31 protein-coding genes and 4 tRNA genes (1 of these 35 running past the window's edge) are annotated in these 57,671 nt (G+C 41.1%); 3 read left to right on the top strand and 32 right to left on the bottom strand.

Annotated elements, in window-relative coordinates:
- From EZL74_RS11480 to EZL74_RS11365, 24 genes are all read right to left on the bottom strand, one after another.
- Positions 1-15,557: the 5' portion of an Ig-like domain-containing protein gene (locus EZL74_RS11480; RefSeq protein ID WP_131476765.1), read on the bottom strand. The gene continues 433 nt to the left of window position 1, outside the view; 15,557 of the gene's 15,990 nt are visible here — the first part of the coding sequence; its start codon is at positions 15,555-15,557; its stop codon lies beyond the left edge, outside the window.
- A 107-nt stretch (positions 15,558-15,664) separates the two neighbouring features.
- Positions 15,665-15,952, bottom strand: coding sequence for a hypothetical protein (locus EZL74_RS11475; RefSeq protein WP_131476764.1), 288 nt, complete (start codon positions 15,950-15,952; stop codon positions 15,665-15,667).
- 740 nt (positions 15,953-16,692) lie between these two features.
- Positions 16,693-23,052, bottom strand: a complete 6,360-nt coding sequence (locus EZL74_RS11470; RefSeq protein WP_131476763.1) for a T9SS sorting signal type C domain-containing protein — start codon at positions 23,050-23,052, stop codon at positions 16,693-16,695.
- A 1,005-nt stretch (positions 23,053-24,057) separates the two neighbouring features.
- The gene (locus tag EZL74_RS11465) at positions 24,058-24,366 is read right to left on the bottom strand and encodes a DUF3467 domain-containing protein (RefSeq protein ID WP_131476762.1); all 309 of its coding nucleotides are present in this window, start codon (positions 24,364-24,366) and stop codon (positions 24,058-24,060) included.
- A 2-nt stretch (positions 24,367-24,368) separates the two neighbouring features.
- The gene (gene rpoC / locus EZL74_RS11460; RefSeq protein WP_131476761.1) at positions 24,369-28,673 is read right to left on the bottom strand and encodes a DNA-directed RNA polymerase subunit beta'; all 4,305 of its coding nucleotides are present in this window, start codon (positions 28,671-28,673) and stop codon (positions 24,369-24,371) included.
- 91 nt (positions 28,674-28,764) lie between these two features.
- The gene (gene rpoB, locus EZL74_RS11455; RefSeq protein ID WP_131476760.1) at positions 28,765-32,577 is read right to left on the bottom strand and encodes a DNA-directed RNA polymerase subunit beta; all 3,813 of its coding nucleotides are present in this window, start codon (positions 32,575-32,577) and stop codon (positions 28,765-28,767) included.
- A gap of 246 nt (positions 32,578-32,823) precedes the next feature.
- Positions 32,824-33,198 (bottom strand): 50S ribosomal protein L7/L12, encoded by a 375-nt coding sequence (gene rplL / locus EZL74_RS11450; protein ID WP_131476759.1) that lies wholly within the window; start codon positions 33,196-33,198, stop codon positions 32,824-32,826.
- A gap of 54 nt (positions 33,199-33,252) precedes the next feature.
- Positions 33,253-33,753, bottom strand: coding sequence for a 50S ribosomal protein L10 (rplJ, locus tag EZL74_RS11445; RefSeq protein WP_131476758.1), 501 nt, complete (start codon positions 33,751-33,753; stop codon positions 33,253-33,255).
- Positions 33,754-33,776: 23 nt separating this feature from the next.
- Positions 33,777-34,466, bottom strand: coding sequence for a 50S ribosomal protein L1 (rplA, locus tag EZL74_RS11440; RefSeq protein WP_131476757.1), 690 nt, complete (start codon positions 34,464-34,466; stop codon positions 33,777-33,779).
- 3 nt (positions 34,467-34,469) lie between these two features.
- The gene (gene rplK / locus EZL74_RS11435) at positions 34,470-34,916 is read right to left on the bottom strand and encodes a 50S ribosomal protein L11 (protein WP_131476756.1); all 447 of its coding nucleotides are present in this window, start codon (positions 34,914-34,916) and stop codon (positions 34,470-34,472) included.
- 67 nt (positions 34,917-34,983) lie between these two features.
- Entirely contained in the window at positions 34,984-35,535 is a 552-nt protein-coding gene (nusG, locus tag EZL74_RS11430; protein WP_131476755.1) for a transcription termination/antitermination protein NusG, read from the bottom strand.
- 10 nt (positions 35,536-35,545) lie between these two features.
- Positions 35,546-35,743, bottom strand: a complete 198-nt coding sequence (gene secE / locus EZL74_RS11425) for a preprotein translocase subunit SecE (RefSeq protein ID WP_131476754.1) — start codon at positions 35,741-35,743, stop codon at positions 35,546-35,548.
- 18 nt (positions 35,744-35,761) lie between these two features.
- Positions 35,762-35,832 (bottom strand) — tRNA-Trp (locus EZL74_RS11420).
- A 61-nt stretch (positions 35,833-35,893) separates the two neighbouring features.
- Complete coding sequence (gene tuf, locus EZL74_RS11415) at positions 35,894-37,081, bottom strand: elongation factor Tu (protein ID WP_131476753.1); 1,188 nt, start codon at positions 37,079-37,081, stop codon at positions 35,894-35,896.
- 57 nt (positions 37,082-37,138) lie between these two features.
- Positions 37,139-37,210: transfer RNA gene (locus EZL74_RS11410), tRNA-Thr, on the bottom strand.
- A 135-nt stretch (positions 37,211-37,345) separates the two neighbouring features.
- Positions 37,346-37,427 (bottom strand) — tRNA-Tyr (locus tag EZL74_RS11405).
- Positions 37,428-37,456: 29 nt separating this feature from the next.
- Positions 37,457-37,530 (bottom strand) — tRNA-Thr (locus tag EZL74_RS11400).
- A gap of 91 nt (positions 37,531-37,621) precedes the next feature.
- Positions 37,622-37,924 (bottom strand): ribosome hibernation-promoting factor, HPF/YfiA family, encoded by a 303-nt coding sequence (gene hpf, locus EZL74_RS11395; RefSeq protein WP_131476752.1) that lies wholly within the window; start codon positions 37,922-37,924, stop codon positions 37,622-37,624.
- Positions 37,925-37,956: 32 nt separating this feature from the next.
- Positions 37,957-38,853, bottom strand: coding sequence for a tyrosine-type recombinase/integrase (locus tag EZL74_RS11390; protein ID WP_131476768.1), 897 nt, complete (start codon positions 38,851-38,853; stop codon positions 37,957-37,959).
- A gap of 69 nt (positions 38,854-38,922) precedes the next feature.
- Positions 38,923-39,117 carry a 30S ribosomal protein S21 gene (rpsU, locus tag EZL74_RS11385; protein ID WP_131476751.1) on the bottom strand — a complete coding sequence of 65 codons (195 nt, stop codon included), beginning with the start codon at positions 39,115-39,117 and terminating at the stop codon, positions 38,923-38,925.
- A gap of 188 nt (positions 39,118-39,305) precedes the next feature.
- Complete coding sequence (locus EZL74_RS11380; RefSeq protein ID WP_131476750.1) at positions 39,306-40,472, bottom strand: acyl-CoA dehydrogenase family protein; 1,167 nt, start codon at positions 40,470-40,472, stop codon at positions 39,306-39,308.
- Between the two features lie 17 nt (positions 40,473-40,489).
- The gene (locus EZL74_RS11375) at positions 40,490-41,371 is read right to left on the bottom strand and encodes a ComEA family DNA-binding protein (protein WP_240034592.1); all 882 of its coding nucleotides are present in this window, start codon (positions 41,369-41,371) and stop codon (positions 40,490-40,492) included.
- A gap of 2 nt (positions 41,372-41,373) precedes the next feature.
- Positions 41,374-41,601 carry a PspC domain-containing protein gene (locus EZL74_RS11370; RefSeq protein ID WP_131476749.1) on the bottom strand — a complete coding sequence of 76 codons (228 nt, stop codon included), beginning with the start codon at positions 41,599-41,601 and terminating at the stop codon, positions 41,374-41,376.
- A gap of 3 nt (positions 41,602-41,604) precedes the next feature.
- On the bottom strand, positions 41,605-42,873 hold the full coding sequence (locus tag EZL74_RS11365) for a DUF2851 family protein (RefSeq protein WP_131476748.1): 1,269 nt from the start codon (positions 42,871-42,873) through the stop codon (positions 41,605-41,607).
- Between the two features lie 57 nt (positions 42,874-42,930).
- On the opposite strand from EZL74_RS11365, the gene EZL74_RS11360 reads away from it, so the two are divergent.
- On the top strand, positions 42,931-44,580 hold the full coding sequence (locus EZL74_RS11360; protein ID WP_131476747.1) for a GLPGLI family protein: 1,650 nt from the start codon (positions 42,931-42,933) through the stop codon (positions 44,578-44,580).
- Between the two features lies 1 nt (position 44,581).
- On the opposite strand, the gene EZL74_RS13220 is transcribed toward EZL74_RS11360, so the two are convergent.
- From EZL74_RS13220 to EZL74_RS11330, 7 genes are all read right to left on the bottom strand, one after another.
- Positions 44,582-44,749: a hypothetical protein gene (locus EZL74_RS13220; RefSeq protein WP_193553764.1), complete on the bottom strand. Its 168-nt coding sequence runs from the start codon at positions 44,747-44,749 to the stop codon at positions 44,582-44,584.
- A gap of 1 nt (position 44,750) precedes the next feature.
- Complete coding sequence (locus EZL74_RS11355) at positions 44,751-45,329, bottom strand: zeta toxin family protein (RefSeq protein ID WP_131476746.1); 579 nt, start codon at positions 45,327-45,329, stop codon at positions 44,751-44,753.
- A complete protein-coding gene (locus tag EZL74_RS11350; protein ID WP_131476745.1) occupies positions 45,330-46,691 on the bottom strand; it encodes a pyridoxal-phosphate dependent enzyme in 1,362 nt (453 codons plus the stop codon).
- Positions 46,692-46,867: 176 nt separating this feature from the next.
- A complete protein-coding gene (locus tag EZL74_RS11345; protein WP_131476744.1) occupies positions 46,868-48,799 on the bottom strand; it encodes a putative porin in 1,932 nt (643 codons plus the stop codon).
- Positions 48,800-48,901: 102 nt separating this feature from the next.
- On the bottom strand, positions 48,902-50,260 hold the full coding sequence (locus EZL74_RS11340) for a T9SS type A sorting domain-containing protein (protein ID WP_131476743.1): 1,359 nt from the start codon (positions 50,258-50,260) through the stop codon (positions 48,902-48,904).
- A 135-nt stretch (positions 50,261-50,395) separates the two neighbouring features.
- Positions 50,396-52,201 (bottom strand): RagB/SusD family nutrient uptake outer membrane protein, encoded by a 1,806-nt coding sequence (locus EZL74_RS11335; protein ID WP_131476742.1) that lies wholly within the window; start codon positions 52,199-52,201, stop codon positions 50,396-50,398.
- Positions 52,202-52,220: 19 nt separating this feature from the next.
- Complete coding sequence (locus EZL74_RS11330; protein ID WP_131476741.1) at positions 52,221-55,256, bottom strand: SusC/RagA family TonB-linked outer membrane protein; 3,036 nt, start codon at positions 55,254-55,256, stop codon at positions 52,221-52,223.
- A gap of 174 nt (positions 55,257-55,430) precedes the next feature.
- Here EZL74_RS11330 and EZL74_RS11325 point away from each other — a divergent pair, with 174 nt between their 5' ends.
- A complete protein-coding gene (locus EZL74_RS11325; protein ID WP_131476740.1) occupies positions 55,431-56,030 on the top strand; it encodes a ribonuclease HII in 600 nt (199 codons plus the stop codon).
- On the opposite strand, the gene lipB is transcribed toward EZL74_RS11325, so the two are convergent.
- The gene (lipB, locus tag EZL74_RS11320) at positions 56,025-56,744 is read right to left on the bottom strand and encodes a lipoyl(octanoyl) transferase LipB (RefSeq protein WP_131476739.1); all 720 of its coding nucleotides are present in this window, start codon (positions 56,742-56,744) and stop codon (positions 56,025-56,027) included. The two genes, EZL74_RS11325 and lipB, sit on opposite strands and share 6 nt — an antisense overlap.
- A gap of 253 nt (positions 56,745-56,997) precedes the next feature.
- On the opposite strand from lipB, the gene EZL74_RS13215 reads away from it, so the two are divergent.
- Entirely contained in the window at positions 56,998-57,543 is a 546-nt protein-coding gene (locus EZL74_RS13215) for a helix-turn-helix domain-containing protein (RefSeq protein WP_193553763.1), read from the top strand.
- Positions 57,544-57,671 lie beyond the last annotated feature (128 nt).

Here is a 57,671-nt window from a genome sequence, read left to right as displayed (position 1 = left end):
CTCGCATCGTGTAACTCTACTGTAATGTGATCTACATCTGTAGAACTAGAACCTACACCTTGGTTCATCAATACCGGACGCATAGCATGCGTACCTGCATCATAGTAACCTTCAATGTTAGCGGTAATTGTTACCACAGACGAACATGAAATAGTCAAATGCAACACTTCAGTCAAACAACTGTTCACTACAGAAGTGTAAGTGCCGCTGCTGGTGTAAGTGTTTCCGTTAACAGACCATACATAAGAACCACAAGCGGTAACAGTACTAGTGTTAGTAACTGGTACAGTGGCAGAAGCATTAGCATCATTACAATCGGTACCTAAAGTAGTTTGTGAGTATCCTGTAGGTACAGTGGCTCCCCAACATACAGTAGCAGTTCCGTTGTCATAACCGTCAGCATCAGCATCAACATACAATGTGGTACTTCTCCATTTAGTAGCATCAGCATCATCACAATCTGTTCCGTTCAAGGAGTATCCTGAAGGTGGTGTAGTAGCATTAACAGCGCATACACTCACTAAACTTCCGGCTCCGTAACCGTCACCGTCGGCATCAACATAGAAGGAGTATGAAGCATTTTTAGTAGCATCAGCATCATTACAGTCCGTATTGTTAGTTACATAACCGGCTGTTGGAGGCGTGGTACCGTTTACAGCACACAAGGCAACAGGAGCTCCGGCTCCGAAACCGTCACCATCAGCATCAACATAGAAGTTGAAGGTAGCGTGTTTAGTGTTATCCGTATCATCACAATCCGTATTGTTAGTCACATAACCGGCAGGTTGACCTTGACAGGTAATTTGGGTAACAGCATTATTACCAAATCCGTCACCGTCAGCATCGGCATAGTAAGTTACTAATGGCTGAACCGCAATTACTACAGTGTTATTAGCAGTAATAGCTGTAGTACAACTTGGCGTTAAATCAGTTCGGGTTAAAGAAGTGATGGCCAAAGTTCTTCCGTTATTAACAGCCGGTAAAGCAACAGTAAATGAAGCATTTCCTGAAGCATTTGCAACTACACCGGTGATAGCAGTTTGAGCCGCACCATTAATAGTATAGTTGATAGTTGAAGTACTGTTAGGTAACAAACCGGTCAAGTTAAAGGTGGTTTGAGCACCTGAACAAGTAATCGATGGCTGAGTAATAGAACTTAAGGTTGAAGGAGTCAATAAGTTAAGACTTACTGAACCGGTATTAGTACAACCTAAAGAACTTGTAGTAGTCACCGTATACGATGAAGAAACTGTTGGTTTAGCATAAACAACGGCTGCATTCCCACCGGTATAAGCTGTGGTAGCAGCAGCGTTGGTAAATAAACCTGTTGTTGGAGACCATGTAACTGTTCCATTAGGAACTGATACTTTAACATTATCTATCAACCAACCATAATAATTTGTAGACGAATCTGTAGTATAACGGAAACGAATTCTAAATTGACTGGTTAAAGCAGCTGCAGGAATCGTGAAAGTTTCATTTTTCCATAATGCATTGGTAGGAACAGAAGTAGTTCCGGTAAATGCCGCAGTCCAATCTGCATAACTCTTAGTTGTAAATCGAACATTACCTGATGTAAATACAGAGGTAGCAGCTGATCCAACATAATTAGTCGCAGGGAAAGTTGTCCAAGTAGTACCTCCATTAGATGAATACTCTACATATCCATAATCATAAGATGTTGTTGGACCTTCCATGGCCGCAATATGGCTGAAGGTTACTGTTGCCGATGAAGCAGTTGATAAATTCAGATTCGCATTCATAGCGTAAGCTACGTTCGCACTGGTACTTGCTGTATTAAATAATACTGAACCTGTACCCTCTGTTTTGTAAGTAGTATTTAAAGTAACTGATGGTGTACCGCTACCTACAACTGATGTAGCAAAATTTGCAGGTAAAGCATCAAAACTATTAGCGTACGCATCGGTAGCTATATTACCGGCTGTTAATGTAACTACACTTCCTGTACAGAAGTCTGTTGAACTAGCCGTCACAGTTGGAGCAACTGGCTGGCTAACAGTTAACGTAGCAGCATTTGAAGTTACCGAAGCACAAGGAGCAGCTCCGGCAATCACCACACGGTATTTATAACCATTCATACCTAAAGTAACCGCAGAAACAGTCAATGAAGAGGCTGTTTCACCCGACATATCGGTATAAGTAGTACCATTAGTACTCATTTGCCACTGATATGTTGGAGCAGATCCTGTCGCAACCACAGAGAATGTTGCATTAGCAGCATTACAAACGGTAGTATTAGCAGGCTGAGTAGTAATAGCAACAGCCGTGTTAACCGTTAAAGTTACAATACTTGAAGTAAGGGCACTACAAGGTGAAGCTCCTGACACTATAGCTTTGTATTGGTAACCGTTCATACTGGCGGTTAAGCTGTTCAAAGTCAAAGTAGCCGAAGTAGCACCCGAAACGTTGTTCCAGGTAGTACCATTGGTACTCACTTGCCATTGGTAGCCAAGACCTGAACCGGTAGCCGCTACAGTAAAGGAAGCAGAACCTCCGGTACATCCTGTTGTACTGCTAGGTTGTGTAGCAATAGCCACAGCTGTTTTGATAGTCAAAGTAGCAGGGTTAGAATACACAGCACTGTTAAGTACAACTCTGAATTGCCATTGATCATTGGTCAACGATAATCCTGACAACGACAAGGTTGCAGTAGTAGCATCGGCATAAATACCTCCGTTAGTGATATCAGTCCAAGTAGTACCATTAGTACTCACTTGCCACTGATAAGTATCTACAGTTCCTGTAGTAGTAACAGAGAAACTAGCCGTATTTGCGCCTTCACTACAAGCGGTGAAGTTCACAGGCTGAGTAGCTATTGCAGCGGTACTTACGGTTAAAGTAACAACGCTACTGGTAACCGATGCACAAGCCGCAGCACCTGAAACAACTACGCGGTATTGATAGCCGTTCATTTCAGACGTCACAGCAGTCAAACTCAAAGTTGAAGCGGTTTCTCCTGATAAAGCAGTCCATCCTGAACCATTGTTAACTTCCCATTGGTAAGTCAAACCGGTACCGGTAGCAGCAACTGAGAACGAAGCATTGTCTCCCGGTAACTTAGAAACACTCACCGGTTGTGAAGTAATAGCAACAGCTGTATTCACAGTCACATCGAAAGTAGACACACTGTTAGCACATCCCGCTACTGAAACGGTATTAGTTACAGTGTAAGTGCCGGCGGCTGAAGTAGCCAAAGTAATAGCTCCTGTAGTAGCGTTAATGCTCAATCCGGCCGGACTTGCGGTAAACACACCGGCTGTTCCTGACACAGTTGGGGTAATAACACCCTGATTAGTACAGTAATTAGCAAAATCATATGCAAAACCTGAGGTTAAAGCTTGATTAATAGTTACAGTAGTAGTAGTACTTAAACCTGTACAATATCCGGTATCCGGTATTGCATAAGTTACAGTATACGTACCAGGAGTACTTGAAGCAACATTAATCGCACCGGTAGCAGGATCAATTACTAATCCCGCTGTAGAACTGAATGTTCCACCTGTATATGCATTAGTTCCATTTAAAGTTACTGCTGCAACACCTGCTGTACTACAAATTGGGGTAGCATAGCTTATGGTAGCTGTTGGAGCTGGAGTTACTGTAGCAACAACTGCTGTTCTGGCAGAAGTACAACCAGGAACTTGAGCTACAATATTATGGAAGTAATTGTACGAAGTTGTAGAAACTCCAGAGTCATAACCACTGGTAATAGTACCTAGCGTACCTAAATTATTGAAAGCCGCTGTAGCATAGTTAGCTCCTGTGCTGATGCGGTTTACAGATTGTGAAAACGAAGCCAACAATCGGTAAGTAGTACCGGCAGTTACAGGGAAATTCAAGTTCATAGTATAGAATCCGGCAGTGGCCCCTTGTGGAATAGAAAGGGATACCGAAGAACCAACTTGTGTTCCTGTTGTATTATCAACCAGTCTTGCTGTTACCGCATTAGTAACATTCAACGTAGGAGAATAATATTGAGCTGAAACTATAGTTCCATTGCTGTTTGCCGTGAATACGATTCCACGCTCAGCGCTGGCACCTGTAGAAGTTGGAATAGATGTGTTTCCTAATCCTCCTTGAGATCTGAGACCGGCACTTGTGCTGGCTTCAGCATAATAGGTAGTTGTGGTGGCTATACTTGGAGTGGTAAAGCTTGTTCCCGTTCCTAATGAAGTACCACCGGTAGCGGCAGCAAACCAATTAATAACAGAACCGGCATTTGCCGTTGCCCCCAAAGTAACAGTACCTGTACCACAACGTCCCGCTGGAGTTGAAGAAGCAACTTGTGGATCATAAACAGTAATGTCAACAATATTTGAATTAACCGTTTGATTACTGTTGGTACAAGTAACAGCGCAATAGTATGAAGTATTTGTAGTCAAACTATCAGTAAACAACATATCTCTCGTAGCACCGGCTATTGGAGTAAAAGTTGTACCGTTAGTAGACATATACCATTGTAGCGTCACGTTAGTCACACCGGTAGTATAGCCGGTTAAGGTCAAAGTAGTCCCCAATCCTCCGCTACATAGCGAAACATTCGGAGTGGATGCAGTACCTGCTACAGGAGTACCTGAACACGTAGGAGCAGCAGTAACTGTAAAGGTATAATCTTCAAATGCAGCAAATGTACTGGAATAACACGGATCAACTCCGGCATCGTTATCCGAACCTCCGATACGCATTCTGTGAGAACCTAACGGCGCTGTTAAAGGAACTAAGAAGCTTCCTGATAAAGTGGTTGGATTAGTATTGGTTGATAAACCGAAATACACCTGCTCACCTGAATCAGCGAATGAACCATTGTCATTGAAGTCAATCCAAATTTTAGTACCATAAGTATAACCGGTTGCATAAGTTATCGCAAAGTTAACCGTAGACAACTGTGCTGCCGAAGTATTATATGTAGTGTAATCTCCGTAATTTCCGGTCTCAGCCGCTGTGGTATTATTGATATCACCCATAGTAACATTAGTGATACCGGTACCATCTACTGAAGTTGGTGCCGGAGTACAGTACCAATTAACAGTTAAAGAAGCTCCCGTAGAAGTCACAGTACATCCGTTATTGGTAACCACACAACGATAGAAGTCGTTGGTTCCTGTAGCAGTTGTAGCTGAAGTAAGTACAGTTAAATTGGCAGTAGTAGCTCCTGTGTAAGAAACTCCTGTTGGTGTAGCATCAACTACATCCACATAAGTACCATTCAAAGTAGCAGAACGTTGCCATTGGTAAGAAGTAGCAGCGCTGGCAGCAACGGTGAACGTAGCGGCATTGCCTCTCAATACGGTAGCAGCAACTGGCGCAGCAGTAATGGTTGGATTGTTGATAAACAAGGTAGCCGCAGCAGTAGTAACACTACTACAAGCAGCATTACCCGAAACTACAACTCGGTATTGCGTACCGTTAAGACCTAATGCAGGATTAACGATAGAAATAGAAGCGGTAGTAGCTCCGGTTCCTGTATAAGAAGCCCAGGTAGTACCTCCGTTAGTACTAAACTGCCATTGGTAAGCCAAATCAGAACCGGTAGCAGTAGTACTGAAGGTAGCGGTTCCTCCTGAGGCACAAACCGTTTGATTCGCAGGGTTAGAAGCAGCAACCGGTTGTTTCACGGTCAAGGTGGCTGAATCACTCAACAAGTAGTAATTCAACACACATAAGAACTTGATGCCATTATTAGCAAAAGTAACACCTGAAACTGCCAGTGTAGTAGTATCTACACCAGTAAAAGTTAGACCGGTAACAGAGTCAGTACCTTCTGAAACATCAGTAAAAGTAACACCGTTATCGGTACTCATTTGCCAAAGGATACCATAAGGTTCATCTCCATTGGTAACAATACTGAATGAAGTGGTACCCGGGTCACAAACGGTTACGTTTTGTGGCTGGGTTTCAATTCCGGTAGAACTAATCGTTAATGTGGCAACAATTGGGGTCAAAGTAGCACAAGGAGAAGCTCCTGTAACTAAACATTGATATTGATAGCCACTCCAAGCTTCTTGAATGTTTGTAACAGTCAATGTTGCTGTGTTAACTCCTGAGTAGTGACTGTCATTGTCCAAGTTTACCCATCCGGAACCGTCATTCAATTGCCACTGGTAAGTATAAGTAGCTCCAGAAGCAGTTACTACTGAGAAAGTAGTATTTCCGCCTGGTATACCCAATTGAGAGGTAGTACCCGATAAAATAGCTCCCGGCTCACTCACAGTTACAGTTACCGTTTGAATTGATTTACAACCCGAAGCATTGGTAGCCTCTACGGTGTAAGTAGTAGTAACCGTTGGATTAGCAGTTACAGTAGCTCCTGTAGTACCGTTCAATCCTAAAGCAGGTGACCACGTATAAGTCAAACCGGCTCCCGTTGCAGTCAATACAGTTGATTGTCCTTTACAAATAGTAGTAGTACCATTGATGGCAAAAGTAGGCAACGCAACCGGAGTCACAGTAATAGTAGCAGGTGTAGTACACGCACCGTTTGAAGCGGTAGCCGTGTAAGTACGCTCCATACTTGGTTTAGTGTAAACTATACTGGCAGCCCCACCTGTGTAAGCAGTGGTACCGGCAGCATCTGTATACAAATCAGTAGTTGGTGACCAAGTGATTGGCGAAGATACTGTTGCAGTATATCCAAAAACAAGATTTGGTCGGCTGGTACTGGTAGTAGCAGTCGGTGAAGAAGTATAGAAAGTAGAAGAAGGCCCACTATCATAAGCATAAATAACAGAATTGTTAGTAGTAGCCGTATAATAAGTAGTGGCATTAGCACTTCCGTAACCTTCTGACTGACGAATATCAATAATAATATTAGAATTACCATCCCATGCATATGGAGTACTGAAGGTAATAGTATTAACTCCAACAACTGGGGAGACTGCAGCAGGTCCAAATACATTCGTCAAACCTGTTGTGGTAAAGGTCGACAAAGCAGTGTTAGCAGTAGATGCAATTTTAACACTGTAATCTGTAATTGATGTAGCAGCATCTGGAAGAGCCGCAATGTTAAACTTCAACGAAGTAATATTGCTGGCACCTGTAATCCCTATAGCATTCAACTCTGCTTTGGTAAACAAATACTGTTGCCAGTTTTTATACCAATAATTAGCGAATGCTGTTGGATAAGAAGTAGATGAGGTTAAAGTTGTACCTGTTCCGCTGGTGGCATTACCCGAACCGATAAACGTACCTCCGCTGGCGGTCAACGACATCACACCGTTAGTACAAACCGAAGCAGCACCTGGTGTAATGGTTACAGCTGTTGGATAAGGAGCAACAGTAACTTTAACAGTAGCCGCAGCAGTAGTACAGCCGTTCGAATCAACACCGGTTACCGAATAAGTAGTAGTAGCACTTGGAGTAGCAACTACACTGGCACCGGTAGTACCGTTCAATCCTAACGCTGGCGACCAGGTGTAAGAAACGGCGCCTGAAGCAGTCAAAGTAGTACTTCCGGCTGTACAAACAGTAGTATCCGGAGTAACAGTCAAAGTAGCAGGAGCTACCACGGTTGTAGTAACCGCAGCTCTTGGGCTTTCACATCCTCCCGGACTTACTACAGACACATAGAATGTAGTAGTAGTACTTATACTTCCGGTAAAAGTAGTAGAAGTGCTGGTTTGTAAAGCAGTATTAGTAGTGTTATCAGCGTACCATTTGAAAGTTGGCGTTGTATACCCATTAGTATCAGCAACCGAAACCAAAGGAACACGTGCACCACATTGTACGGCATTAGTAACCGAAGGAGCTGTCGGTGGCGCATAAACCGTCACCGTAGCCGTGGCCGTACCGGTACATCCTGTAGTCCCATTCAAACCATACACCGTGTAAGTGGTAGTGGTAGTAGGCGATGCAGTCAATACATTTCCGGTAGTAGAAGAACCATTCCAAGTATAGGCTAAAGTTCCTACGCCTTGAGAAGCTACTTGACCGGCAAACGTTGCGTTTGGTCTGCTCGTAACAGCTGTAGTAGCTGTAGTAGCTGTACAAGCACCTGTAGTCCCTAATAACTGACTATTAGTGTTCGAGCTAGTGGTCGAAGCTTCTACATATGAAGTTGAATTTGAACCTGACACTGTATAACAGATGTTTACCAAAATACTTGAAGTACCATCCCAAACAAAGCCAGAGGATCCAGCACCTGTACCAAAAGTAAAGGTATTAAGGCCTGCTGCCAAAGTAAAAGATGGAGCTAAATAAACTTGTGTTAAAGCACTAGTATCAAATGTAGTAGTTAAAGCTGTTGCACTAACATTAGCTAAACTGATTTTATAATTGGTATAACCTGTAGAACCAAGAGTGGTAACATTAAAAGAAACCGAAGTTAATGGTCCAGCACTTAAACCTGCAGCTGATAATTCAGAAGCGGTATATAGTAATTGGTGTCTAAAATCACCATTACCATAACCATGTCTAAAGATACTATAACTAAATTCAGCTGTTGTTCCAGAACCAATTTTTGCAGTTCCTGCAGTAACCGTTTTTGTCAAAGCAGTCAACGTCGAAGACGCTCCAACGCAAATGGCTGCCGGATTGGCAGTAACAGTAACCACCGGTAAAGCTGTTGGAGTCACCACTACATTGGCTGTAGTTGAACATCCTCCTCCGGTAGCTGTTAAGGTGTAAGTAGTAGTAGTCGTTGGTCTGAAAGTCCAACCAATACTTGAATCACCCGAAACCGTAGCCGAATTAGACCAAGTAAACGTATCATATCCGCCATTAGTAGTAATGGTAACCGGAGTTAAACTGTTAGAACCACTACAGTTAGTTGCTGTTGATGCCGAAAGGGCAAAAGCAAATGGAGTAGTTACCGTTTGAGTAACAGCCACTCTAGGTCCTTCGCACAAACCGTCAAATTCAGCCACATAGAATGTGGTGGTAGCAGCTATAGTATAAGGTGCCACTAATGTACTGCCGGTTTGACCCGAAATAGCCGTACCATTAGTAGAAACAGTATACCAACGGAAAGTGTTACCCGGTCTGCCTGATCCGGTTACCGAACAAGTCGGAGTACCGGTTCCACATTGTGTACCATTGGTAGCGGTCGGTGTTGGTATAGTTGAATTTACGGTAACAGCACTACTGGTCAATGATGATATACATCCCGCAGTATTAGTCGCTGTCGCAGTAAAGGTTTGAGAAACTGCAGAACCGCTGGTATTAGCAACCGAAGTAGTCCCGGTAGCAGTGGTAACAGCTGGTGAAGTATTCCATGACCAAGTATAAGTTGAGGCAAGATTAGTTGATGCCTGACCTGCAAAAATCATGTTTGGACGATTTGTAAACGTAGAAATCGTTGAACCGTTAGTAGTACCACACATAGCGGTGTTATCGGCATATTTACCGTAAACAGAGTTATAAGTAGTGGTAGAATAACTAACTGTAGAAGTAGATCCATAACAAGATGAACATGTAGCAGTAGGGTCATTATCATGACAAATTTCAACTACAATATTAGAAGTTCCATTCCAGCTAAAAGGGGTCGTAAAGGTAAGAACATCATTTCCTACCGCCGGAGTAGTTTTAGCTACTGGCCCGTAAACCGTGGTAAATGAACCATTGATTGTAGCATAAGCCCCGGAGAAGGCTGCATCGTTTGTATGACCAATTTTAACGGTATATCCTTGTTGAGTATAAGAACCTGCTGTGGTTACATTAAAGGCTAAACTAGTAATGTTACCAGCCACCAAACCTAAAGCCGTTAATTCACTGGCTTTAACAAGATATTGAATTCTTGAACCTTCCCAAGAAGCTGAATAAGGAGAAATACCTGCTGTACTGGTTGTTGCAGTTCCGGTACCTAAAGTTACTGAACCGGCCGCAATAGCAGTACTTGTTGCAGCCAAGTTGATGGTACCTCCACTACAAACCGTAGCTGGAGTGGCCGTAACAGCAGAAATTATAGGAAGAGCATTCACCGTAACAGAAACAGTTCGTGTAAACGAACAAGATCCGTTAGTAGTAAACGTATAAACATAAGTTCCGGCAGCCGTAGGCGTAACCACAGCCGAATCACCCGAAACAGCAGTAGTAGCTCCACTTCCGGTGGTAGCACATACCCAAGACGAGCTGGTAGTATTAGGCACTCCTGTATAAGTAGCGCTCAAAGTCACAGATTGACCAATACATATAGAAGTTGAACTGGCTGCAACAGCAACATCGGTTACTGTTAAAGTAGCGGCATTTGAAGTAACTGCAGCACAAGGCGCCGTACCTGAAACCACTACGCGGTATTGATTATTATTCAATCCAACACCCGGAGTATTGATAGTATAAGTAGCAGCAGTAGCACCGGATATATTGGTCCAAGATGAACCTCCGTTAGTGCTTACCTGCCATAGATAAGAAACACCTGAACCGGTAGCCGCGCTGGTAAAAGTTACCGAAGCTGCATTAGAACATACCGTTTGACTGGCAGGTTGAGTACCTATAACAATAGCATCATATACCGTCAAAGAAGCGGAATTAGAATTAAGGGCACCGGCGTTCAAAGAACAACGGAACAAAGTTCCTGTATTAGCCGAACTCAAACCACTCAATTCTAAAGTACTGTTGGTTTGACCATCCAAATCAAACCATGTGGTACCGTTAGTACTGTATTGCCACTGATAAGAAGTAACAGTACCCGTAGCTACTATACTGTAAGTAGCACTGCTGTTACTGCAAATAGTTTGATTAGCCGGTTGGGTAGCAATAGCTACTGAACCTACTAATAAAGTGACTACAGAAGAAGTTACCGAACCACAAGGAGCAGTTCCGGAAACTATCACACGGTATTGATTATTATTTAAAGAAGCTGGTGCAGAAGCAATAGTATAAGTAGATGAAGTTTCTCCTTCTACATTACTCCAACTACTACCACCATTGGTACTATACTGCCACTGATAACCTGGCGAAGTTCCCGAAGCCACAACACTGAAAGAAACCGAACCATTTTCAACCGCAGTTTGATTGGCCGGTTGAGTAGTGATTACCACCGGTGTATTCACGGTTACTGTAGCAGTAGCCGTATTTTGACATCCGTTAGCATCTGTACCGGTTACGGTATAAATAGTAGTAGTGCTTGGAGTTGCGGTAGGATTAGCCACATTAGCAGCAGACAATCCTGTTGTTGGTGTCCAAGAATAGGAAACTCCTCCTGTAGCGGTTAAACTCGCTCCTGCTCCACCGGCACAAATAGTAGAAGTGCCATTGGTAGAAATGGTTGGCAAAGCATTTGGTGTCACAGTAACTGAACTGGTAATCGGACATGAACCCAATGTTGCCGTAGCCGTATAAGTTTGTGCAGAATTCGATTTAGAATAAACCACTTTTTGAGAGCCTCCTGAATACGGAACCGTAGCAGCAGCATCAGTAAACAAACCTGTTGACGGAGACCAAGCAAAAGTTGGTTGCGTTGGCGGTATAAAACTATAAACTTGCCCTGTTACAGGTTTAGTGGCTATAGTTGTAGTGTTTACAGTAGAACTTGCAGTAGGATTAGCACTTGAATTATTCAATGATAAATAGTTACCATTAGCCGTAGCAATACCTATTGATGCACTTGGCGAAACAGGCGCAGCCGAATCACTTCTGTAAATGAATTCTATTCGACCATCGGCCTCATATAGTTTTACCTGAAAAGATATTACAGCATCATTAGCTAAATAGTTCCACTCCCAGTTCAACCACTCAAAAGTAAAGACTCTGTTTCCGGCTGTTCCGGTGGTAAGATAAGATGCTGATCCCGGCGTAACAGTCTGAGAACCGTCATTATCATCCCATAGTGGAGCAATTAATGGGTAAATGTTATTAGAGCTCGTAAAAGTATTTGTGGTTTGAGAAGTTGCACTGGCATTAAACGATAAAATACCATTCGAATCAGCATAAACATTCGTGTAATTAGTACCACCAAAGTTAAAGCTAAACCCGATAGGAACAGCCGTTGAAATAGCCGTATCCGCTTTTATTGATGTAACAGCAGTTGCACCTGAAAGTGGCGTAAAAGTACCTGAAGTGGCAGCAAAACCATAATTAGAAGCAGAAGAACTAACAGTACCACCGGAAGCAGTCAAAGTAGTAGTCCCTCCAATACATATAGTTCCTGGATTTTTAGCAATTGATATGGCACTGGCTACCGGGCTAACCGAAACCGCCACAGTGGCAGTTGCAGTACATCCTGCAGTACTCGTACCGGTTACGGTATACGTTGTACTGGTTGTAGGGCTGGCCAATACAGACGAACCTGTAGTGCCGTTCAACCCTAAAGAAGGTGACCAGACATAAGTATTAGCTCCGGTTGCAGTCAAAGTAGTACTCGAACCCGAACAAATAGTGGCTGCCGAACTAACACCTACTGTAGGCGGATCAGCAGTGGTAAATGCCGTACTCGAATCAGCAGAACCTCCCGGGTTAATCACTCGGATAATACCATCCACTACTCCGGCAGGCGAAGTAACAGTTAACGAAGTTGCCGATTGAGCGGTGATAGTCCCCGCAAGGTTAACGCCGGATCCTCCGTTAAACAACACCGAACTTACGGTATCTAAAGCAGTACCGGTAATGGTAACCACAGAACCTCCGGCTGAACACAAATAAATAGGTGCCGACGGACTGAAAGCGGTAGTGAATCCAGCAATAGTCGGTGCCGGTATAGATCCTTGATTAAACTCATAGGCTCCCATATCCGGAGCACTGCCATCTCTGGTTGCCCCACTGTAATCAGTAGTATATCCTGAAATAACTTGTGCATTCCCTCCGGCCAGGTTGATAGCTCCATTGGCAAAATTCAAGAATGTTGCATCTGAACCTGTCGTACTGACAAAAGTTGGATTTTGCGATTTAGAAGCTGTCTCTCGGGTACTAACCAAAGTTTGGAAAGGTCCGAAAGCATAAGTTGTTGTACCGTTATTGTATACACCACTGGTACCATAAAACAAGTTATTGTTTGAGGTAGTAGCATAGTTAGCCAAATCAGTAGCCGAACTTCTTCTGAAAGCTACCGCCAAACCGGTTCCGTTAGCTCCTGAAGCATTAACAATGATATTGTTACGCATATCCAAAGCAGATGTGGTAGCTGTAGCACTATAAACATGATAAATTCCCGAAGAACCAAAGTTAGCTCCCGAAGACGTTCCGTTTAAATAAATAGTGTTGTAATAAATCTTTTGAGTCGAAGATGTAGTGGTAGAAGTAACACTAATACCTCTTAAAGCATCCGTAGAAGCGGCAGCTGAAGCCGTTAATCCTCCAATTAAGTTATTATAAACATTATTAGCAGTACCTCCACTTATTCTGATTCCATTAACAACGGTTGAAGTTCCAGTAGACGCAGTGGTAATACCGTATATCTTATTTTGGTATACATTTATCGCTGTTCCACCTGAAACTAAAACTCCGTCAACAATTGGAGAACCACTACTTGTAGCAGCACCTACAGAAATACCTTTAATGGTACTTCCAAAAACATTAGCTGCATTACCCGATGCAATAGCAATTCCACTAACCGTAGGTGAAGAAGTTATCACTCCGCTAAATGTTAACTGTGTTATTGTATTATTGGTTATAGAGTGAGCACCTGTTGCATTTGTTATTACATCCAATCCAACCATCGCAGTTGGTGCTGTCGCTGTAGAACTCAAGTCAAAAGTATTTCCAGAAATTGTCAATATATTGGCATAACCAATATAAACTCCTTTTAATGTAGTTGACGCTCCAGAAATGGTTATAGTATTTCCAGTAACAGTCTTATTAGAAACTGATCCTCCGTCTGCATTGTAAATACCGTATGCAGTAGAAGAGCCAACAGTTCCTGCCAAGGTGATTGTATTGTTAGCTAAACTATACCCCCCTGTTAAAACAGTAGAACTATTAGAATAGATACCATAAACAGAAGAAGGTCCTGTAGAACCAAAACCTAAATTAATGGTATTATTATTAACCGCTAATGCAGTTACTATGGTTCCATTGTGATTAATCCCGTATGTGCTACCCGAAGTAGTTCGAATTAAAGACCCTGTATTATTAATAGTATTTCCTATTACATTAAGAGTCCCATGACCGGCACCTACATTGATAAAAGATAAAGCCCCGGAACCATAAGATCCAGAACCGGTAACATCTTGTTTAACAGTAATGGTATTTCCGTTACCGGCACTACCAATATTAACTGTAGTTGAAGCGGAAGTCGCAACAATACCATTCACAGCACTGGTAACAGCACTGGAAGAGGATGTAGTTTGGTTAAACAATATAATATTGTTTAATGCATTTATGGTAGTAGCAGCTCCTGCTTGCGTAATACCTGTCAATGTACTTGATGTAACACCGGTACCACTTGTAGTTTGATTAATAGTAATGTTATTACTATTACAAGTATTGGTAGCAGAAGAATAACTTGCTTTAATCCCAACATAAGCAGCAGAATTAGCCGCAGAAGCATTCTGATTGAGCGTTATATTATTATTATTTGCAATAATTGTTCCTGTTGACAAACCGGAACCAAAATCAATACCGGTTACCGCTGTTGTAGAAGCATTGGTAATAGTAATGGTATTATTACTGAAATTAGAAGTATAAGTTACACCCGTTGGTGAAGTTCCATTAGCAGAAAAAATACCCCCGGAAGTCAAAGTCAATCCGGATTGTGAAGTGATTGTATTGTAACGCACACTATTTCCGACAACATTTCTGAAATAAACCCCCGCTGGAGTAGATCCTGAATAACTGGTAAAACCTAAATCTCCGGCTGTATTTGAAATACCGTAGGTAATCGTGTTACCCGTTGCTGAGGATGTTCCTCCAATATCATTTCCACTTTCAAAAACAGTAGCGGTTTGAGCTGGCGAAATAAAATAAAACCCATGCGCTACACCTGATATAGTGTTCCCGTAGAATTTGTTATTAGAGTTAGTACCTGCAATAGATGCAGCTGCCTGTGCTCCATTGGTTGACGAAGAAGCAGTGGTAGAAAATACTCCAATTGCATTCTGATAACCGGTGGCGCTACTCAAAGTAATTATATTATTCTGAATAGTGTTATTCTGAGCACCATCCGTAGTACTGGCGGCAAATAAAGCCACACCAAACTCTGTCATGTTGTTAGTCGCAACAGCCGCAGTGGTATTCGCAGAATTCTCAACCATTGTAAAATTTTGAATAGTGATATAATCACCTCCAATAATTTTAAAAATAGCATCAGTCTTTGAACCAGCTGTCAACCCAGACGAAGCCGTAATAGTACTACTACTACCCTGTATGGTAATAGTGTTGGTAGAGGTTCCTGACTTGGTTATACTATAACCACCGGCAGGAGCCGTCTCATTGCCCGAGAGTGTAATCACCACCGGACTCGTAATCGTAGCACCATTCAGAGCCGTTATAGCCGCAGACAAACTACCATAAGTTCCGGCTAAACCGGATCCTCCATTGGTAGTAACCTGAGCACTAACTCCAAAAACGCTAAACATGACAAAAAATAGCAGTAGTGCTATCTTCTTTTGCCATGTTCGTTTGCGCGAAGTATCCGTACTGTCGCACAAAGGATTGTAGTTGTTATTCATAAATTAAAAAATTGGGTTAAAAAATTGTTATGATGCAGTAAAGAGATGTACTGCGTTCATTTATATTATTTTTAGAGGGACAGCGCATGATGCGCTTCTAAATCCTGTCAGCCTCCATGACCTCCGCCTCCGCCTCCGCCACCACTGCCGTGGGAGGAAACATAAGCTAAAAAGTAATTGTGAAAGCTAACTTGTGATGTGAAAATACGATTGGAAATGTTGTGAGCTACAGCCTGTTGACCCGCAGTTAACCCACCGAAAAAAGCGCTAAGCACAGAAAATTTTACCCCCTCAGATTTGAGGTTAAGCTGTGAAACAAACGCCACTTCAGTAAACAACAGCACACTGATGAACGGGAGTAGGTTAGTAGAAAATGAGGCGTAAAGTTGGGTCATAGATAAACTTAGCAAAATGTTAAGAGGGTGTTAATATAGTTATATAAATAAATATTTAACAACAAAAATGTTAAAACATCGACAAAAAACACCTAAAACCGATGAACGCCCTTTTGGTGTAGTCCATAGCTTATAAACATTTTTTTTGTAATCCAAAAAAAGGGAAACATAAGGTTATGAAACGGTTATATTTTAACCCTTCTCAGGGTAAGGCTGCTGATGCAAATTTTAGTACAACTACAACACAATTATGAAACAAAACAACCCCCAAAAACCCTAACTGAAAAACAAGTTTTTAATTAAAGAAAAACGAAATACAAATCACTATATATCAACACATTAAAGCAATATCGAAAAATAAAAAAACAAATGCTGTTTACGACAAAAGACTATCTGATCAACTACAAAAAAAAGGAGGTTCGTTAAACAAAAAAAACAATCCCAAAAAAAGCTGGAAACAAATCCAAAAAGACAAAAAACCAACATCCATTCAAATCAAAACACCACAACATCTCTTACAAAAAAAGACTACAAATAATAGATAACCACCAACCAACCAAAAACCACCAACCAAAAACCAACAACCAAAAACCAACAACCAAAAACCAACAACCAAAAACCAACAACCAAAAACCAACAACCAAAAACCAACAACCAAAAACCAACAACCAAAAAAAAAGAGCCCCCAAACAGGAAGCTCCTTCTAATTTATAGTATAGTAAAACAGTAAAATTTAACGTTTAATAAAGTACTTTTTTAGTCACTACAGCACCGGTTTCCGAAGTGATTTTCACCAACAATACCTGATTGGTTTTAGGCAAAGTAGCAAATCGGACTTGGGTAGCATTCACATGATTTTGAGTAGTAATCAAACGCCCGGTAACGTCATAAACAGCAACCGACTGCATAGGTACCTGACCCGAATTCACAAACAATCCGTCAGTATTTTTATAAACCACTACACTGTTTTCGCTGAAGGTTGGCACACCCAAAGTTTCCGAAGTAAAGCGCAGCACAAAACGATGCTCAAACTCCCCTACTTCACTGGCAAAAGTATAAGCCCCGGCTTTCAAATTATGAACTACGTTAAGCAATTGATCCTCCAGATAAATAGCCTGATCAGCAAACAACCCGTCAAAATCCGATAAGGTAATAGTATAAGTATTAGCCACTTTAGCTTTATACCCCAAGGCAAAAGTATCAGTCGGAGCAAAAGTTAATCCGCGCCCTTGAATGGTCAATTTGGTGTTGTCAACTTTTGAATAAAAAGTAACATCATTGCCATTATCCACCATTTCTCCGTCAAACAAACGATCCAATCCATCAGTTCCTCCTTCAATATAACCTACCAACACTTGTTTGTAAGCATCAGCCCCGTTATCTATATCCAACCATATACGGTGTTTTTCAAAAGTATTCCCGTTATCAGAAGTTGAACTGGTTGTGTGAGCCGAAGAAGTAGTACGATAGAAATTAGCATTAGTATTGGTCGCTCCACCGGTACGCATACTGTTTCTGAAGTAAGCAGTTCCAGAGGCCAGCGTTTTGGCAAAGAAGCCCTGACCGGCCGCAATATTGCCGTTGGGCGCATTGGTGTTTCCTGAACCTAAATTCCCGGAATAGTAAGTATTGACTCCTCCCAATACATTCCACACGGCGTAATCGCTGAACGTGTATTGGCCGGTGGTCATATTCAAATTCGTGTTATGCGACCAGAAATAAAGGGTTCCGCCAAGGAAATTGCCGTTCACATTAAAGCCCGGATCGGTGACCAAAGCCGTAGCATTGATAGCACTCGGGTACGGATTTCCAATCAGATTCAACTCACTGGCCGGATTGTGCACCACTGTAAGCGGAATAGTTCCGTTATTAGGCACACCACTGAATACTGCTGTAAAGTTGATAGGCAGTGCGGGTGAAACCGGATAAGTATTAGGCACTCGAATCAAATACCCTTTTCCGATACTCATAGTATTACCGGTAAAGATTTGTTGCCACGAAGGTATAGTCGGGTTATACTCAAAGAATCCGTCAGCAAAACTGTTGGGCGATAAATTCACCAAAGTCTGTCCGGCAACCGGGCTCGACCAATAAGTATAATCGTATTTAAAACAAGGAGTAGAATTTCTTTTGTAAATGATATTTCCGGTATTCGCAACATTATTGGTTTGCAATAAGCTGGCTCCATCATTAAAAGTAATAGACCCCGAAGAAACGGTCAATCCGTTCACCAACGACAAGTTGTGACCGCTGTTAAAGGTAACCGTAGCACCTGAAACCGTACAACTACAGCCCGACAAATTACCGGAAGAGTTATAGGTACCTGCTGCAAAAACCAAATTCTCAGTACCGTCATTAGCAGGCGGGCCGGCCGGTGTCCACAAACCACCACTAAATGTTTTGGTAACCACCGAAAAAGAAACTGAAGCAGTAACGAAGCACGTTGATACATTAGTTGCGGTAACAGTTACGGTAGCCGATACAGCTGTTTTGATATAAACTAAAGTAGTATTGGTTCCCGCAATATAAGGCGTTGAACCGGTAGCATCTGTAAACAAAGTATTAGCCGCACTCGATGTCCAGGTAAATGAATCTGCCACTCCTGTAACAGTTATTGGAACAACCGAGTTGGCACATATATTCCCTCCGGCCGTTGGTATAGTAGCCGTAGGTAAAGGATTTACCGTAACCTTCACATCATCACTAAGAGAAGTACATCCGTTTACGGTAGTTGTTACCGTATACGTTGTAGTACTGCTAGGTGTCGCAACAGGATTAGAAACAGCGGCACTGCTCAAACCTGTAGAAGGTGTCCAGGCATAAGTAGGAGTTGCATTTATTAAATAATACACCTTACCGTTAAAGGTTCTCGAGGCATTTACCCCACTAAATGAACCACACAATCCGGCACCGGTATTAATGGTCAAATCAGTATTTGAATAAGTATTAGAGCCAATGGTGTAAGAAGCATCATAATTGATGTAAATACCATAAGTAGTGGCAGCCGGTATCACAAGATTAGCCGTTGGCATATTAATCAACACTTTGGCCACCCCGTTTACAGAATAGGTACCTAACAATGTCCATGCGGCAGCATTCGTTTCACTGCCTACATAAGTACCTACTTTATAGTATACGTTAACACTCTGCAAACCGGTACTGTTAGGAACAATATCAAAAGCATTCAAGGTAATCGGACTAGGACCGGAAACTATATTAAACATATTTCCTCCTGTACAACCACTGCCTCCTACCTGAGTTGTCGCTAAAGAGCCGGTAGTAGAAACAGGTGCAATACTCAAATTAGTACTTTGTCCGGCACAGATGACAACATCCGCTCCGGCATTAGGTGTCGAAGGCACCGGTCTGACTACAAAAGAACTGCTGCTTGAACCGGATGCATCCGGCGTATTGACAACAATAGAGCCCGAAGTCGCAGAGGCCGGTAAAGTGGCAGTGATGGTGGTAGAATTAACTACCGTAAAAGCAGCCGCTACACCATTAAAAGTTACGGAACTGGCAGTGGTAAAATTAGTTCCGGTCAGAGTTACCGAAGGAGTACTGCCGGCACAGGCAAAAGTTGGACTGAAACTGGTAATAGTAGGCACATTAACACAAGTAATGTTGGCATCCCAACCCGAGTAAGTCAAAGAACCATCTGAAACAAATTTAAAGGTCAAACTACCTCCATTAGCAGCCGAAGAATAAAACGCCTGACCGGCAGCAATCTGAGTACCGCTGTATGTACCTAACAAAGTAGAAGACGTATTTGGACCATCGTAAATAGATAAAAAGTCGTAACCCGGTTCTGTATTGAAAGAGTTGAAAACCACTTTCAGGTTATTACCCGAAGCAGGTGAAAAAGTATAAGTATAAGTTTCACCGCTGGTATAAACACTGGAGAATCCGCCACTATCATAAAACTTGGCGTTACAGGTTGACTGTGATCCGTTAGACATATTAACAACCACCAAAGTAGAAGTAGTAAAAGTAGCCGAACCAATCCAGGCACTATAGTTGGTAGCATCACATTTCACACGTATCCAAAAATAATAGGTTTGACCCAAAGTCAGACCTGTAATGTTAGCCGACAAGGCACCGGTTACGGTACCCATTCCTACCGGATTAGAACCATCGGCAGGAGGAGCTACATTGGAAGTGCTTACATAATAATTATAAATAGTATTAGGAGTCATCGCGCTGTCTGACCAAACCAAAGTGGCAGAAGTGGCCGCAACGTTAATAGTGGTTAAAGCCGATGGTACGGAAACCGAACATGGAGGCACTGATATTACATTTAAAGTGTAATCCTCAAAAGCCTGCCAACTTCCGTTTCTGCACGGATCGGTCAGCGGACCAAAGTCAGTCCCCCCTATTCTCAAGCGGTGTGCACCAATGGTACTGGTCGAATCGGAATTTAAAACAGGAACAGCAAAACTACCGGTTACAGTAGCAGGAATAGTGCTGGCTGAATTTCCTTGATAAACAAGTTCGCCCGCATCAGCAAAATCACCGTCATTATTCCAGTCAACCCATATACTGGTATCGTAGGTATACCCCGTGCGGTAAGTAACGCTGAACGATTGAGTAGCTCCTGCATACACATTGGTACTGAAAGCTGTATAATTTCCATAATTAGTAACTTCAATTCCCGTGGTATTATTAATGGTACCCATAGTAACATTAGTAATACCCTGAGGATCCTGCGAATAAGCTGAACCATTAGGGGTACAGTAAGAAGGTGAAGTCGTAGCACAACTTATAGTATTCGAATTGGCGGCAACACAACCATTTCTGTATGCGCGGACGCGATAATAATAAGTAGTTGAATTGGCCAACCCGGTTATGGCATACGTAAGTACATTGTTCACATTTAAGTTACTATAACCGGCAACCATACTCGTAAAACCGGCATCGGTAGCCACATCAAGATAGTATCCTGTTGCATTAGCTCCTGCCGTCCAATTGGCGGTAAATCCGGTAGTTGTAATTCCCGTAGCGGCAGTCGCAGTAGCAACACCCGGTGTTACCGTTTCTATGGTGACGGTAGCCGATCCCTGATTCCCCCAACAACCGGCAGCCGATTGCGCTCTGAAATAATAAGTACCCGAAGCAGAAACCGATTGAGAAGTTGATGCTGTAGCTGTACTGGTTCCGTTAGAAGTAGTACCCTGCCAATAAATGGTTCCGCTACTTCCGTTAGAAGCATTTAAAGTAGCCGAACCGCAGTAGGAACCACCACCGGTTACCGATACACCCGTAGGTGAAGGGTTAACGGTCACACCTCCGGAAACGGCACTGCTAACCGAACTGCTGCAAGGCGCTCCGTTAGAAACCACACAGTAATAATATTTAGTTCCGAAAACAGTTGGAGGAGTATAGGTTGAAGAAGTGGCTCCACTAATAGGAGTTCCTGTTGTATTGTTATTCGCCGCGTTGGAATACCATTGGTAAGTAAGCGAACCTCCGGTTGCCGCTACAGACAACGCGGTAGCAGTATCACTTATACACAACGATTGAGAAGCTGTAGAAGGCTGTGCGGTAATCACCACCGGCGCATCCACCACTATAGCTCCTGATACCGCACTGGTAGCCGAACAACCCGTAGTATTAGAAACCACTACATAATAATATAAAGTACCTTGCGTGGTAGTAAGCGGTGTATAAGTGTTAGTGGTAGCCGAAGTATTATTAGTAGCCACCAAAGTCCCGCCCGAAGTACTGGCGGTAGTATTGCTGTACCATTCGTATTTACTGATGGTACCTCCCCCATTATTAGCCGTTACCGAAAGTGCTGTAGCCGAACCGTTCAAACAAATGTTTTGCGTGGCGGCAGACGGACCGGCACTAAACGAAGGTGTAGCGTCAATAGTATAATTGGTTGGAGCACTTATAGCTCCTGACGGTAGCGTTACAACAACAGGCCCCGTACCCGTAGTACCTGCCCCGGGTGTAACCGTAATAACAGTTGCTGTATTGGAAACTATAGAAGCCGCAGTACCGTTTATGGTAACTGCAGTAGCTCCTGATAAATTAGCCCCGTTAATAACCAAATTGGCATTCAAACACCCATTGGCCGCTCCTAAACCGGTTATGGATGCTGCACCTACAGAACTCACCGTTATATCAAAACCTGTACTGGCAACTGTTAGCGCAGACGCAGAGGTAGTAGTTACAAACTTCACAGTAATATACCCGCTGATATGGCTAGAGGTCACTTGAGTACCATTGGCTACAGAAGTAACACCGTTCAACCCCGTAAAAGGAGTTGCCCCTGTAGTATCACCATCATAAACGGTAATATTGGTATTCGGACTTAAAGCGTCTATTACAAATGAATTGAAAACAAATTTAACTCTCTCTCCTATTGTGGCTGGAGCAAAATGTATTATTTGAGTTTGAGATTTATTATAATTATCATATAACCCACCCTGATCGTAAAAATTCAATGTACCGTTACCCGATGCAGGAACAGTAACCGGATTACAAGTAATAGTAGAAGTGGCTGCTCCCCAAGCAGAAACCACAATTTTATTATCAGCCGCTATTGTCGAGGTACAGGCCATATCATCTACATAGAGAGTACCACCGCCAACAGTAATTGTAATTCTAAACTTAACACTGGCTGCACCGCCAAAACCGGTAATGCTCGCCAACTGATAAGTTGATGTTGCCGAATATGTTGAAGAGGTAGAAGTTGCAAAATTATCTGTTGACCACTCTACAGTAAAAGTATCAGTAGTAGTGGACTTGTACCAAAAACTAAAAGTTCCCGGATTAGACATAGCAGGTGTGGTAGCAGTATTTCCAACCGTATTTCCAAAAACCAAAACATTCAAACCGCTTCTAGCTTGAGATGAACTAGTAGTTGGAGTTACAGCTCCTGAACCAAATGTCCAACCATCTGTTGTTGTCATCGTACCCTTAGACGCAGCAGGTCTAAAGCTCTCAAAATATTGATACGGCCCAATACACTGGGCGGTCGTACCGGTAGTAAAACCCAAGGTCAACACCAACAGCAGTGTGGCTATAAGTTGGGTTGATTTCGGGCTTAAATGTTCAAACAAATTACTCGGGGGAGGAAGTAAAGTTTTTTTCATAATGGTTGTTTTTCGGTATTCTCTTTTATAGTATAAGGAACAAGCATCCCTGCAAATTCCCCAGTGGTTAAGACGTTAAATTTACATCTTATACACATTCATTTAACAGTGTCATATCAAAAAACACAAGCTTTTCGATAAAACGTAAAAAGTCACGACCAACACTACACCCATTCAGGCAATCGGTCGGCTGCACACAACAATACGTAGGTAAATTATCACAGATTTGGGGAGATCTCAGTCAATAACTCACTAAAAATAGTATTTTTTTACTATTTCGGTTCGCTAAATTAACAATTTATCAATAGTTTACAATAAATGTTAATAAAATGTTACTTCTTTTACACCATTCCTTACGTATTTCTCGAAAATCAGTTAAGGTAGCACTAAAAAAGTTCTTACATCTTTCAAATCAAACATATCACATTCATTTTTAACAACTTACAAAATAAAAACAACACCCCACTTATTGTCATTCCAACAAAGGAGGAATCACACAACCCAAAGTACCCCACTATTGTCATTCCGACAAAGGAGGAATCACACAACCCAAATCACAACCTTCTTATTGTCATTCCGACAAAGGAGGAATCACACAACCCAAAATACCCCACTATTGTCATCCAAACAAAAAGCCATCCTTAACCGTCACTTCTAGTGTCCGCCCATGGCGGATGTATCGAGAAGCCATCCCCAAAAAAAAAACACCCTCCCAATAAACCGTCACTTCGAGTGATTTCCCTCTGCAAAGCAGAGGAAAATCGTATCGAGAAGCCACCCCAAAAAAAAAACACCCCCAACAAACCGTCACTTCGAGTGATTTTCCTCTGCAAAGCAGAGGAAAATCGTATCGAGAAGCCACCCCAAAAAAAAACAACCCCCAACAAACCGTCACTTCGAGTGATGTTCCTCCGCAAAGCGGAGGAATATTGTATCGAGAAGCCGTCCCAAAAACAAAAAACCCCTTCCTCAAAAGAGAAAGGGGTTCCTATAAGGTGTATACTGTTACGCTTGTCCGGCAGGGCCAAAATTCAACGGCACCTGAGGCTGCTCAGTATCTTTAATTTCACCGTGGGTCAACTCATACCGGTGGATGTTTTCGCCTAAGGCTTTCAAAAATCGCTTGGCATGTTGAGGCGTCAATACAATTCTCGATTTTACTTTAGCTTTGGGCACACCCGGCATAAGGGTTACAAAATCTACGACAAATTCAGAAGCCGAATGATTAATGATGGCCAAATTAGAATAAATTCCTTCGGCTACTTTCTCATCAAGCTCTATGTTGATTTGTCCTTGTTGATTAGCATCACTCATGATTAATAAATGTATTCTTCTTTGTTAGCCATGATTTCGTTGTAGTCGTCTCTCGACCCTACAATCGTGTGATCGTAATCTCTCATACCCGTTCCGGCAGGAATACGGTGTCCAACGATAACGTTTTCTTTCAATCCTTCCAAAGTATCAACTTTACCGGCTACTGCGGCTTCGTTCAATACCTTAGTAGTTTCCTGGAACGACGCAGCCGAAATGAACGATTTGGTTTGTAACGAAGCTCGGGTAATACCTTGTAGTACCGGAGTGGCCGTGGCCGTAATGACATCACGGGCTACCACCAAATTCTTATCGTTGCGTTTCAACAACGAGTTCTCATCTCTCAACTCACGCGGCGATACGATCTGACCCGGTTTCAATACTTCCGAATCTCCGGCATCTTCCACCACTTTCATTCCGTATAATTTATCGTTTTCTTCAATAAAGTCAGCGGTGTGTACCAATTGCTCTTCCAGGAATAAAGTATCTCCCGGATCTTCAATTTGTACTTTACGCATCATTTGACGAATTACTACTTCAAAGTGCTTGTCATTGATTTTTACCCCTTGCAAACGGTACACCTCTTGAATTTCATTTACCAAATACTGTTGTACAGCCGATGGCCCTTGAATTCTTAAGATATCTTCCGGAGTAATAGCTCCGTCAGACAACGGCATACCCGCTTTCACGAAGTCGTTTTCCTGTACCAGAATTTGACTCGACAATTTCACTAAGTATTTCTTAACCTCACCAAATTTAGATTCGATGACAATCTCACGGTTACCGCGTTTGATTTTTCCGAAAGAAACTACTCCGTCAATTTCAGAAACTACCGCAGGGTTCGAAGGATTACGAGCCTCTAACAACTCCGTAATTCTTGGTAAACCTCCGGTAATATCACCCGCTTTAGAAGAACGACGCGGAATTTTCACCAAGATTTTACCGGCCTTGATTTTCTCGCCATCCTCTACCATAAGGTGAGCGCCAACCGGTAAGTTGTATGAACGGATTAACTCACCGTCTTTACCGTATACCAATAAGGTTGGGATTAATTTTTTATTTCTTCCTTCCGAAATTACTTTTTCCTGGAATCCGGTTTGCTCGTCAATTTCCACTTGGAACGATTGTCCTTGCTCTAAATCTTCGTAAGCAATTTTTCCGGTAAACTCAGAAACGATAACCCCGTTATACGGATCCCATTTACAAATGGTCGCTCCTTTTTCTACTACGTCACCGTCTTTCACATTGATTACGGAACCGTAAGGAATGTTGTGCGTGCTCAACAATATACCGGTTTTCACATCTACCAATTTCAATTCGGTAGAACGCGAAACTACAATATCAACTTTGTTGCCTTCTCCGTCTTCTCCTACTACGGTTTTCAAATCTTCAATTTCCAGTTTTCCGCCAAATCTTGCGATAATGCTTGATTCTTCAGAAACACCACCGGCAACCCCTCCAACGTGGAACGTACGTAGGGTCAACTGTGTACCCGGCTCCCCAATAGACTGCGCTGCGATTACTCCGACAGCTTCCCCTTTTTGAGTCATTTTTCCGGTAGCTAAGTTTCTTCCGTAACATTTAGCACAGATACCTTTCTTAGCCTCACAGGTCAATGGCGAACGAACCTCTACTTTTTCAACCGGAGATTCTTCTATCGCTTTCACAACAGCTTCTGTGATTTGTTCTCCCGAGTGAACTAAAACTTCATTATTCAGCGGGTTGATGACATCATGCAACGCCACACGTCCTAAGATGCGTTCTCCAAGAGTTTCAACGATTTCTTCGTTTTTCTTCAAAGCCGAAACTTCAATTCCTCTTAACGTACCACAATCTACAGAGTTTACAATTACGTCCTGAGAAACGTCGTGCAAACGACGGGTCAGGTAACCCGCATCAGCCGTTTTCAAAGCGGTATCCGCTAATCCTTTACGCGCCCCGTGGGTAGAGATAAAGTACTCTAAGATCGAAAGTCCTTCTTTAAAGTTCGAAAGAATCGGGTTTTCAATAATTTCACCACCTCCGGCAGTTGATTTTTTAGGCTTAGCCATCAAACCACGCATACCGGTCAACTGACGAATCTGCTCTTTAGATCCACGAGCTCCTGAGTCAAGCATCATGTATACCGAGTTGAACCCTTGTTGGTCTTCACGGATATTTTTCATGGCCAACTCCGTCAACTGCGCATTAGCAGAAGTCCAGATGTCAATCACTTGGTTATAACGTTCGTTGTTGGTGATAAGACCCATGTTATAGTTCATCGAAATTCCGTCAACCTGCTCACGGGCGTCAGCAATCAATTGTGATTTTTGATCCGGAATTTTGATATCTCCTAACGAGAAGGACAATCCGCCTTTGAAAGCGAATTTATATCCCATATCTTTCATGTTGTCAAGGAAAGCAGCCGTGGTAGGAACATCAGTTACTGCCAGGATTTTTCCAATGATATCACGCAACGATTTTTTAGTCAATACTTCATTGATGTAACCGGCTGCTTCAGGTACTACTTCGTTAAAAAGTATTCTTCCGGCAGTGGTTTGGATAATTTTATACACCAATTCACCGTTTTCGTTAAAATCTTTAGCTCTGATTTTAACACGGGCATTCAACTCTACTCGGCCTTCGTTCAAAGCGATATTACACTCTTCAGCAGAATAGAACGTCAAGCCTTCACCCAAAATTTTGTGCTCAGGAGTCGACAATCTTTCTTTGGTCATGTAGTACAGACCCAAAACCATGTCCTGAGAAGGTACGGTAATTGGAGCACCATTAGCCGGGTTCAGGATATTGTGAGAAGCCAACATCAACAATTGAGCTTCCAAAATAGCTTCCGGTCCAAGCGGTAAGTGTACCGCCATCTGGTCACCGTCGAAATCCGCGTTAAACGCCGTACATACTAACGGGTGCAACTGAATCGCTTTTCCTTCAATCAATTTAGGCTGGAACGCTTGGATTCCCAAACGGTGCAACGTAGGAGCACGGTTCAACAGTACTGGGTGTCCTTTGATTACATTCTCCAGGATATCCCATACTACAGGCTCTTTTTTATCGATGATTTTCTTAGCCGATTTTACGGTTTTAACAATACCTCTTTCGATTAATTTTCGAATAACGAATGGTTTGTATAGTTCAGCCGCCATGTCTTTTGGCAAACCACATTCAAACAATTTCATTTCAGGTCCGACAACAATTACCGAACGGGCAGAATAATCTACACGTTTACCCAATAAGTTTTGACGGAAACGACCTTGTTTTCCTTTCAAGGAATCCGAAAGTGATTTCAACGGACGGTTAGATTCGGTTTTAACCGCAGAAGCTTTACGCGTGTTATCAAATAAGGAATCTACTGATTCTTGTAACATACGTTTTTCGTTTCTCAAGATTACCTCAGGAGCTTTAATCTCCATCAATCGTTTCAAACGGTTGTTACGGATGATAACTCTTCGGTATAAATCGTTCAAATCCGAAGTCGCAAAACGACCACCGTCAAGCGGCACCAACGGACGCAATTCAGGCGGGATTACCGGAATCACTTTCAAAATCATCCACTCCGGACGATTCTCGCGGTTCAGGTTTGCCTCGCGGAACGATTCTACTACTTGTAATCGTTTTAACGCTTCTGTTTTTCTTTGCTTAGACGTTTCGTTGTTAGCACTGTGACGCAACTCGTAAGACAAAGCATCTAAATCGGTACGGGCTAACAAATCCATAATACACTCAGCACCCATTTTGGCGATGAATTTATTCGGATCTGAATCATCCAAATATTGATTTTCCATCGGAAGGCTATCCAAAATGTTCAGATATTCTTCTTCGGTTAAAAAGTCTAATTTTTGCAACGATTCACCATCGGCATTTTTGGCAATACCGGCTTGGATTACTACGTATCGTTCGTAGTAAATAATCATGTCTAATTTCTTAGACGGCAATCCAAGGATATACCCTATTTTGTTGGGTAAAGAACGGAAGTACCAGATGTGGGCAATAGGCACCACCAAGTTGATGTGTCCTACACGGTCACGACGTACTTTTTTCTCGGTCACTTCAACACCACAACGGTCACAAACGATTCCTTTATAACGGATTCTTTTGTATTTACCACAAGCACATTCGAAATCCTTTACAGGTCCGAAGATACGCTCACAAAAAAGACCGTCACGCTCCGGTTTGTGGGTTCTGTAGTTGATAGTTTCGGGCTTTAACACCTCACCTCTTGACTCAGCCAAGATCGATTCAGGAGAAGCCAATCCTATCGAAATTCTGTCAAATCTTTTGATAGTATTTTTAGTATCTTTATTTCTATTCATCATAGTCGTAAACTTTAAAGTTGTTGGTTGTTGGTTATTGGTTGTTAGTCTGAGAAGAAATCCATCAACTACCAACCAACACCTATCAACTATATTATTCTTCTAATCTGATGTCTAATCCAAGACCTTTCAATTCATGCATCAATACATTGAATGATTCTGGTAATCCTGGCTCCGGCATAGTTTCTCCCTTAACGATAGCTTCGTAAGTTTTGGCTCTACCGATTACGTCATCCGATTTAACAGTCAAAATTTCTCTAAGCGTACTTGATGCTCCATAAGCCTCAAGTGCCCAAACCTCCATTTCTCCGAAACGCTGACCTCCAAACTGAGCTTTACCTCCTAATGGCTGTTGCGTAATCAACGAGTATGGACCTATAGAACGTGCGTGCATTTTGTCGTCTACCATGTGTCCTAATTTCAACATGTAGATAACCCCTACCGTTGCCGGTTGGTGGAAACGCTCTCCGGTACCTCCGTCATACAAATATGTATGACCAAAACGAGGAATGCCGGCTTCATCAGTCAATGCATTGATTTGATCCAGAGTGGCTCCGTCAAAAATTGGAGTGGCATATTTTCTGCCTAATTTTTGTCCGGCCCATCCTAAAACAGTTTCATAAATCTGACCGATGTTCATACGGGAAGGTACCCCTAGCGGATTCAATACAATATCTACCGGTGTTCCGTCTTCTAAGAACGGCATGTCTTCATCACGAACAATTCGGGCAACAATACCCTTGTTACCGTGACGTCCCGCCATCTTATCCCCTACTTTCAATTTACGTTTCTTAGCGATATATACTTTCGCCAATTTCAAAATTCCGGCCGGTAATTCGTCTCCGACAGTAATCGTGAATTTCTCTCTTCGTAATGCTCCTTGTAAATCGTTTAATTTGATTTTGTAGTTGTGGATTAAGTCGTTTACCAATCGGTTGGTCTCTTCATCAGCTACCCATTGTCCTTTGGTTAAGTGTGCAAAATCCTCAACAGCCTGAAGCATTTTCTTAGTGTATTTTTTTCCTTTCGGTAACACTTCTTCACCCAAATCGTTCATCACACCTTGCGATGTTTTACCGTCTACAATCACAAATAATTTTTCAATTAATTTGTCTTTCAACTCAACGAATTTGGTTTCGAACTCCATTTCCAAAGACGTCAAATCGTCTTTATCTTTGGTACGTTTCTTTTTATCTTTTACCGCTCTCGCGAATAATTTTTTATCCAAAACCACACCGTGTAACGATGGAGAAGCTTTCAACGATGCATCTTTCACATCACCGGCTTTATCCCCGAAGATAGCTCTTAATAGTTTTTCTTCCGGCGTAGGATCTGATTCTCCTTTTGGTGTAATTTTTCCAATCAAAATGTCGCCCGGTTTTACCTCGGCTCCGATTCTGATCATACCGTTTTCGTCCAAATCTTTGGTAGCTTCTTCCGAAACATTCGGGATATCATTAGTCAACTCTTCGTTTCCTAATTTTGTATCTCTTACCTCCAAAGAATAATCATCAACGTGGATAGACGTAAAAATATCGTCACGAACTACTTTTTCAGAAATTACAATCGCATCCTCAAAGTTGTACCCTTTCCAAGGCATGAACGCTACTTTCAGGTTTCTACCCAAAGCCAGCTCTCCGTTTTGTGTTGCATATCCTTCACAAAGTACTTGTCCTAATTTCACTCTGTCCCCTTTTCTAACGATTGGTTTCAGATTGATAGAAGTACTTTGATTCGTTTTTCTGAATTTAATCAAGTTATACGTTTTCTCATCCGGGTCAAAACTTACCATTCTTTCCTCTTCAGTTCTGTCGTACTTGATAGTAATCATGTTGGCGTCAACGTACTCTACAGTACCATTGCCTTCCGCATTGATTAATACTCTTGAGTCAGAAGCTACTTGGCGCTCTAGTCCGGTTCCTACGATTGGAGCTTCAGGACGTAATAGTGGTACGGCCTGACGCATCATGTTCGATCCCATCAACGCACGGTTCGCGTCATCGTGCTCCAGGAACGGAATCAACGATGCCGAAATCGAAGCAATCTGGTTCGGTGCCACGTCGGTGTAGTGAACCTGATTCGGGTCAACAACCGGGAAATCTCCTTCTTCACGAACAATAACCTTGTCTGAGGTGATTTTTCCTTTGTCGTCCATATCAATGTTCGCCTGCGCGATCATTTTACCTTCTTCTTCTTCCGCACTTAAATAAATAGGCTCAGAAACCAAATCAACCGTTCCGTTTTTCACTTCGCGGTAAGGGGTTTCAATGAATCCCATGCCGTTTACTTTCGCATAAACACCCAGTGACGAAATCAAACCGATGTTAGGTCCCTCTGGCGTTTCAATCGGACATAAACGACCGTAGTGGGTATAGTGAACGTCACGCACCTCGAAACCGGCTCTCTCTCTCGAAAGACCTCCTGGTCCAAGGGCAGACAATCTTCTTTTGTGGGTAATCTCAGCCAATGGATTGGTTTGATCCATAAACTGTGATAACTGGTTCGTACCGAAGAACGAGTTGATTACTGAGGACAAGGTTTTTGCATTGATCAAATCGATTGGCGTAAACACCTCGTTATCTCTAACGTTCATTCTTTCACGGATGGTACGGGCCATACGGGCTAAACCTACACCGAACTGTTGTGATAATTGCTCCCCAACAGTACGTACACGACGGTTAGACAAGTGATCGATATCATCAATCTCTGCTTTAGAGTTGATCAATTCGATTAGATATTTAACAATAGTGATGATATCTTCTTTGGTCAAGACTTGCTTTTCCATCGGGATATCCAGGTTCAGTTTTTTGTTCATACGGTAACGACCAACTTCTCCTAAGTTGTAACGTTGGTCCGAGAAGAACAATTTATCAATAATACCACGAGCCGTTTCCTCATCAGGCGGTTCTGCATTACGCAACTGACGGTAAATGTGCTCTACGGCTTCTTTTTCTGAGTTAGTAGGGTCTTTTTGTAGCGTGTTGTGGATAATGGCGTAATCCGCTTGGTTGTTATCCTCTTTGTGCAACAAAATCGATTTTACATTCGAATCGATGATTTCTTCAACGTTATCTTTATCGATAATGGTATCACGATCCAATATAATCTCGTTACGCTCAATAGAAACTACCTCTCCGGTATCCTCGTCCACGAAATCTTCGTGCCAAGTGTTCAATACTCTCGCGGCTAGTTTTCTACCGATGTATTTTTTAAGACCGGTTTTAGATACTTTGATTTCTTCTGCAAGATCAAAGATCTCAAGAATGTCCTTATCTCTTTCAAATCCGATAGCACGGAAAAGAGTGGTCACCGGTAATTTTTTCTTTCTGTCGATATACGCGTACATCACGCTGTTGATATCGGTGGCAAATTCAATCCATGATCCTTTGAAAGGAATAACGCGGGCAGAATATAACTTGGTTCCGTTAGCATGGAAAGACTGTCCGAAGAATACCCCTGGCGAACGGTGTAACTGAGATACTACCACACGCTCTGCACCATTGATAACAAAGGTACCGCTTGGTGTCATGTAAGGGATAGTTCCAAGATAAACATCCTGTACAATCGTTTCAAAATCTTCGTGCTCCGGGTCTGTACAATACAATTTCAGTCTTGCCTTAAGAGGCACACTGTACGTTAAACCTCTTTCGATACACTCCTGTATGGTGTAACGCGGCGGGTCAACAAAATAATCTAGGAACTCTAATACAAATTGGTTTCTTGTATCAGTAATTGGAAAGTTTTCCATGAAGGTGTTATACAATCCTTCGTTGCCTCTTTCATCCGACTTGGTTTCCAATTGGAAGAAGTCTTTAAACGATTTTACCTGCACATCCAAAAAGTCAGGATAGTGAGGAATGTTCTTGGTAGAGGCAAAATTCAATCTTTCAGTCTGATTTGTTATCATCAATGGACAAAATTTTGATTTTAAAAAAGTAATTTTTTTTGTGCAGCAGCACATGTTGTAAGCTATACTTTCCTTATTTTGATAACCCTTACATCTTTAAAAACAAACCAGGAAAACAGTTCGTTTTTTTCTTCGTACGGATTAAAAGTTTTCGCATGTAAACTATAATTTTATTATACGAAAAATGGTTTAGGCCCTTGGACGCTTCGTCCAAGGCCTAAACCTAGTTCTAAAACCGGTGTTGGATTATTTTAACTCAACAACAGCTCCAGCTTCTTCTAAAGATTTTTTCAAACCTTCAGCTTCTGCTTTAGAAACTCCTTCTTTGATGTTTGCAGGAGCACCATCAACAATATCTTTTGCTTCTTTCAAGCCAAGACCTGTTAATTCTTTAACAGCTTTAACTACTGCTAATTTAGAAGCACCAGCATCTTTCAATACTACAGTGAATTCTGTTTGCTCTTCAGCAGCTCCACCGTCTCCGGCTCCACCGGCAGCAACTACTACAGCTGCAGCAGCTGGTTCGATACCGTACTCATCTTTTAATATTGTAGCTAAATCATTAACTTCTTTTACTGTCAAGTTAACTAATTGTTCTGCGAATTGTTTCAAATCTGCCATTTTTTCTATCGTTTAAAATGTTCTTTAATTTATTATTTTTTTAGTCTGCTCTTCTTATTCTGCCGCTTCGCCTTTTTGTTCAGCATTGTTCAACAAAGCTGAAATAATACGTTGTGCAGGTGATTGAAGTAATCCGATGATTTCACCGATAACTTCTTCTTTAGATTTAAGCGATGCTAAGCTGTCTAACAAGTTATCTCCAATGTAGATTTCTTGGTTGATGTAAGCCCCTTTGAAAACAGGTTTGTCTGATTTCTTTCTAAAGTCTTTGATGATTTTTGCCGGTGCGTTAGCCACGTCAGCAATAAATACAGAGGAGTTACCTTTTAAAACAGTTGGTAAATCTCCGTAATCGTTAGCAGAAGCTTCCATTGCTTTTTCAAGCAAAGTGTTTTTAACAACCTCTAATTTGATTCCGGCTTTGAAACAAGCTCTTCTTAAATTGGAAGTAGTCTCTGCATCTAATCCTGAAGTATCTGCAATGTAGATAATATTAGTCTCAGCCAACTTTGCAGTTAAATCTTCTATCGCGATTGATTTTTCTTCTCTTGTCATAATAAAATGTGTTTAACTACCAATTATACCGCTTTAGGATCTAAAGCAATAGCAGGACTCATAGTGCTTGACAAGTGGATAGACTTGATGTAAGTACCTTTGGCTGCAGTTGGTTTTAATTTAACTAATGTTTGAATAATTTCGTGAGCGTTATCTACAATTTTGTCTGCATCAAAAGAAATTCTTCCGATACCGGCATGTACGATACCTGTTTTATCCACTTTAAAGTCGATTTTACCCGCTTTCACTTCAGCAACAGCTTTTCCTATCTCCATAGTTACTGTTCCTGTCTTAGGGTTTGGCATTAAGCCTCTAGGACCTAACACACGTCCTAAAGGACCTAATTTACCCATGATAGCCGGCATAGTGATGATTACATCCACATCTGTCCAACCATCTTTAATTTTTTGAAGGTAATCATCCAATCCTACGTAATCAGCACCGGCAGCTTTAGCCTCTGCTTCTTTGTCCGGAGTAACCAAAGCCAAAACTTTAGTATCTTTACCGGTTCCGTGAGGAAGGGTTACAACACCTCTTACCATTTGATTTGCTTTTCTCGGATCAACTCCTAAACGAACAGCAATATCTACTGACTCATCAAATTTTGCTGAAGCAACTGTTTTCAATAAAGATGAAGCATCTTTTAACGAATACAATTTGTTCTTCTCAATCTTTGCAGCAGCCTCTTTTTGTTTTTTTGTCAATTTTGCCATGTCTTACGCTTGTTTTAACGGAGAATCTCCGGTTACAGTTAATCCCATTGATCTAGCTGTTCCAGCAACCATGCTCATAGCAGATTCTAAAGTGAATGCATTTAAATCAGGCATTTTGTCCTCAGCAATCGTTTTAATTTGGTCCCAGCTTACGCTGCCCACTTTACGACGATTTGGCTCTCCGGAACCGGATTTAATTTTAGCAGCATCCATTAACTGAACTGCGGCAGGTGGAGTTTTCACGACAAAATCAAACGATTTGTCTTTGTACACGGTAATTTGTACCGGTAACACTTTGCCGGGTTGATCCTGAGTTCTGGCATTAAATTGCTTACAGAATTCCATGATGTTAACCCCAGCAGCTCCCAAAGCAGGTCCAACCGGTGGCGACGGGTTCGCAGCACCTCCCTTAACTTGTAGTTTAACTACTTTACTAATTTCTTTAGCCATTGTTTAAAAATTTTGCATCTCTCAATTGGAAGCGATTGACGCGTGTTATAATATATGTAACAAAAAATTATACTTTTTCAACTTGCATAAAGCTCAATTCCAATGGCGTCTTTCTTCCGAAAATTTTCACCATCACTTCCAGCTTACGCTTTTCTTCATTAATTTTTTCAATAGTTCCGTTGAAACCGTTGAAAGGACCATCCACCACTTTAATGGTTTCCCCAATGTTGAAGGGTATATTTTGAGTGTCGGTATTCACCGATAATTCATCTACTTTACCCAGCATTCTGTTTACCTCAGACAAACGCAAAGGCACCGGATCGCCACCTTTAACCTCACCTAAAAACCCAATCACTCCGGTAATTGATTTAATAATATGTGGTATCTCTCCAATCAAATTAGCCTCTATCATGACATAGCCCGGAAAGTATACTTTATCCTTAGCTATCTTCTTACCGTCTCTTACCTGTACCACCTTTTCAGTTGGAACCAATACTTGAGAAATGTAATCAGACATTCCTAATCGGTTGATTTCGGTTTCGATATAAGCCTTGACTTTATTTTCCTGTCCGCTTACAGCTCTAACCACATACCATTTCTTCACATTATTATCAGCCATGCTTGGGAAATTATGATTTTATTAAATTAAAAATTCCTGCAATCGCTTTGGCACAAAGCTCATCAACACCCCATGTAGCTAAAGCAAAAACCACTGAAAACACAGCCACAACTATAGTGAACTTTTGCACTTCAGCCCATTCCGGCCAAGTCACATTTGATTTTAATTCCTCAAATGATTCTGATATATAGGTAACAATTTTTGCCATTGTAAATATTTTTATTTGCACGGGCGGAGGGATTCGAACCCCCATCAACGGTTTTGGAGACCGCTATTCTACCCTTGAACTACGCCCGTTTCTATAAAAACCAGCAGAGCAACCCATAGGCTCTCTGCTGGAATTCTATTGGATTTAAATTTATTCTAAAATTTCAGTTACCTGACCAGCTCCAACAGTTCTACCACCTTCACGGATAGCAAAACGCAAACCTACGTTCATAGCGATTGGGCTCAACAAAGCAACTTCAATAGTTAAGTTATCACCTGGCATTACCATCTCTACACCTGCTGGTAAAGTAATAACTCCGGTTACGTCAGTAGTACGTACATAGAACTGTGGACGGTAGTTATTGTGGAATGGCGTGTGACGACCACCTTCTTCTTTTTTCAAGATATAAACCTCAGCTTTGAATTTAGAGTGTGGCTTAACTGATCCTGGCTTGATGATAACCATACCTCTTTTGATATCAGCTTTATCAATACCTCTTAACAATAAACCTACGTTATCTCCAGCCTCACCTCTGTCAAGGATTTTACGGAACATCTCAACTCCTGTAATAGTAGAAGTCAATTTCTCAGCCCCCATACCGATGATTTCAACTGGATCTCCTGTATTAGCAACTCCGGTTTCGATACGACCTGTAGCAACAGTTCCACGACCTGTAATAGTAAATACATCTTCAACTGGCATCAAGAATGGCTTAGCATTGTCACGTACCGGCTCTTCAATCCAGTTGTCAACAGCTTCCATCAATTCGATGATTTTAGGAACCCATACAGGGTCGTTGTTCAATCCTCCTAAAGCTGAACCTTGGATTACAGGACCATTATCTCCGTCGTACTCATAGAAAGACAACAAGTCTCTGATTTCCATCTCAACTAATTCTAATAATTCCGCATCATCAACCATATCCACTTTGTTCATGAATACAACGATTCTTGGAATACCTACCTGACGCCCTAAAAGGATGTGCTCACGAGTTTGTGGCATTGGTCCGTCAGTAGCAGCTACTACTAAGATAGCACCGTCCATTTGAGCAGCACCGGTAACCATGTTCTTAACGTAATCCGCGTGACCCGGACAGTCAACGTGTGCGTAGTGACGGTTAGCAGTTTCGTACTCTACGTGTGATGTATTGATAGTAATACCTCTTTCTTTTTCTTCTGGAGCATTATCAATTTGATCAAATGATTTTGCTTGACAGTAACCTGCATCAGATAACACTTTAGTGATCGCAGCAGTTAATGTAGTTTTTCCGTGATCCACGTGCCCAATTGTACCAATATTAAGGTGTGGCTTGTTACGATTAAAATTTTCTTTTGCCATTTTAATTGATTTTAAACTTAGTTATATATTTATTAGTGTTCAAATTTTACAATTTTGAGCCAACTACGGGATTTGAACCCGTGACCTCTTCCTTACCAAGGAAGCACTCTACCCCTGAGCTAAGTCGGCAAGGTCAGCAAAGTTTTACCTTCACTGTTTTTTTTAAAATTACAAGCTGGCTTGCAATTCCAACAAGGCAAAGCCTCATCACGTCTTTCAACCAATTAATCCGAAACAAATATTCAAATCAATCATAAAAGCCTGTGGGGAGAGCAGGATTCGAACCTGCGAAGACTTAGTCAGCGGATTTACAGTCCGCCCTCGTTGGCCGCTTGAGTATCTCCCCAACTTTTTTTATCTCAATACCTGAGGTTGAGCCGGCGGAGGGATTCGAACCCACGACCTGCTGATTACAAATCAGCTGCTCTAGCCAACTGAGCTACGCTGGCATATACAATAAAAAAAGTCCGCTATTTCTAACGGACTGCAAATGTATGGATTTTATCTTTTAATCAAAACATTTTTAGAAAAATTTTTATCTTATATGTGGGTTCTGATTTTTTCCTTTCTTTTGACCAATAATCGCTCGAGTGATTCTGACGACAACTCCACTGCTTCCTCAAATGTTTTACATTGTTTCTTTACCATAAAATCATCTCCCGGAACGAGAATTTTAACCTCTACCACTTTATTTTCTTTCTCACTTGTTTTTTCTACCTTCAAAAAAACATCTGACGAAACTACTTTGTCGTAATATTTTTCGAGTTTACCTAATCGTTCCTGAATGAAATCTACCAGCTTTCTGTCGACAGTGAAATTTACTGCATGAACATTTACCTTCATAATCAAATTTTTATTGGTTAAACATTGTCGAATTATTGTTGGTTTCGCGGATGAGCACTACCGTAAACTTTTTTAAGTTCTGCTAAACTGCTGTGCGTGTAGACTTGGGTAGAGGCCAAACTGGAATGCCCCAATAATTCTTTAACTGAATTTATATCGGCCCCATGGTTGAGCAAATGGGTCGCAAACGTATGCCGTAGGATATGCGGACTCCTTTTTACCTTCTCTGAGACATTACTAAAGTAATCATTTATTAAACGATATACAAACGAATTGCTCAATTTAACGCCTTTTAACAGTAGAAAAAAATGCTCCGAATCCGTAATGCTTTGTAATTGTGCTCGTTCGGATAAATACTTTTTGATCTGCTGAGCAACAACCGGCAAGATCGGAATAATCCGCTCCTTATTCCGTTTTCCTAAAACCTTCAGGGTATTGGCAGACAAATCAACATGTTGAACTTTCAGACCAATCAGCTCCGCTCTTCGGATTCCGGCAGTGTAAAACAAATCAATAATCAGTTTATTGCGAATACCGTCAAAATCATCCGTAAACTGAAGCTGGTTCAACACCAAATCAAGCTCCTGCTCCGAAAACGGAATCTGAAGCTTTTTAGGCGACTTCAGGGCTTTATGCTTCAACAACGGACTGGAGTCAATTTGTTTCGTTTTCAGCAAAAATGTATAAAATGATTTTAAAGAAGATATTTTCCGGTTAATGGAAGCGTTAGACAGTCCGTCATCAGAAAGCGAAACAATCCAGGCGCGAATCTGACTGTAAGCAACCCGAACCAAATCGCTGTCATCAAATTCAGCAGCCAAAAACGACTCAAAAAAACCAAGGTCGTTCAAATAGGCTTCTACGGTATGCCGGGAATAGTGCTTCTCCGACAACAAATAATCTCCAAACTTATGTTTCAAATTGTCCATAAAAAAACCGCGAGTCCCAAAGTTACTAAACTTTACTGACTCGCGGTAGTATCTTGACAAGGATTTTATCTATCCTTCCAAACTATCTCTTAAGGTTTGAATATAAGCAGCTTTTTGAATTTGCGCTCTTCTCACTACAGAAGGCTTAGTAAACGCCTGACGCGCTCTAAGTTGTCTTACAGTTCCGGTTTTATCGAATTTTCTCTTGTAGCGCTTTAATGCTCTATCAATGTTCTCTCCGTCTTTAATAGGTATAATCAACATAATTTAGACACCTCCTCTCATTTAGTGGGCGCAAAGGTAATTTTTTTTTTGAATTAAAAAGGATAAATAAAAAATATTTTCAAAACCCACCAGTCAATCAGTCCATCATCTATCCGTCTATCATCTATAAATCTGCAATCAACAATCAACAATCTGCAATCTGCAATCAACAATCTGCAATCTGCCATCTACTTAACCGCCGGCTGATAACTTTGCTTATCAATAATCATCTTAGACAAAATCTCTCTCAAAATCTCAGAAGTTCCGCCACCTATAGGTCCTAAACGACTGTCTCGTAACAAACGGGCCAAAGGATATTCTTCCATATAACCATAACCACCCAACATTTGCAGACAACTGTAAATAGCTTCATCCGCCACTTTGGTCGATTTTAATTTGGCCATCGTAGCTTCTTTCACCACATACTCGCCTTTATTCAAACGATCAACCGCAGCATAATTAAACACCTTACAGTGCTCCACCTCTGTAGCATGGTCTACCATGGTATGGCGCAGCGCCTGAAACTTATTGATTTTGGTCCCAAAGGCCTCACGTTGCGACATATAATCAATGGTGTACTCAAGAGCATATTCAGCTCTGGCGTGTGCGTTGACAGCCATAACGAGTCGCTCAAGAGCAAAGTGTTGCATGATATAAGGAAATCCTTTTCCTTCTTCTCCCATTAAGTTATCTAAAGGAATTACAACATTGTCAAACGAAATTTCGGCAGTATCAGAAGCTCTCCATCCTAATTTATCCAGTTTGGTGGCCGAAATGCCGGGAGTCTGGGTGTCAACCAAAAAAATGCTGATGCCTTTGTTTCCCAGTTCCGGACTGGTTTTGGCAGCTACCACATAGTAATCAGCATAAACGCCATTGGTAATAAAAGTTTTAGACCCATTGATCACATAACTGTTCCCTTGCTTGACAGCAGTGGTGCGCATACCGGCCACATCACTCCCCCCGAAAGGCTCTGTGATGCACAACGCCCCTATCTTGTCTCCCGAAATACTGGGAGCTAAATAGTTTTGCTTAATGCGCTCGTCGCCCTCGGCATTCAAATGCGTCATAGCCAAATAAGCATGTGCCCACATCGCCGCAGCAAAACCGGATGATTTAATTTTCTGAAGTTCCTCTAAAAACACTACCGTGTAAAACAAATCCAAATTCATTCCTCCGTAAGCTTCCGGATAGGCAATCCCGAAGAAACCCATATCGCCAAACTTTTTCCAAATAAAGCGCTCTATAGTTCCTGTTTTTTCCCATTTTTCAATGTGCGGCACCACCTCCTGTTGCAAAAAATTGCGCAAACTCTCTCTGAATAAATTGTGTTCTTCTGTAAAATATGAATTCATATAAATAGGGCTGTTTTTTAGAATTCCAAATATAAGGCAATTATTTGGATCTGATCAACAGGAAATCCTTTAATTTTTGGCAAATCCTCTACCGTAATACTGCCGTGCATCGTCCTGTAAATGACCAGTTCTTTGGCCAAAGCATAACGAAAAAAAGGAGATTGTGACAGCTCTTTTACCGAAGCCGTATTGATATTTATTTTCTTGAGTTGGGGTGTCGACTGAACAGCAAAGCGGCGATTGAGTTGCTCGAGCACTTCGGGCGATAACCCCCATACATCCTGCAACTGCTCCATCGAAACAAAACTCCCCAGTTTCTCCCGTTGTTCCAAAATGCGATCCGAAATCTTATCTCCTATACCGTATAGCTTCATCAACTCTTCTTTGGTGGCCTTATTGATGTCGAGTACTATCGTTTTTTCATTCTTAGAGGCATGGGCTTGGACAAAAGCAGCCGGGTAGGTTTTACGATGAGTAACCCAGTCCGGAAATTTAAAAAAAGGCGAGAGGGTCTTGAGCAAAGAATCAGACACCCCGGTAACCGTCTGAAATTCGGCAGCCGAATTCACAAACTTGTTTTGTTTCCGATAAGCCAGCAACCGATCAATTTCAGCAGTCGACATCCCGAGCTTGTAACCTTTAAAATCGGTGATATAATTGGGATTGAACGGGTAAATGACCGGTGTAACAGAGCGGCTTTGTACTTTCAAAGAATCAATTTCTTTTTGCTCAGCCAGCCAGGTTGCCGCTGCTTTATTTGAATTCGTTTCCGTCTTGAAATCAACAAAAAAATAGACACCCTGTAAAATTAGGATGAGTACAAAAAGCAATACCAAGCCCAGTCGTTGGCTTTTGGTGTACTGTAAAACGGTTTGCAGTAATGAGGGTGTGGCAGACAAGATTACAAATCAAAAACAGAAGTGCGTTTGCTCCGGATCAAGTCTTTCAACTTAATCCAAAAGGCTAAAGTAAGATACACACCAAACCCTAAACCGGCCGTCACAAAAGTGATGTAAATAAAAAACAAACGCACATTCGAAGCTCTCATGCCCAATTTATCTGCCAAACGCGAAGAAACGTGAAAACCGTGTTTTTCAAAGAAATATTTTAATCGTATAACCGGCGACATAAATTAAGATTTTAAAAGTTGAATTCCGATAGCACATTGCAAACACTGCCGTTGATGGCAATATTCGTTTTTCAATTGCAGTAAGGATTGTGTTTCAAAAGCATTTTTGGCTTTGACACCAAAAGTAGCAAACTTTTCAATAATGCTGTTCTTTTCAGGAGCAATAGTTTGCATGAGCGCGAAGGTTGCTTCCGCAACTTCTTTACCCAGACTTTTGGCATAGGCAAATTGAAGCGGAACAATCGTATTACAAATCAATAAGTCAATAAACGACTTAGAAAGGCATTTCTGTTTTTTCAGACTCACTTGGTCAAACTGATAATGGTTTTGCCAATACTCCGATACCGAAACGTCAAATAAGTCGTAAAATTCCTCTCGGGTTTTGGCCGCTGTGATGTTGGCAAATAAATGATCCTGACGATGATACAACATGGCCAGTTGCGCCAAACGAATGGTCGGAAAATTATCAGGCCGGTGCCGAAAAAATTGAGCCGTCTCATAAGGAACCGCCTGCAGTTGATGCTTCTGACAGAGGTAAGCATAGCGCCTGTTCAAATCCCGGGCATAAACATCCTCGGCTTCAGCAACCAATAAATGAAGCTGCCCCAAAAAAAGGGCTTCCAGATTTTCAACTTCAAACCGTTCTTTTCGCAGTACCGAAAAGGGTATCGATTCTGCCATCTTTAGAAACAAGTCTCCGTTGGTATTCAACCCGAAATTCTTGGCCATCAGACAGAACAAAACGGCCTCCCAGTCATACTGCATTTGCTCCAAAAGACGCTGTATCGAAACTGATTTGCGCTCCAGACGCTCCACAAACAACCGCTCTTTCCAATGTTGCATCACAAAAGCATCCACCGACCGGAGTTGGCTTTCACAATAAATCCATGTCTTCGGAATCATAAGCGACTGATAACTCCTGAGACTTTCTTCAGACACATAGTGTTTGAGCTCCAGAACCGGAATTTCTGTGTTGTCTTTTCTGAAAACAGGCATATCGTGTTCCCAAACTACGTGCAGGATTACATTGTCATAATTGAAATCCTTTTCATGCTGATGCAAATACCAATCCGAAGATTTCACATGCATTTCAATATTACCCGCCCATTTTTGATCATCCAAGATAATCTGGGCGTTAAAAAAATCGGGCCCCGATTGTTTCAAATAATGACCGCAATAGGCAATAGTCAGCAATTCTCCCGAAACCGTGACTAGGTTGGAAAAGTCAAACTTCTTATATTGCCAGACATAATGAAGGAAATCTTCTTTCACAAAGGGTAATTTTACCTCTAAAGTAAGAAATTTACTTTTATAAAAAAACATTTTGTAATGAAAAATTTACTTGTAATAAGTTTGTTATGGTGTTTCGGATACACCACAGGTCAAAACTTAAAAATTACCTATACGAAAAGTTCCAACGGAACCCTCATAGAAAATCAGGATGCGGTTTGGGTTTTCACCAATCCGTCTCAAACAATCCTGACTACCGAAAGCGTTACCAACCAAAAGGCTCCATTCCCGTTCGAACAAACCGTCATCGACAGAACCAATAATACCATCAACCAATGGGCTTTTTTGAGCAGCAACAAAACCATCACGACCAAAGACAGTATAGCATTGGCCCAACAAACTTTTGAACTGCTGAACGAAACCAAAAAAATAGCGGGCTACACTTGCAAAAAAGCCAAAACAGTAATCAACTCCAACACCATAGAATTGTGGTATACCGACCAATTAAAAGTAAAAGGAGCTCCTACCCTTCTGGGGCAAAATCTGGGATTGGTACTAGAAATGGTGCGCAACGGCAATTTTGTAATAACGGCTGTCAAAATAGAAAAAGTCCCTAAAGTTCCAGTACTGTCAACATCCCAAAAACCGGTGGACGGGTTAACCTATAAAGACTTGCTTTGGAAAAGCCGATTTACGACCATTCCTGTTTTCAAAGAACAAATCATCAATTTTTCGGAAGACTCTCAATCAAACGATAGCATACTCCGTTTTGCCAAGGGCACCATAGCCCTCAGAAAAATCAAAATCCCCGAAATCAAACCCGGCAGTCAGATATTGGTCGACCTCACAGAGCAATCCAACGGCGATGCTTACGACCGAACCGGTTCGTTGTTCCTCATCCCTACCGACAAAGAATTTTCATTTCTGAATGGATTAGAAAAGGGCATCAAAGCATTACCGGTGTACCAAAACGGAAACGGCAAAGAATACCAAGGGGTAACCGCTACCGAAACCTACAGCCCGGTAGTAGAACTGATGCGGTTCTTTACCCCCTTCGGAGTCAAACAATACAACACCCTGCAACTGAAAGACAAAACCTGGGCAGAAAACGCATTCTACCGTCAGGATATTTCCGAATTGAGAAGCTTGTTGAGCGGTAAAGAAATCTGGGTTGGGGTAACCATTGGGAATTACGACAAAGGAGGGCATAAAGTTTCCGTCAACATGACCATACATCCCGAGGAAGAAAGCAAAACAATCAATACGCGAATCATCCCATTGTTTTGCACCACTAACATTATGGAAATGGCCGGTCAGGAATACGGAACCATGTTTAACAATGACAAAGGCTTGGAAATAAAATTCACCCTCGACAAACCCATGAAAAACGCCAAACTGCGCTACATCACCACCGGTCACGGCGGCTGGGAAAACGGCGATGAGTTTGTACCCAAAAAAAACACCATTTATATTGATGGAAAAGAGGCCTTCAGTTTTACGCCTTGGCGTCAGGACTGCGGGTCATACCGTTTATCCAATCCGGCTTCGGGGAATTTTCCCAATGGCTTGTCTTCTTCCGACTACAGCAGAGCCAATTGGTGCCCGGGAACGGTTACCAATCCAATCACAATCGATTTAGGAAATCTGGAGGCAGGAAATCACACCCTACAAATTAAAATTCCGCAAGGACAGCCCGAAGGCAATAGTTTCAGTTCGTGGAATGTTTCAGGAGCTTTAATGGGAGAGTAATTTAAAGACTTAACTCAGATGCCTTAATCGTAACAACCTTACCATCACGCATGATAACCAGCGATTGATTTTTTTCAATCTTGCTTTGGATTAAACGTTGAGAAACCAACTGTAATCCTTTCATCACTTTTGCTGAAAACTCAGAAGTGCTTTTTGTTTTTTTGGCCATACTAACAAAAATTCTTTTTTAAACTCAACCATTTCTCAGGTTGATGAATAGTGTTCGTCATATCAGATTGTCCTTCTGCTATGATTTGGGAAACAGTTGTTGAATTATCAAACACTACCCAATCATCACACAAAGGTAAATAAATTTTAAACAGATTTTCCAAACCTCTTATATATCGTCTTGAAATAACTTCTTTGGGAATGTTATGCCCACCTTCTTTTACTCTTACCTTCACCCTGTTTACCGCCATTTCTATAGAAGGTAACCAAAAAAACAACAGCTTAATTGTATATCCGTTTTGTTTTGCCCAAACAATTTTTGATTTATAGGACTTTGTTGATAAAGTAGTTTCAAAAGCAAAACTCTCTCCGGCAGAAAATAAATACTCAATACGCTCAAGCATTATTCTTCCGGCTTCAAAAGCCACTTTTTGGGGTTGAAAAGGAGAAAGCCCCTTGGCAATCTCATCAGCATTGACAAACTCTTTACACTTCAAAATTTCGGGCAAAATGGTGTAGGAAGCAGTTGTTTTTCCTGCACCATTACAACCCGCAATGATATAAAGATTTTTAGCTTTCAATTATTTAATCGAACTGATAATATCGTGTTTGGTAATGATATGGTGTTTGCCGTTTCCTAAATCTACTAAAACAGCCTGATTGTCTTTATTGATGAGCTTAGACAACTCCTCGATCGGCGCCTGAGCACTGACAACCGGATAAGGTTTACCCATGATTTCACGTATCGGTCGGTCGGCTATATTTTTGTCGGCTACATAGCTTCTGAACAAATCGGTTTCGTCTATACTCCCTACAAAACCGGTGACATCAATGACCGGAATTTGAGAGATGTTGTATTTTCTCATACGTTCAATGGCGTGAGACACCAACTCTTCTGTTCTGACGATAACCAAGGGCTTGTCTTTATGATCTTTGATAACATCTTCAGCTTTGGTGATTTCTTCGTCCAAAAAGCCTCTTTCACGCATCCAGTCGTCGTTGAACATTTTACCCACATAACGGCTGCCGCTGTCGTGGAATAAAACCACAACCACATCGTCCTTGGTAAAGTGTTCCTTCAATTGGTGTAATCCTTTAACACAGGCTCCGGCAGAGTTCCCTACAAAGATTCCTTCTTCCAAAGCTATTTTACGGGTGTAAACCGCCGCATCTTTATCAGTTACTTTGGTGAAACCGTCAATTACTGAAAAATCAACATTCTTAGGCAGGATGTCTTCCCCGATTCCTTCGGTGATATAAGAGTAAATTTCGTTTTCGTCAAAGATGCCGGTTTCGTGGTATTTTTTAAATACCGAACCGTAAGTATCAATACCCCAAACTTTGATGTTCGGATTTTTTTCTTTCAGATATTTGCCGATGCCCGAAATGGTTCCTCCGGTTCCGACTCCTACGACGAAGTGGGTAATTTTACCTTCGGTTTGCTCCCAAATTTCAGGTCCAGTTTGCTCATAATGGGCTTGGGCATTGCTCGGATTATCGTATTGGTTGACATACCACGAATTGGGAATTTCTGTCCCCAGTCTTTTGGAAACTGAGTAATACGAACGCGGGTCGGTGGGTTCAACGTCTGTCGGACAAACGATAACCTTAGCCCCAACGGCACGAAGGATGTCCATTTTTTCTTTAGACTGTTTATCGGTAATCACAAAAATACATTTGTAGCCTTTTACGATGGCGGCTAATGCCAATCCCATTCCGGTATTGCCCGAAGTTCCTTCAATAATGGTTCCGCCCGGTTTTAATCTTCCGTCGGCTTCGGCATCTTCAATCATTTTCAGTGCCATACGGTCTTTGGTGGAATTCCCCGGATTGAAAGTTTCTACTTTGGCTAACACCAAAGCGTCAATGCCTTCTACTACTTTGTTTAGCTTTACTAAGGGAGTGTTTCCGATAGTTTCTAATATGTTTTTTGCGTATTTCATTAGTATAGTCTCGAGATGAATGTTGAGTTTATTTTTGGCAAATGTAGTGCTATTTCAAATGTTTACAAAAAATCAAATGGTTTATTGAATAACCCCGATTGGAGTGGCTACCGTGTAGCCCGGAAAGCGGGAAAACGGACTGCTGACAATTCACGAACCTTTCGTTCCTATTGGTCTTATTGGAAGAAATTCCAGACTAATCCGAATCGAATCATGAAATCGCGGTACGGATAATTGGGCGCGGTATAGAAATGATTGCCGGTCATTTTAGAATTGAAATGTTCGGCTTTGACAAAGATTCTCGTTTGGCGGATGCGTGCATTGACAAAGAAATCGACCATGGGAAAATTGCCTATCTTTCGTTCGTTTTGCACAAACGCTTCAGCCGTTACCGGATTGTAGTCGTTGATGTAGAACTTCGTAAAATAATTGAGGGTAAAACCGGTTTGCAGGTAAAGGGCCTTTTTGAAAAAGTAATCGGTAAAATACAGCGAATTTCGGGTCACGATCTTCGGTACATTGAGTACGTCATCTTTTTGATCTACCTGTTGGTAAAGCACGGTATTGTCTAAAGCGAGTTTCCACCATTTGAATTCGCGTCCCACTTTTACCGAGAGGTAATTGATGGTTTTATCGTATTGTTTGGGCGAAATGATTTGCTGCTGCGGGTCGGAGGCATCCTTGCTGAAATACAAATAATCGTTAAGCGAAGTGAGTTGCAGGGAAGCATCAAGCCACTGGGTTTTGGCAGTGGCCTCAAGGTTCTTGATTTTTTCGTTTTTGAAGGTATGGTACCAGTTGTAGTTTACATAACTGCTTTGGTAAAGGTTGTAGTTGTGGTCCGGAATTTTGTTCAGCATTTGGTACTGAAATACGAATTCGTTTTTGTCATTCAACCTATAACGCAACTTGGCATCAAAATTAGACAGCGATTGATGGGAAACCGAATTGGTGTAAACAAAAGTACCGTTCCACTTGTTTTTGCGGTAATCATACTGCCCTCCTACGGTATTGATGTCATCGTTGAGAGAACTGGGCACTGTACCGTTTTGTAAAATCAATACTTTGTTGTAATAATAATTATAGCGGAAGTCTTCAGCAAAAAACTGAAACTTACCCAACAGCGAATTTTCATAAACAGCACCTACTTTGTTGTACATGCGGTTGTAACGGGTTTGATCGTTAATGTTAGAAGACAAATACGAATCGCCGAACCGTTGAATCTTTTGATTGCCTACCGTTGACAAGACCGTTTTTTGGTTGTATTCAAAAAATTTGTTTTCGTAATTAAATTGATGGGTCAGATAAAGGTTATTATTGCCTTTGGTGCTGTTAATTCTGAAATTATGGTCAAAGAAAATCCGCTTGCCTTTCATAAAAGTACTGGCGTCGGTCAAATAAACTTCGAGTCGGGCTCTGTTGTCATAAGCAGGATCCCCGCTTTCAAAATTATCGACAGTAGTAATCCCGCCGTTTTCGCCGTTTAGGAAATCCTGTCCGGTGAAGTGAAAGTTGAGATAATATCTTTTGTTAAGGGTATTGTAACTGGTGGTAAAACGAAAATTACCGGTACTCGACAATTGATTGATATATTTTCCCAAAGAGCGAAGTCCTTTGAAGGCAATAGAGAAATTAAGACGCTCTGAGGTGTTCACGGCAATAAAAGCATCCAGTGACTGCCCTTGCTCCATCACGGTCTTAAAATAAAGCTCGGTTAAAGGCGTGGCAACCGAATAATACTTGATATCGGATACGCCCATATAATTGAATTGCTTTCCGGAAAATCCGATTTCGGGAAAAGCGGCATGGGCTTTCAGTCCGTAATCCAATCGGGCATAGGTTTGACCTTCATTGGCAAAAGGCAAAAGACCGAAGATGTCTTTGCGGAGGTAATTGTATTCGTATTCTTTTTTTATAGATAGCGAGGTATCGACATAGGTGGTATCCCTTTGCAGGGTTATGATTCTGTATTGATTGTATGCAGCTTTGGGAGCTTTCTTTGGAGAAGCACCGGAAGTCGCTTTAGGGTTAGGTTTCTCAGCATTCTTGTTTTGAGAAAAACCAAACGAAAAGGACAGCAACAGAAAAACGATAATCAGGTTTCGCATCGGAATAAATTTCGGAGCAAAAATACACAAAACTATTGGGAATAAAACCATAAAAAAAACCACCCTGAGGGTGGTTTTAAATTTTAATACCGGTACAAAAAATTAATCTTTTATAAATTTCTTAGTGGTCGTAGTGTTATCAGACTTAAAGGTAACAAAATAAACACCGGCTGACAAAGTACTCACCTCAATTTGTGTCGGGTTGTTGCCAACCTCAGTATACATCACTTCTTTTCCTGAGATATCATGAATAGTGATGGAAGAAATCACAAAATCATTTTTGACAATATAATTCAACACACTGCTAGCAGGATTAGGATAAATAGCCACCGAATTAGCAAAATTATGTTGAGTCACACTCAGTGGTGGAGAACAAGCATTTGAAGTTTTTAATTCCTTTCTTCGGATAGAATTATTCATCACGGTCAAAATTCTGGTTTTTTGATCAAGAGTGAAGATATTCATACACGAGTCATCACTGTAATCCATATAATTTTCAACCATATCAATTTGTCCGGCATCATCAAAGCAACTGTCATCACCTGATTGACATCCCCAATGTTCGTATCCTGCCACCGGAGTATCGTTACAATAATCACTCATCGAGCAATCAGGACTGTGGGTTTGCGGATCACCGTTACCATCACCCCAAATATGTCTTAATCCTAAACAGTGTCCGATTTCGTGGGTTGTAGTTCTTCCTCCGTTATATGTAGCATCATAAGGCCCTACCGTTGTAATCAACTTCGAACCAAAAGAAGTATACTTAATCACTACACCATCCGTGTTAGCGGCTCCGCCGTTCGCATTCAAACCCGATAAGCCTGAAGTACTCGGAAACTGAGCATAACCTAATAAATTACCAAGTCCTCCGGAGAAATTAACCACCCATATATTGAAATACTTGGTAGGATCCCATTGCGTTGTAGTCTTCATGGTCTCAACATCCGTTCTGCTGGTAAAAGCTGCAAAGGAAGTCGTTACTCGGTCAATACCATTAGTGGCAGTTCCGTCGGGTTTTCTTTGAGCCAGACAAAATTCAATTTCAATATCTGCCCCAACTTCATTGTCATTATAACCCGGGGTATTCAACATTCTTCTGAAATCCTGATTCAACGATTGGATTTGAGCAAAAACCCTAACGTCAGCCAGGTTTTCGTTAGATCCAACCGGATCGCCGTTGCTCAATATATGAACAACTACCGGAATGGTTATGATGGAATTGGTGCTTTCTACAGTATTCTCTTTGGATTCGGCGATTTTTTCGGCCATCCAATTTTCAAATTCCTCGGTAGTTTCGCGGTCCGGAAACTTACTTCTTAAAAGGGCTTCATTTTCTACTGTAGCACACCTCACAACCCCTGTTGGAGAAGCCTTCAGTTTTGGAAATTCCTGAGCTTGTGTAAGGATGGTAGTTAAAAAAAAGAGAGCCGGAAAGAAATAGTGCAGTTTGTTCTTCATTGTGTATGGTATTAGCTGATTTTAAAAAAGCGGTTTGTCACCACAAAGAAAAGCATTAACGGATTAATAGTCAACAAAAAAATAAAAAAATCCCGATGAAACATCGGGATTTTAAATATAAATACTCTTCAAAGACTAGTATCCTGGGTTTTGATTATCTTTAACTGACTGATTTACGTTAGTCTCATCCTGAGGCATCGGTAATGCAAAACGGTAATCAGAAACAGGTAAAGTACAAGCACCATTAAACTCACAGTCTCTGGCATCTCTTGAAATACCTTCACCCGCCAAAGCACCTATACGTTTCAAATCAACAAAACGATAACCTTCAAAAGCGAATTCTATTCTTCTTTCCTTCAATATATCCTTAAAAGCTGCAGTGGCATCAGCATATACTGGTAGTGGTTGAGGTCTGTTAGCACGTGCATCACGAACAACTTTTATTGCAGCTGCTGCACCCGCTAAATCACCCGCACTTGCAAGAGCTTCTGCTTTTATAAAGTACATTTCAGACAATCTGGATATTTTAATATCGTTAACAAAATTACCCGAATCAGTTCTTCCTGGATACTTTCTCGTAGTAATCTTATCTGTATATAGATAATCAACTACGGTCTGATAATTAGGATTGATAATAGACGTTGGGTGAATATTAACTGAATAACGAATATCACCATAGTTAGCCTTTGCAGTGATAGGGAATGTCGCACTATTTGCAGCTGTAAACAATACAGTAGGCGGGCTTGCTAGGGTAGGATCAGTAGTCAAATTGAATGTTCCTGTCGCCGCATTAATAATAGTTTTAACATAGTATACTTTACCGGCAACTATAGCATTTAAAGGAACAGTTGTTAGACCATTACTGTTCATAGCAGCATTAGCCGGATAGCTGTTGTTAAACGTAAACATATCACCAACCATTAAACTGTTGCCGGGAGCTGTTATAGTTGAACCGGTAATAGCAGTAATAGTTACAGTACTCGCAGAAGCAAAACTGGTAGTGTTCATCAAATTAAACAAAGATCTTCCAACTTCATAAAATGGAGAACCAGTTACAGAAGTGTTAACACTAGCCCACAAAGCTCCTGTTCTAGCCTCATCTTTATTTCTTTTCAATTTGAATAAAACTTCTTCAGCTGCTGTATTATCATCTGTGTGAAATACATTCTTGTATCTTGCAAATGATGCGAGAGATACGCCAGAATTAGCAATTACATCATTAGCAAACACTAAGGCATTAGCATAATCACCACGCATTGCATTAACTCTTGCCTGCATTGCTTTAGCAAAATATTTATTAGCATACAAATTACTAGGCGATGTAGTCAGAGTATTAAACAAGTCCACTGCCTTAGCTAAATCTGCATCAATAAAATCATAGAGTACTCCATTAGTTTCTCTTGGTTTTAAGGCATTACTTGGATAAACATCATTAGACATCATCACACCCAAAGCATTTCTATCTTTTGGGTTCGTAGAAAAATAGGCAATTAACTGCATATGACAATAAGCTCTGATTGCTAAAGCTTGAGCCACGGCACTATTAATTACTTGTTGCTCATCAGCATCAGCAGCCGTTAAGTTTTCCGAGAATTTGATAACTCTGTTCGCATAAGCCAAAGCTGCATAATGGGTATCCCAAATTCCGTTTGGAGCATCTAAAGAAGGGTTCATAAGAAATGCTAAGTATGTATCCTTACCTTGACCTCCAGTATTGTAACCTACTCCAACTTCATCAGTAAAAGCGGAACTGAATTCGATTTCAGATCCGGGAGACAACACACCATAAGCAGTATTCATCAACCTGGTTAAATCGTCCGGTGTTTTAATTGCCTCCTCTTCAGTCAGATAGCCCGGTGCGTATGCTTCTAGCAAATTATCATCACACGAAGTGGTAAATAATATACTTGCTAAAGACAGTATTGAAAGTATTTTTTTCATATTTCTGTTATTTTTTTAATTAGAATCTTAAATCAACCCCAAAAGAAATAATCTTTGGTGTAGGATATTGGTTTTGATCTCCGGCACGAGGACTCTCTGCATCAAAACCTTGCCATTTTGTCCAAGTTTTTAAATTTTCACCTTGTGCATAGATAGAAACACTGCTCAAAAACGTTTTTTCTAAAAACTTTTTAGGTACTTTATATCCTACTTGCAAGTAACGTAATCTAACATAAGACGCATCTCTTAAGAAACGATCCGATCTGGCATCTTCTCCAAGATTTGCCGCATTTAAGTCAGGAATATTGGTGTTGGTATTAGTAGGAGTCCACGCATTTAATAAATCACTAGACACATTGAAGTTACTGATTGCAGTAGGATCGTATAATCCAGCCATATCAAAATCAAAACGCCAAACTTTTTGAGCAAAGGTAAAATTAGACGTCACAAAGAATCCTTTGTAATCAATATCAAATCCAAAACTACCTTGATAAACTGGTTGTTCTGATTTATGCGTTATTCTTCTGTCTGCATCAGTCGGATTTTCTGTCAATGAACCATCGATCGCCGTAAATAATAAATTACCATTAACCGGATTAACTCCAGCGTATGGAATTACATAATATTCATAAACTTGATTTCCGTTAGCAGTTATATAATTACCATCCTTTCTTTCTCCGTTGTTGTCTCGTATATCATAAACTCGATTATCATTAAAAGCTCCTGTACCTTTCACTGTAATTTTTAAATCCTGATTTCTCACGATATCATAAGCCAATGACAATTCAACTCCCTGATTCACAACATCAATAAGGGTATTTCCTTTTATAACAGTCTGTCCCGTGATTGGTGAGATTGGTGCTAAATCAAAAATATCGATAGTTGTTCTGTTGTACCAATCAAAGGTACCTCTTAATCTGTTTTTGAACATTTCAAAATCCAACCCTAAATCCAATTGTTTGGTGGTTTCCCAACGGGCATTGACATTTCCTAACTGAAAAGCATAACCATTAGTCCCATTATAAACATTAGCCGCAGTTGTATAGTTATCTAAGAATATACTTGGACTTAATCCTGCATAAATAGAACCATCTTCAACTCTCTCATTTCCTGTTGCCCCATAAGAAGCTCTCAATTTTAAAACATCAAATAAATTGTATTTTTTAATAAATGATTCGTTGCCTAAATTCCATCTTCCTCCTACGGACCAAAAATTACCCCATTTTCTTTCTTGGCTGAAACGGCTTGAACCGTCACGTCTTGCCGTTACTACTGCTCCAAATCTCTTATCGAAATCGTAATCTACCGTAGCAAAATAAGAAATCAAATTCTTTTTTAATTTTAAAGCAGATACGTCAGGTATGTAATAATCATGCGCAAGTATATCTGATAAATAACCCGTACCGGCTCCGGGAACGAAAGTAGCCGGATCTAAACCATTTTGACGGAAATTATTTGTATTCAATTGATTGAAATTATACTCTGAGTTCAACATAACACTTAATGTATGCTTCTCTGCAAACGTTTTTTCCCACTCTGCTTGCCACAACTGTGAAAACGCAAAATCTCTTCTGCTGTTAAAATCTTCAAATCCTCCAAACTCTTCATTAGGAGCCAAGAAAACCAATGCATTAAAAGATATTGGATGCTCTGATTGATTGAAACGGGTTTGAACAACCTCTGCAGAAGTTCTTGATCTCAATGTAGTATTCTTGAAAATATTATAGCTCGCTTCAATCGAACTTTGAATTCTCATTTCATCAGTATTATTAGTATACGTTTTTTGTTTATCAATAAGATAAATTGGTGTATATAATAATCCATAAGCTCCATATTGGTCTATCGTGGTTGGTGAATCTACATAATCTTCTGGCGACAAATATGGTGCTCCTTTATAAGCTCCAAGTACGTAGTTTCTGTTTACCCCTGCTGTCCCTAAACTACCGGCATCATTACTTCTTGAGAAACCAATAGATACATTGGTACCGTAGTTAAACTTACCATCATTAGATTTCCCATCAACATTGTTTCTGAAGGCAAATCGTTTCAGGCCGGTACCTTTCAAAATACCATCTTGATTCAAGTAATTTACAGAAGTATAAGAACTCAACATTTTTCCTTGTGTCTCCACACTGAAACTATGTTCTGTTGAAGCTGCAGTCCTGAAGAAATATTTACTCCAATCAGTATTTACATTATAGGCAGCAATTTCAGCATCCGTTAAACTAGCACCTAAACCTTGTCCATAATTTTTTTCTAATGTCAACAATTGTCTAGTATCTGACTTTCTGTAATGAGCTGTTTGCAATTCGGTAAAACCGCTGGTGGTAGCATATCTGAATCTGGTTTTACCTTCTTCTTTACCTCCTCTTCTGGTCTTAATCACAATAACCCCATTGGTTCCTCTGTTACCATAAATAGCGGTTGCAGACGCATCTTTCAACACAGTTGCTGATTCGATGTCATTAGGATTGATACTTCTGAAGTTGTCCGCATTTGTCGGGATACCATCAATAACATATAATGGATCAGAAGTTGCGTTTAAAGTTGCAACCCCTCTAAGTATTACTGTACTTCTTGAACCCGGCTGACCTGAACCTGTTGTAATATTCAAACCGGCAACCTGCCCTTGTAAAGTCTGAATAAAGGAAGCATTCGGTCTGTTCTCAATCGTTTTAGCATTAACTGTTGATTGCGCAACAACCGTTGTACTTTTAGTGGTATTTCTATACCCCTCTACAATAACCTCTTCCAATTTAACACTACCCTCAGCAAGTGTAACATTATAAGTATTAGCAGCTCCTACCGTTACATTAGAATTATTGTAACCGGTAAACGAAAATACCAAAACTTCACCTGCTTTTGCTTTGATGCTGTATTTACCATCAAAATCAGCTTGTGCACTACGAGTTGTTCCTTTAATAACAACATTCGCCCCCGGAAGTGGCCCAGTTTTATCTGAAACAACTCCGGTAACAGTTTTCTCCTGTGCAAACGAAAACTGCATTGTAAACGCCAGTAAAAGCGTAAAAATCCATTTGAACTTCGATCTCATATTAATTTTATTTGAGTTAGTTATTCTGCAAACTTCTTAATTATTTATTAATTAACCAAATATTAACCGTTAATTATAAAACCCCAAGTAAATTGCATTTTTAACTGATTTTAATGATGGCTGATCATTTAAATAGTTGCGTCGATTTTTATATTTTTATCCAAAAAAAAATAAATGTTGACCCTGAAATATTCCGATTATGCATTCGAAGCAGGCACAGATGAAGCCGGAAGGGGATGCTTGGCAGGCCCCGTTACCGCTGCTGCCGTCATACTACCCGACAATTTTGAATTAGACCTGTTAAATGACTCTAAACAACTCTCTGAAAAAATTCGGGAAAAATTAAAACCGGCTATTGAAGAAGGCTCCGTTGCTTTTGCAGTAACCCATTTAACCCCCGAAACCATTGATGAAATCAACATTCTGAATGCCTCAATAAAAGCCATGCAGGAATGCATTATTAAGCTAAACCCTACGCCTCATTATATAATAGTAGACGGAAACCGGTTTAAACCCGTCAACAACATCCCTTACGCTACCATAATCAAAGGCGACGGCAAATACTTAAGCATAGCCGCAGCTTCTGTTTTGGCAAAAACCTACCGGGACGAATACATGAATAAAATTCACGAAGAATTCCCCATGTACAACTGGAAAAAAAATAAAGGATACCCCACACAGGAACATCGTGAGGCCATTAGAAAATACGGCACAACCAAATACCACCGCATGTCGTTCCGATTGCTCCCGGAACAACTAAAACTGGATTTATAAAAACTTTCCTGCCGTTTCTGCTGCCTTCAGAGTTGCTTCAAAAAGTGTTTCAAAATGCCTGATGATTTTTGCTTTAACTTCGGCTTCATCTATAGTTCTTCCGAGTTCAACGTGCAACGAGGTAACAGCTTTCCCTTTTATCCCGCACGGAATAATATTATCAAAATAGCCCAAGTCAGCATTCACATTCAAGGCAAACCCATGCATGGTCACCCAACGGCTGGCACGAACTCCCATAGCACAAATTTTTCGGGCAAAGGGCGTTCCCACATCGAGCCATACACCTGTCTCCCCTTCACTTCTCACACCATGCAGCCCATATTCCGCCAAAGTAAGGATGATAACTTCCTCCAAAAACCGAAGGTATTTATGAATATCTGTAAAGAAGTTTTCCAAATCCAAAATCGGATAGCCCACAATTTGCCCCGGGCCGTGATACGTAATATCCCCTCCCCTGTTTATTTTATAAAAAGTAGCACCTTTGGCTTCTAGCTGTTTTTCAGAAAGCAACAGATTAGACATATCGCCGCTTTTACCCAAAGTATACACATGCGGATGTTCGACAAAAAGAAAATAGTTCGGAGTTACTGTCTCGGGCTCATTCCTTTTCAGCATTTTCAAATCGACTATCTCTTTAAAAAGCCTCTCCTGATAATCCCAGGTGTCTTTGTAATCACTGAGCCCTAAATCTTGAAGGTAGATGGTTTTATTCATTTCATACATACAAAGCACAAAGATACAAATATTGCCGCCAACAGCCTGCATCAAACTACAAAATCTATCGCATCTCAAAAGTCAAAAACACAACCCTGACAAAATTTAACCGGCACACTAAACAGCCCGCAAAACAATCCATCTATCATCTATTCATCTATCATCTATCATCTATCCGTCTATCATCTATCCGTCTGTCATCTATCCGTCTGTCTGTCTTGTCCTAAAATAGCTATACACTAAAAAAGTGTATATGGAAAACCCTGCACAAGAGATTTATGCTTCACGGGAGCACAAACAGAGCCGTTATGACAAACGCTTGATTTTAAAAATTGTCAAAGAAGTTGAACAAGGATTGCCTAGAAAAGAAGCTACCCGGATTTATGGATTAGGAAAAGCATCGTTAGATGGTTGGATGAGGGATTATGGTTCACCCGAATATCAAGAAAAAATCAAACACAGAAGTTATACAAACCTTCAAAAACGTACTATTGTTACAGCTATAGAACAAGGAAGATTGACCATTAAGGACGCTAAAACCGCCTATAATATCAAGAGCGAGAAAATAATCAGAAATTGGATAGTACAATATAAATCAGAAAAAGTCGAAATTTGTATTGAAAACACATCACCCATGGCTAAGGATAAACCATCTTCCAAGGATTTAGAAAAAGCAGCTTTAGAAAAAGCTTTACAGCAGGCAGAACTTAAAATAAAAGCCCTGAACACCCTGATTGATGTAGCCGAAGAACAACTCAAAATTGACATTAGAAAAAAGTCTGGTGCCAAACAGTCTTAAAAATGAAACAAGACTTTCCTAAACTGGGAATAGCTGTTTTATGCCGATTGTTTGGCAAAACAAGACACGCCTATTACGATTGTTTATGGCGTAAAGAAAGTAGTTTAGTCAAAGAAGATGTCATTCTT

The sequence above is a fragment of the Flavobacterium silvisoli genome (assembly GCF_004329815.1).
GTDB lineage: Bacteria > Bacteroidota > Bacteroidia > Flavobacteriales > Flavobacteriaceae > Flavobacterium > Flavobacterium silvisoli.
Note: the sequence above shows the minus strand (reverse complement) of the source record. Positions and strands in the feature narration are given on the sequence as shown.

Coding starts and splice junctions, on each gene's coding strand:
- EZL74_RS11475 (WP_131476764.1), bottom strand. CDS start 15,952: ATGACCCAACTTTACGCCTCATTTTCTACTAACCTACTCCCGTTCATC.
- EZL74_RS11470 (WP_131476763.1), bottom strand. CDS start 23,052: ATGAAAAAAACTTTACTTCCTCCCCCGAGTAATTTGTTTGAACATTTA.
- EZL74_RS11465 (WP_131476762.1), bottom strand. CDS start 24,366: ATGAGTGATGCTAATCAACAAGGACAAATCAACATAGAGCTTGATGAG.
- rpoC (WP_131476761.1), bottom strand. CDS start 28,673: ATGATGAATAGAAATAAAGATACTAAAAATACTATCAAAAGATTTGAC.
- rpoB (WP_131476760.1), bottom strand. CDS start 32,577: ATGATAACAAATCAGACTGAAAGATTGAATTTTGCCTCTACCAAGAAC.
- rplL (WP_131476759.1), bottom strand. CDS start 33,198: ATGGCAGATTTGAAACAATTCGCAGAACAATTAGTTAACTTGACAGTA.
- rplJ (WP_131476758.1), bottom strand. CDS start 33,753: ATGACAAGAGAAGAAAAATCAATCGCGATAGAAGATTTAACTGCAAAG.
- rplA (WP_131476757.1), bottom strand. CDS start 34,466: ATGGCAAAATTGACAAAAAAACAAAAAGAGGCTGCTGCAAAGATTGAG.
- rplK (WP_131476756.1), bottom strand. CDS start 34,916: ATGGCTAAAGAAATTAGTAAAGTAGTTAAACTACAAGTTAAGGGAGGT.
- nusG (WP_131476755.1), bottom strand. CDS start 35,535: ATGGCTGATAATAATGTGAAGAAATGGTATGTGGTTAGAGCTGTAAGC.
- secE (WP_131476754.1), bottom strand. CDS start 35,743: ATGGCAAAAATTGTTACCTATATATCAGAATCATTTGAGGAATTAAAA.
- tuf (WP_131476753.1), bottom strand. CDS start 37,081: ATGGCAAAAGAAAATTTTAATCGTAACAAGCCACACCTTAATATTGGT.
- hpf (WP_131476752.1), bottom strand. CDS start 37,924: ATGAAGGTAAATGTTCATGCAGTAAATTTCACTGTCGACAGAAAGCTG.
- EZL74_RS11390 (WP_131476768.1), bottom strand. CDS start 38,853: ATGGACAATTTGAAACATAAGTTTGGAGATTATTTGTTGTCGGAGAAG.
- rpsU (WP_131476751.1), bottom strand. CDS start 39,117: ATGTTGATTATACCTATTAAAGACGGAGAGAACATTGATAGAGCATTA.
- EZL74_RS11380 (WP_131476750.1), bottom strand. CDS start 40,472: ATGAATTCATATTTTACAGAAGAACACAATTTATTCAGAGAGAGTTTG.
- EZL74_RS11370 (WP_131476749.1), bottom strand. CDS start 41,601: ATGTCGCCGGTTATACGATTAAAATATTTCTTTGAAAAACACGGTTTT.
- EZL74_RS11360 (WP_131476747.1), top strand. CDS start 42,931: ATGAAAAATTTACTTGTAATAAGTTTGTTATGGTGTTTCGGATACACC.
- EZL74_RS13220 (WP_193553764.1), bottom strand. CDS start 44,749: ATGGCCAAAAAAACAAAAAGCACTTCTGAGTTTTCAGCAAAAGTGATG.
- EZL74_RS11350 (WP_131476745.1), bottom strand. CDS start 46,691: ATGAAATACGCAAAAAACATATTAGAAACTATCGGAAACACTCCCTTA.
- EZL74_RS11345 (WP_131476744.1), bottom strand. CDS start 48,799: ATGCGAAACCTGATTATCGTTTTTCTGTTGCTGTCCTTTTCGTTTGGT.
- EZL74_RS11340 (WP_131476743.1), bottom strand. CDS start 50,260: ATGAAGAACAAACTGCACTATTTCTTTCCGGCTCTCTTTTTTTTAACT.
- EZL74_RS11335 (WP_131476742.1), bottom strand. CDS start 52,201: ATGAAAAAAATACTTTCAATACTGTCTTTAGCAAGTATATTATTTACC.
- EZL74_RS11330 (WP_131476741.1), bottom strand. CDS start 55,256: ATGAGATCGAAGTTCAAATGGATTTTTACGCTTTTACTGGCGTTTACA.
- EZL74_RS11325 (WP_131476740.1), top strand. CDS start 55,431: ATGTTGACCCTGAAATATTCCGATTATGCATTCGAAGCAGGCACAGAT.
- lipB (WP_131476739.1), bottom strand. CDS start 56,744: ATGAATAAAACCATCTACCTTCAAGATTTAGGGCTCAGTGATTACAAA.
- EZL74_RS13215 (WP_193553763.1), top strand. CDS start 56,998: ATGGAAAACCCTGCACAAGAGATTTATGCTTCACGGGAGCACAAACAG.